Raw genomic sequence first — 57,671 nt, forward strand, 5'->3', positions numbered from 1 at the left:
TACAAGCAGGGGGTCGCAGGTTCGAGCCCTGCTGGTCCCACCATTTGCGGCCTGGTAGTTCAGTTGGTTAGAATGCCAGCCTGTCACGCTGGAGGTCGAGGGTTCGAACCCCTTCCAGGTCGCCAAAATAAAATATAAAAAATGCTGGTGTGGCTCAACGGTAGAGCAGCTGACTTGTAATCAGCAGGTTGTAGGTTCGATTCCTATCACCAGCTCCATGTAAAATTAATACGGAGGATTTCCCGAGCGGCCAAAGGGGGCAGACTGTAAATCTGTTGTCATCGACTTCGGTGGTTCGAATCCACCATCCTCCACCAAAAAAATGCGCGGATGTGGCGGAATTGGCAGACGCACTAGACTTAGGATCTAGCGCCATTGGCGTGGGGGTTCGACTCCCTTCATCCGCACCATTTTTATTTAATTTAATAAACGAGCGGGAATAGTTCAGTGGTAGAGCGCAACCTTGCCAAGGTTGAAGTCGCGAGTTCGAATCTCGTTTCCCGCTCCAAATTTATGTTTATATTGCAATGTGGGTGCATAGCTCAGCTGGATAGAGCAACGCCCTTCTAAGGCGTGTGTCCGGGGTTCGAATCCCTGTGCGCTCACCACATATATATTGGGGATTAGCCAAGTCGGTAAGGCACATGACTTTGACTCATGTATGCGTAGGTTCGAGTCCTGCATCCCCAGCCAAATAAAAATATGGTCTATTAGCTCAGTCGGTAGAGCACCTGACTTTTAATCAGGGTGTCCCGCGTTCGAGTCGCGGATAGATCACCAATGGAGAGGTGTCCGAGTGGTTTAAGGAGCTGGTCTTGAAAACCAGTGACTTCGAAAGGGGCCGTGGGTTCGAATCCCACCCTCTCCGCCAAATGCCCAGATAGCTCAGTCGGTAGAGCAGGGGACTGAAAATCCCCGTGTCGGTGGTTCGATTCCGCCTCTGGGCACCAAGAATATGGCGGTATAGCTTAGTTGGCTAGAGCGTTCGGTTCATACCCGAAAGGTCATAGGTTCGACTCCTATTACCGCTACTAAAAATTTAATGTGGGCCATTAGCTCAGTTGGTTAGAGCGCCCGGCTCATAACCGGTAGGTCTGGGGTTCGAGTCCCTGATGGCCCACCACATTAAATTTGAAGATATATGGTGGGTATAGCTCAGTTGGTTAGAGCGCCAGATTGTGGCTCTGGAGGTCGTGAGTTCGACTCTCATTATCCACCCCAACTAATATGGTCTATTAGCTCAGTCGGTAGAGCACCTGACTTTTAATCAGGGTGTCCCGCGTTCGAGTCGCGGATAGATCACCAAAAAGGTGGCGACATAGCCAAGTGGTAAGGCAGTGGACTGCAACTCCTTGATCCCCAGTTCGAATCTGGGTGTCGCCTCCAATAAAATGCGCTCATAGCTCAACTGGATAGAGTGTCTGACTACGAATCAGAAGGTTAGGGGTTCGAGTCCCTTTGGGCGCACCATATAAACATCGAGGGATTATAGCTCAGCTGGGAGAGCACCTGCCTTACAAGCAGGGGGTCACAGGTTCGAGCCCTGTTAATCCCACCAGTGCAAACCTCTAGTAATTTTACTAGAGGTTTTATTTTTGATTAAAAAAGATTTATATTTAGGAGGTAAAAAGTTTGTATATAATTATAGGAAATGAAATAGTTGATAGTGAAGAACTTAAAATAATAATAGATAAGAATAGTAAGTTCAAAGTTGAAAAGGATTTGAGTAAAAGCACAAAAAGAGAGGACATAATAGCTTATCAATTAAGTATAAATATGGATTATTTAGATACTATTATAAGTGAGCAAGATGAATATATCACCTTATCTGATGAGGAAAAATTTGATGAATATATGACTTTATCTGATGAACTTGCACTAGGTTTAGAAGAACTTATGCCAAAGTACACAATAATAAATGCTAGAGCATATAAATTAGATGAGGTAGAAGGAGTAGTAAAAATAATACTAGTTATAGCATATGCAGATTTAGGTCATCTAAAACTTTCTGATGTAATAAAACGTTTGTTAAGACAGATAGATTAAGATATGAACTATATTGAGAAAAGTATGTGAAATATTACGTAAAGATGAAAATAATTATGTAAACAGAGAAAAAAATAGTATAAAATAAGGTCAATTGTAGAAATTTTCACACAAGTTTGTCTGAAATCCCATAAAAAACCCCTTAATTTTAGTGAGGTAAATTGAGTTTATACAGTCTAAAAATTATATATATTTATAAATTTATCTTATTAATTAAGGAACTTGCTTAAACATCTTCAAAAATAAAGTATTTTAGTCTATAATCTTTAATATTACACAAACAATAAAGGAGAAGAATAGAGTATGCTTAAAAAGTTTAATAAAATACTAGTAGCTAATAGAGGCGAAATAGCTATAAGAATATTTAGAGCCTGTTCAGAATTGGGGATAAAAAGTGTTGGTATATATAGTAAAGAAGATAAATACGGATTATTTAGAACAAAAGCAGATGAATCATATTTAATAGGGGAAGGCAAAGGTCCAATAGATGCATACTTAGATATGGATGGAATAATAGACTTAGCAAAGAGAAAAAAAGTTGACGCTATACATCCAGGATATGGTTTTCTAGCAGAAAATGCAGAATTTGCTCGTAAATGTGAAGAAAATGGAATTACTTTTATAGGCCCATCATCTAAAGTAATGAATATGATGGGGGATAAGATAAACTCTAAAAAAATTGCAAAAGAAGTTAATGTTCAAACTATACCAGGGGTGGAAAAAGCAATAAGAAGTACTGAAGAAGCAAAAGAAGTTGCAAATAAAATAGGTTATCCTGTTATGATAAAAGCATCTAATGGTGGTGGCGGTAGAGGTATGAGAATCGTACATCATGAAAAAGATTTAGAGCTTGAATATGAAACTGCTTGTAGTGAATCAAGAAAAGCTTTTGGTGAAGATATTATATTCATAGAAAAATATATAGCTGACCCAAAACATATAGAAGTTCAAATATTAGGGGATAACTATGGAAATATAGTTCATTTATACGAAAGAGATTGTTCTGTTCAAAGAAGACATCAAAAGATAATAGAATATGCACCAGCATTTTCATTAGATGAAAAAGTAAGAAAAGAAATATGTGATGATGCAGTCAAGTTATCAAAATATGTAGGCTATTCTAATGCAGGGACACTAGAATTCTTAGTAGATGCAAATGGTGGTCATTATTTTATAGAAATGAATACAAGAGTACAAGTTGAGCATACTGTAACAGAAATGGTTACAGGAATAGATATAGTTCAAAGTCAAATATTAATAGCTCAAGGATACAGCCTAGATAGTGAAGAAATAAATATAAAATCACAAGATGATGTTGAAATAAGAGGGTATTCTATCCAATGTAGAATAACTACAGAAGACCCTAAAAATAGATTTATGCCAGACACAGGTAAAATTCAAGTTTATAGAACTGGTTCAGGATTTGGTATAAGACTAGATGGTGGAAATGGATTTACAGGAGCAAACATAAGTCCTCACTATGATAGTTTACTGGTTAAGACAATATCTTGGGATAGAACATTCCAAGGAGCAATAAACAAAACTATAAGATCTATAAAAGAACTTAGAGTTAGAGGTGTTAAGACTAATGTAGGATTCTTAGTTAATGTCTTAAATAATCCTATATTCTCAAATGGTAAATGTAGTACTAAATTTATAGATGAAAATCCAGATTTATTTGAAATAACAGAAAGTAAAGATAGAGGAACAAAATTACTTCAATTTATAGGTGATGTAATTGTAAATGATAACGCTTGTCAAGAAAAACCATTATTTGATGCGTTACATGAACCAAGAATGAATAAAGATGGTTCAAAGGCAGAAGGAAGTAAGATACTTTTTGATAAGTTAGGTAAATCTGCATATATAGAAAAAATAAAAAATGATAAAAGACTATTATTAACAGATACAACAATGAGAGATGCACATCAATCATTATTGGCAACAAGATTAAGAACATATGATTTATTAAAAGCTGCTAAACCAACAGAAAAATATCAAAAAGATTTATTCTCACTTGAAATGTGGGGTGGAGCTACTTATGATGTTGCATATAGATTCTTAAAAGAGTCACCTTGGCGTAGATTACAAAAACTAAGAGAAGAAATACCAAGTATAATGTTCCAAATGTTGCTTAGAGCATCAAATGGAGTTGGATATAAAAACTATCCAGATAATGTAATAGAAGAATTTACAAAAGAGTCTGCTAAACAAGGAATAGATGTATTTAGAATATTTGACTCATTAAACTGGGTTGAAAATATGAAACCATCTATTAATACAGCTCTAGAAACTGGAAAAATAGTTGAAGCAACTATGTGTTATACAGGTGATATATTAGATAAGACTAAAACTAAATATGACTTAGAATATTATATTAAGATGGCAAAAGAGTTAGAAAGTTTAGGAGCAGACATAATAGCAATAAAAGATATGTCAGGACTTCTTAAACCATATTCTGCTTATACATTAGTTAAAGAACTAAAGAAAAATGTAAAAGCACCAATACATTTACACACTCATGATACAAGTGGAAATGGTGTGGCAACTTGTTTGATGGCATCAGAAGCTGGTGTAGATATAATTGATGCTGCATTAGAATCTATGGCAGGACTTACAAGTCAACCATCACTTAATGCAATAGTAGAAGCTCTTAAAAATACAGAAAGAGATACAGGTATAGATTTATTTGGATATGATGAGTTAGGAAAATACTATAAAGATTTAAGAAAAGTCTATAATAAATTTGAAAGTGACTTAACTAACTCTTGTGCAGAAATATACAATTTTGAAATACCAGGAGGTCAATATACAAACTTAAAACCTCAAGCTGATAGTTTAGGATTAGTTAATAGATTTGATGAAGTTAAAGAAAAATATAAAGAAGCTAATGAAGTTGTAGGAGATATAATAAAAGTAACACCATCTTCAAAAGTTGTAGGAGATTTAGCTATCTTTATGACTAAAAATAAATTAGATAAAAATAATATAATAGAAGAAGGTAAGAACTTATCCTTCCCAGATTCTGTTGTAGACTACTGTAAAGGTATGATTGGTCAACCAGAAGGTGGAGTCCCAAAAGATTTACAAGAAGTAGTTTTAAAAGGCGAAGAAGCTATTACAGTAAGACCTGGTTCACTATTACCAGCAGAAGATTTTGATGACATAGCAAAATATCTAAATGAAAAATATGATATAAATGCAAATATAAGAAATGTTATAAGTTATGCTTTATATCCAAAAGTTTATGAAGACTATATTAAACATTTACAACATTATAATGATATATCTAAACTTGAAAGTGATGTATTCTTCTATGGATTAAATAAAAATGAAGAATGTGAAGTAGAAATAGAAGAAGGTAAAGTATTAACAATAAGATTAGTTGAAATTGGTGAAGTTAAAGAAGATGGATTTAGAACTATAGGCTTTGAATTAAATGGAATGGTTAGAGAAGTGGAAATAAAAGATAGAAACTTCTCTGGAAAAGTTACTAATGTTGAGAAAGCTGATATGAATGATCCACTTCAAATCGGAGCAAGTATACCAGGAAAAGTTATAAAAATAATGGTTAAAGAAGAAGATGAAGTAAAAGCAAATCAACCATTAATAGTTATAGAAGCAATGAAAATGGAAACTATAATAGTTGCTAAAACTGATGGAGTAATTAAATCAATTAAAGTAAAAGAAGATGATATGGTTGAAGATAAACAACTATTAATGATAATGAAATAATTGAATTGAAACAACTTATAAAACACTCTAAAATATTTTTATTAAATATTTAGAGTGTTTTTATTTGTTTAAATTAAATATTTGTTAAAAAAAAGAGGAAAATTATATCCCTATGTAGAAATAAAGCTAGTAAGGAAAATGTTATCTAAAAATTCTAAAAATAATAAACATTTTCTAGACTATTTCTTAGGAAATAACAGCTAAGAGAAAATACATAAATTTAAAAGGTGGGTGCTTATATGAAGGTTTATGATAGTAATATGTTGAGAAATGTAGCAGTATTAGGACATAGCGGATGTGGTAAAACAAATCTAATCGAAACTATAGCTTACACAGCAAACACTAATAAGATACCTAAATTAACTGACAAGGTAAATATGACTTATAGTATGGGATTAATACCTATAGAATATAATGACTATAAGTTTAACTTATTGGATACACCAGGATATTTTGACTTTAGCGGAGACGTTGTATCATCTCTTAGAGCAAGTGATGCAGCAATAATAGTAATAGATGCAACAGCACCTATTCAAGTTGGTACAGAGAAATCATTAGAACTAACTGAGAGTATTCCTAAGATAATGTTTATAAATAAAATAGATAATGAAAAAGCAAGATATAAAGATGCAATAGCAATGTTAAGAGAAAAATACAATAATAAGATAGTTCCAATGATAAGTCCTATATACAAAGATAAAAACTTTGTCAAGTTACATAATGTATTTGAAAATATAGATGATTTAGAAGGTGAATTTAAAGAACAAGCTATGAGTGTAAAAGAAGCTTTAATGGAACTTATAGCAGAAACAGATGATCAAATATTAGATAAGTATTTTAATGGAGAAGAGTTAACTACAGAAGAAATCCAAAAAGGTATTGTTATAGGTATACAAAGAGGAGATATTATACCTGTAATATGTGGTTCAACTATAAATAATATAGGAACAAAAGAAATTTTAGATACAATATCAAATTATCTAGAACCTATATTTACAGAAGAGAGTAAGCCATTTAAAGGATTAGTATTTAAAACTATGGTTGACCCATTTGTAGGAAAAATGTCATATATAAAAATTACTCAAGGTGCAATTTCTAAAGATAAAGAAGTTTTTAATATAAACAAAAACATAAAAGAAAAAATAGCTAACATATATACATTGAGAAATAGTGAGTTAGTTGAAATAGACAAAGCTAAGGCTGGTGATGTAGTAGTTGTAACTAAAGTTAATTCTCTAAAGACAGGAGATACTATATCTGTAGATAAAGATGCAGAAGCTTTAGATAAGATAGACTTCCCTAAACCACAAATATATTATGCTGTTAATCCTAAGAATAAGGGTGATGAAGAAAAGGTAGCTGCTGTATTAAACAAACTTGTAGAGGAAGACCCTACATTACATTGGTATAGAAATACAGAGACAAAACAAGCTCTTTTAGGAGGACAAGGGGAGCTTCATATAAAAACAATTAAAAATAAAATGAAAGATAAGTTCGGGGTAGATGTTGAATTAAATGACCTTAAAGTTCCTTATAGAGAAACTATAAAGGAAACAGCTGATGTACAAGGTAAGCATAAGAAACAATCAGGTGGCCATGGTCAATATGGAGATGTAAAGATAAGATTTGAAAGATGTGAATCTGATTTTGAATTTACAGAAGAAATATTTGGTGGGTCTGTACCAAAACAATATATACCAGCAGTAGAAAAAGGGTTAAAAGATTCTATGCAAAAAGGAGTATTGGCTGGTTTCCCTGTTACAAATATAAAGGCTACACTTTATGATGGTTCATACCATGATGTAGACTCTTCTGAAATGGCTTTTAAGATGGCAGCAAGTGCAGCATTTAAAAAAGGTATGGAGGAAGCTCATCCAATATTATTAGAGCCTATTATGAAACTTAAGATAACTGTTCCAGAAGAATATATGGGAGATGTTATGGGAGATATAAACAAGAGAAGAGGAAAAATATTTGGTATGGAGCCAGATAATAAAGGAAAACAAATAATATTTGCAGAGGCTCCACAAGCAGAAACATTTAAATATGCAATAGATTTAAGAGCAATGACACAAGGTAGAGGGTATTTTGAAATGGAATTAGAAAGATATGGAGAGGTTCCATCACAATTTGCAGAAAAAATAATTGGACTAGCTACTGCAAAGTAATAAAGAAGATAGAACATTAAATAATTAATATCCATCTATTATGTAAAATAATTTTGTAATTAAAACTAGGTATATACTTATTTTAAAGAAGTGTATATCTAGTTTTTATGTGTTTTTATAAAAAACAAGAAAAAACCAAATTAAAGTAATAAAAAATGTGAAGAATAAAAGATACTTTCTTAAACTGTTTTAATAAAAGAAAGTATCTTTTTATATTATTATTTTTAGAAATGTTTAATAATAATGATATGAAGGTATATTTACAAATACAAGGTATAGATACATTAAAAATCAATTAATAACCAATAATTTTAAGACTTAATTGTTATAAATGTAAGAAGTAGAAGATTATATTTAACAAAAGATGGACACCTTATTTAAATTATTATGAAAAAAATAAATTTACACAATTTAGGGCTTTAAAAATTTAAATAATAGGTGTAAAATAGTAGTCAAAGAAAGTCAAAATAAAAAGGTGTGTGGTGATATAAATGGCAACTATGACAGATATAATTGAAAAATTTATTAAAGATTTGATGGAAGAGGATAATAGTATACAGATTCAAAGAAATGAACTAGCAAACTTGTTTAGTTGTGCACCATCACAAATAAATTATGTTTTAACAACAAGGTTTACCATAGATAAAGGTTATTATATAGAAAGCAAAAAAGGTGGCGGAGGATATGTTCAGATAGAAAAAATACGAAGAAGCAAAGATGGACATATTAGAGAAATACTAAACGAAAGAATAGGAAGCCAAATATCCTATAAGAAAGCAAAAGAGTTGGTGGAAAGTTTGAGAGAATCAGACTTAATTAGTGAAAGAGAATTAAAACTAATATTATATGCAATAGATGATAAATCATTATGTATGCCAGTATATGAATTAAAAGAGAAGGTAAGGTCTAATGTTTTAAAGAATATAATAATAGGAGTATTTAGTATAGAGGAGTGATAATTTATGCTATGTCAAAAATGCAATAAAAATAAAGCATCTGTATATTATAATAAAATAGTCAATGGAGAAAAGACAGAAATGTATCTGTGTAGTGAATGTGCTAAAGAAAATACAGAGATGAATTTTAATTTAGATATGCCTTTTTCAATGATGGATATATTTTCCAACTTAGGATTTCAACCTAAAAAAGAGCTTGAAGAAAAGTTAGTTTGCCAAAAATGTAATATGACATATAGTGAATTTAAGAATAATGGAAGATTTGGATGCAGTGAATGTTATAATGCATTTAGTAGTCAAGTAAATCCAATGCTTCAAAATATACATGGTCATATAGAACATATAGGTAAGGCACCTAAAAAATCTTTTTATAAAATAAGTGTAGAAAATGAGATTAGAGAATTAAAAGAAGATTTGGATAGAGCTATAAAAAATGAAGAGTATGAATTAGCTGCTCAATTTAGAGATAAGATTAAGTATTTGAAAGGCTCTATTGACTAAGATTGGAGTGATATTATGAAAGAGAATATAGTCATGAAATCAAGAGTTAGGCTGGCTAGGAACTTGAGCAATTATCCTTTTCCAAATAGGTTAGATAAAGAGTGTGCTATGGAAATAATAGAAAAGGTAAAAAATGCATTTATGAATTCTAGTTTAGAACATAAAGAAGAGTTTGATTTCTATAAGATTGAAGATTTAGACCAATCTAAAAAGATGCTTATGGTTGAAGAGCATATGATAAGTCCAGACTTAGCAGAAAATGATAAAAGTGCTGTTATAGTAAAAAAAGATAAAACTGTAAGTATAATGATAAATGAAGAAGACCATATAAGAATACAAACTATGTGTGATGATTTAAATTTAGAAAATGCTTATAACATAGCAAATGAGATAGATGATTTATTAGAATCAAATTTAGAGTATGCATTTAGCACAAAGTTGGGTTATCTAACATCTTGCCCAACTAACACGGGAACTGGAATGAGAGCTTCTGTAATGATGCACTTGCCTGCATTGAGTCAATTAGGCTATATGGATGAACTTTATAAGATTTCATCACAAATAGGTATAGCAATAAGAGGTATATATGGAGAGCGAACAGAAGCATTGGGAAATATATACCAAATATCTAATCAGCTTACGCTTGGAAGAACAGAGTCTAATATTATAGAGAATGTAAGTGGTCTTACAAAGGATGCAATTTCAAAAGAAGTGAAAGCCAGAGAAATATTACAAAAAAAATTGGGTATAAAATTAGAAGATAAAATATTTAGGTCAATAGGAACACTTGAAAATTCAAGGGTAATGAGTAGTTCAGAGGCAATGAGTCATCTATCAAATATAAAAATGGGAATAGAAATGAACTATATAAAAAAACTAGATTTAAAAGCTATAGAACAACTTATGATAGGTATACAACCAGCACATCAGTCAATAATGTATAAGAGTGATGATGTTGAAAATAGAGATATAAATAGAGCAACATACATTAGAGAAACTTTGGAAAAATTAAGAGGAGGGATAAATTATGAACTTCAATAGATTTACACAAAGAGCTAAAAAAGCAATTGATTTAGCGTTTGAGTCTGCTAAAAACTTAGGGCATAATATTGTTGGAAGCGAGCATATACTTTTAGGGCTTTTAAAAGAAGAAGAAGGAATAGCTGCCAAAGTTCTAAGTAAAGTTGGATTTACAGAGGCTTATTTAGAAGGCAAAATAATTGATATGGAAGGTAAGGGCGAAGGAATTCCAGAAGACATAGTATTAAGCCCAAGAAGTAAACAAATATTGGAACTATCAGGAATGTTTGCAAATAAATTAAAAACAAATTATATAGGAACTGAGCATATATTATTAGCTATTATTCAAGAAGGAGAAGGAATAGCTAATAAAGTTTTGAACTATGCAGGTGTAAATGACAGAACTCTAGCCCAATTAACAATTGATATGATGGGTATGAGTGATAATAATCAATATAAATCAGAAAATAGTTACACGAGCAACCAAAATCAAACAGAGTCCAAGATTCTCGATAAATATGGAAGAAATCTTACACTATATGCAAAACAAAATAAAATAGACCCTGTTATAGGAAGAGAAAAAGAAATACAAAGAGTTATACAAATATTAAGTAGAAGAACTAAAAACAACCCTGTGCTAATAGGAGACCCAGGAGTAGGTAAAACAGCTATAGCTGAAGGTTTAGCAACAAATATAGCATTAGGAAATGTTCCAGAAACACTAAAAAGTAAAACTTTGTATTCTTTAGAGATGGGTTCATTATTAGCTGGTGCTAAATATAGAGGAGAATTTGAAGAAAGAATTAAAGAAGTTGTAGATGAAGTTGTTAAAAATGGAAATATAATTTTATTTATAGATGAGATGCATACAATAATAGGAGCTGGGTCTACAGGAGAAGGATCTATAGATGCGTCAAATATATTAAAACCTGCATTAGCTAGAGGAGAAATACAAGTTATAGGTGCAACAACAATAGATGAGTATAGAAAGCATGTTGAAAAAGACTCTGCACTAGAAAGAAGATTCCAACCAGTTATGGTGGATGAACCAAGTAAAGAAGATTCAATAAAAATATTAGAAGGATTGAGAGATAAATATGAAGCTCATCACAAAGTTAAAATAACTGATGATGCTATAAAAACAGCTGTAGAATTATCAACTAGATATATATCAGATAGATATCTACCAGATAAAGCTATAGATTTGATTGATGAAGCTGCATCAAAAGTGAGGCTAAAGGAAAATACTCCTCCAGCCGAAATAAAAAAATTAGAATTAGAAATAGAAAATATAGATAAAGAAAAAGAAGAGGCAGTAAGATGCCAAGATTTTGAGAAAGCAGCAAAAATAAGAGATGAACAAGGCATACTTAAAAAACAATTAGAAGATGTTAGAGAAAGATGGAATAAGTCATCTAAACATTCTGATTTAGTTGATGGAGAAGTCATTGCTGAAGTAGTAGGTTTATGGACAGGAATACCTGTTAATAAAATTCTTGAGGAAGAAGCTGATAGACTCTTAAAACTTGAAGAAATCTTACACAATAGAGTTATAGGTCAAGAGCAAGCAGTAAAATCTATTTCCAAGGCAATAAGAAGGTCAAGAGCAGGTCTTAAGGACCCTAATAGACCAATCGGCTCATTCTTATTTTTAGGACCTACAGGAGTAGGGAAAACAGAGTTATCTAAGGCATTAGCAGAAGTGCAATTTGGAGATGAAAATCAAATAATAAGAATTGATATGTCTGAATATATGGAAAAACATGCTGTATCAAGAATGATAGGTTCACCTCCTGGTTATATAGGTCATGATGAAGGAGGTCAATTAACTGAAAAAGTAAGAAGAAACCCATATTCAGTTATTTTATTTGATGAGATAGAGAAAGCTCATCCAGATGTGTTTAATATTCTATTACAAATTCTAGATGATGGTAGATTAACAGATTCAAAAGGAAGAACTGTTGATTTTAAGAATACGATTGTGATAATGACATCAAATGTTGGTGCATCTACAATTGGTAGACAAAAAACTTTAGGGTTTAGTATAGCTAAAGGAGATGAAGAAGAAAAGTCTCAATATGAAAAAATGAAAGAAAACATAATGGGTGAATTAAAGCAAAGATTCAGACCAGAGTTTTTAAATAGAATAGATGATATAATAGTTTTCCATTCATTAAATACAGAGCATATATCTAAAATAGTAATTTTAATGGTAGATAAATTACAAGAAAGACTAAAAGATATGGATATAAAACTAGAAATGAGTGATGAAGCTATAAAATTAATTTCTAAATCTGGATTTGATTTGGAATATGGAGCAAGACCTCTTAAAAGAGCCTTACAAAAAGAACTAGAAGATGAGTTATCTGAAGCGATTTTAAGAGGCGATGTAAAAAAAGGAAGTAATATAATAGCAAAAGTTAAAGATGAAAAAATAGTTTTTGAAACTAAATAATTCAATAGAGTTGCATTTTAAAATCTTATAGATATAAGCTTTAGGGTTTAAAGAAAATTTTAAGGGCAATGAATCTAAAATAATTCATTGCCCTTAATTATTTTTTTTAATCTTTACCTATTATCTTTCACATATGCTAAAATTATAGTATATAATAATAAATTAAGGATGATTAAAATATGGCAAAAATAAAAACTAAATATGTATGTCAATCTTGTGGATATGAAACAGCTAAGTGGCTTGGAAAATGTCCAGAGTGTACAAAATGGAATACATTTGTAGAAGAAGTAGATCAAAAAAGCACAAAAAAAGAGGTCTTTATAATAGATAAATCTTCATCTAAACCAGTTAGTATAACTTCAATAGAGAGTAAAGAAGAAGAAAGGTTTACAACAGATATAAAAGAATTAGATAGAGTGCTTGGTGGAGGGATAGTTAAAGGTTCTCTAGTACTTGTTGGTGGAGACCCTGGTATAGGTAAATCCACACTTTTAATTCAAGTCTCTAGTAATGTAGCTAATTTAGGAAAGACTGTTTTATATATAACTGGAGAAGAATCAGAATCACAGATAAAAATGAGAGCAAAAAGATTAGGTATTAATTCAGAAAATTTATATATATTTGCTGAAAATAATTTGAGTATAATTGAATCTTATTTAGAAAGTGTAAATCCACAATTAATAATTCTAGACTCAATTCAAACTGTCTTTAGTCCAGAAATATCTTCAGCACCAGGAACTGTCAGCCAAATTAAAGAAGGTACTTCAAAATTCATGAAGATTTCTAAAAAAATGGGAATTTCAACATTCATAGTTGGTCATGTAACCAAAGAAGGTTCACTAGCAGGTCCAAAATTATTAGAGCATATGGTTGATACTGTTTTATATTTTGAAGGTGAAAGATATAATACATATAGATTAGTAAGGGCTGTTAAAAATAGATTTGGTTCAACAAATGAGCTTGGAGTATTTGAAATGAGGGATTTGGGATTAGTAGAGCTTGATAACCCGTCTAAGATTTTGATATCTGAAAAACCAAAAGATGTAGCAGGTTCAGTCATAATATCCACTGTAGAAGGTACAAGACCAATGCTACTTGAATTACAAGCATTAGTTTCACCAACAAGTTTTGGTATAGCAAGAAGAACATCTACAGGAGTAGATTATAATAGAGTTGGTATGTTATTAGCAGTCTTAGAAAAACGTGTTGGTCTGCAAATACAAAACCAAGATGTATATATAAATATAGTTGGAGGTATAAAGATAAATGAACCTTCGATTGACTTAGGAATAGCTATTTCTGTAGCATCTAGCTTTAGAAATATACCTATAGATGAAGATATAGCTGTTACAGGAGAGGTAGGACTTACAGGAGAAGTTAGATCAGTAAGTTTTATAGAAAAAAGAATTGCTGAGTGCAAAAAACTTGGCTTTAAAAAGATAGTAGTTCCTAGAAGTAATTATGATGTTGTAAAAGATACTAAAGGTATAGAAATATGGCCAGTAGACAACTTAAGACAAGCTATAAATATAGTACTTGGGAGGAATCAATAAATATGGAGAATTTTTTGGATAACAAAAATATGCTATATGCATTAAAAATGATATCTCCTGGAACCCCTCTTAGATTAGGCCTAAACAATGTGCTAAGAGCTAAGACTGGCGGTTTAATTGTAATTGCAACAAATGAAGATGTAATGAAAATAGTAGATGGAGGATTTGCTATAAATGCAGAGTATTCACCATCATATCTATATGAATTAGCCAAAATGGATGGAGCGATAGTTTTAAGTGGTGATGTAAAGAAAATATTATTTGCTAATGCACAACTTATACCAGATTACTTTATAGAAACATCAGAAACTGGAACTAGACATAGAACGGCGGAAAGAGTAGCAAAACAAACTGGTGCTATAGTCATAGGAATTTCACAAAGAAGAAATGTTATAACAGTTTATAGAGGAAATGAGAAGTATGTGGTCGAAGATATATCTAAGATATTTACTAAGGCAAATCAAGCAATACAAACTTTAGAAAAATATAAAACAGTATTAGAACAAGCTATAACTAATTTAAATGCTTTAGAGTTTAATGATTTGGTAACTATTTATGATGTAGCGTTAGTCATGCAGAAAATGGAAATGGTAATGAGAGTTACAAGTATAATTGAAAAATATGTGATAGAATTGGGGGATGAAGGAACTTTAGTAAGCATGCAATTAGAGGAATTAATGGGTACAACTAGAATAGATCAGAAATTAATATTCAAAGATTATAACAAAGAAAATACTGAAATAAAAGAACTTATGAAAAAAGTTAAAAATTTAAATTCAGAAGAACTAATAGAATTATTTAATATGGCAAAACTATTAGGGTATAGTGGATTTTCAGAAAGTATGGATATGCCTATAAAAACAAGAGGCTATAGAATTCTTAGCAAAATACATAGACTACCAACAGCAATAATAGAAAACTTAGTAAATTATTTTGAAAACTTTCAAGAAATATTGGATGCGTCTATTGAAGAGTTAGATGAAGTTGAAGGAATAGGTGAAATAAGAGCAACATATATAAAAAATGGACTTATAAAAATGAAACAATTAGTATTATTAGATAGACACATATAATGAATTTTAAGTGAATTTTACTACTTTTTTCTTGAATATAATATACACTTTGGTCTATAATAGATAAGTATAACTAGGGGGTGAAGCATTGATAAGGAAAGTAACAAGGATATTGTTTATTTTACTTGGATTTACGATAGGTATAACGACCTATTTAACATTGATGAGAGATTTTGAAATATTAACATTTGGAAAAGAAACTTATGGTTATATAGCAGCTGTAGTAGCAGGTATAGTAATAGCTATTTTAGGATATCTTATAGAGCCATGGGTTGTGAATAGAACAAAAGAAATTGCTAAAGTTGTGGATAAAGAACTATCAAAATATCCTCAAACAGATATATTATTAGGGTCTATGGGTCTTATAGTAGGATTTGTAATTGCATATTTATTAAGTGGGCTAGTAAATAGAATACCAATAGTAGGTGGAATATTATCATTACTATTATATTTATTCCTAGGATATCTTGGAATGAAAGTTGCGCTTAAAAGTAAAAATGATTTATTTAATATTGGAAAATTAGGAAGATTGGCAAATCCTATTAAAGATAAGGATAAGGATAAAGATAATAAAAAAGAAGTAAAGGCGATACCTCCAAAAGTATTAGATACAAGTGTAATAATTGATGGAAGGATAGCTGATATTTGTAAAACAGGATTTATAGAAGGAAAACTTATTATTCCTGCTTTTGTTTTGGAAGAATTAAGACATATTGCAGATTCTTCAGATGATTTGAAAAGAGTAAGAGGTAGAAGAGGTCTGGATATATTAAATATAATTCAGAAAGAATTAAATATAGAGGTTGAAATAAGTGAAAGGGACTTTGATGATATAGCAGAAGTTGATAGTAAATTATTAAAGCTTGCCCAAGTATTAAATGGAAAAGTTGTTACTAATGATTATAACTTAAATAAGGTTGCTCAATTTCAAGGTGTTGAAGTATTAAATATAAATGAGTTGGCTAATGCTATAAAACCAGTTGCAATACCAGGTGAAGATATGGTTGTCCAAGTGGTTAAAGAAGGAAAAGAAGCTCAACAGGGTGTTGCATATCTAGATGATGGAACTATGATAGTTGTTGATGGAGGAAGAAAACATATGAATGAGACTATAAAAGTTTTAGTAACTTCTGTTCTTCAAACTCCTGCTGGTAGAATGATATTTGCAAAACCTAAAAATTGATATATTCAAATAAACCTAAAATTTGGGCTGTTTATTATAAATAGATGGTCCAAATTTATTTGTTTATAACGACAATGTTTAATGTATTCTTAAGTGTGAGGATTTAAATCAGAAAGCAGGGAGAATTTATGAGAAAAAAGATTATATCTTTCTTAGCAACATTTATCATAATATTAACATCGATGAGCCAGTATAGCTTTGCAGATGATATACCAACGCATGGAAAAGTAATATTTATAGATATGAATAGAACTAGTATGAACAATATGTTAAGAATAAAATCATTGAGAGAAGAGCTAGAAGATAGAGGATATATTGGCTTGATGAACATAAGAGGCGATAAAGGTAGTGATGATAGAAGGTCATATGCCAGTATGGGTGCTGGAGGAAGAGCCAATGTAGCTAATGAAGAAGATATTAATTTTGAAAGCTCAAGCAAAGATAGAAATATAGTTTTTGAATCAGCTACAGGTAAGAAAGCAAAAGGTATAAATGATTTGACTATAAATATGTCAATAAATGAGAATCTAAACTTTGGAGAATATGGTTCTACATTAGGTTCATTAGGTCAAAGTTTATCTGAAAATAAATTAAAAACATCTGTATTAGGAAATGCAGATATAGTTGAAAATGGTAAACTTGTAAAAAATAGAAACTTATGCTTAACAGCTATGGATGAGTATGGTAGAATTTCTTACGGAAATGTAGATAATATCAATAAAAAAGATTTATCTATGCCTTATGGAATATCAACTGATTACACTAAGCTTGTTGCTGAAACTAAAGAAGCTTATAAAAATAGTGATGTAGTTTTTGTAGAACTTGGAGATACATATAGGTTAGATTTATATAAATCTAACTTGAATGAAAAAACATATAAAAACATGAAAGACAAGATAGAAAAAAACATAGATGAATATTTAAAAAATATATTTTCTATGGTTGGAGAAAATGATACTGTTTACATAGCTAGTGCATTTCCAAGTGATTTAGATTATAAAAATAAAAGAAGGCTTTCTCCAATAATAAAATTAAATGGCAATGGAAAAGGGATGTTATCATCTTCAACTACTAGAAGAGAAGGTATTGTTACTAATCTAGATGTTGGAGCTGAGATATTAAATAACTTTGATATAAAAAATCAAAATATGGTTGGAAAGAAGTATGAACTTATTAACAGAGATGATAATAAAGAGTATCTGATGGATGAATACCAAAAGATAGTATCTGTTTCAAGCATAAGGTCTACAATACTTAATGGATTTGTAAGTATAGTGTTTTTGTCATGGATAGTTGCTATGATTCTAATTCTATTTAGAAAGCATATATCGAAAAATCACAAAGAAACAATATTTTTTATATTAAAAGAATTTCTAAAAATAGGAATAGTAATGCCATTATCATTTATGATAACTCCAATAATGAATTTTAAAACACCAGTAGCAATATCTTTAGGAATAATTATAATAACACTTACTATATACTTAATAAGCAAAGTTCTGATAAAGAATGATTTAAAAAATATGTTATTCTTTACAGGTTTAACTATATTGATTATGGTTATTGATTCTGCATTTGGTTCATATTTAATGAAAAGTAATGTAATGAGTTATGATTGTATAATTGGGGCTAGATACTACGGAGTAGGAAATGAATATCAAGGAGTGGCAATAGGTAGTGCAATATTTACATTTGCGATTTTGCTTACATATAAAAAGATACCAAAGTGGTCTGTAATAGTATTTTCTTTAGTTATCTTAATTACGAGTGCATCTCCAGCTATGGGTGCAAATGTTGGAACTGCTATTTCTGAATGTGTTGCATTTTTACTATTTATACTATTGATATATAATGTAAAAATAGACTTTAAAAAAGTTGTATTATTAGGTGTAGCAGTATTGCTTGTTTTAGGCGCCTTTGTAGCTATAGATATGATTTCAGGAAGCAACTCACATTTAGGTATGTTTGTAAAAGAAGTTTACTTTAATGGACCAGGAGAAATAATACAAACATTTAGCAGAAAGATAGAAATGAACTTGAAACTAGCTCAAACCAGTGCATGGGTAAATATACTATTAACTGGGATAGGGGTTATCTTAGTTCTTATGATTAATCAGATTAGATACTTTAAACAATTAATTGATGAATATCCAATTATATTTAAAGGATTTATAGCGTCAATAGCAGGATGCTTTGTAACTCTTTTAGTAAATGATTCTGGAATTGTGTCATCAGCTACAGCTTTTATTTATGTAATTGTAGCTATGATTATATTAAGTATAAATCTGATAGTATTAAAAGAATAAGTTATAGATATTACTATATAAAGGTTAATTTAAATTTATTTTTACAAAATAAATTTAAAAAGAAATTTTATGATAGTCAACTATTATACAAAAGCAGAAAAGGGGTTCCTAAGAACCCCTAATCTATGTGATAATTGTTCTGTGAAAAATAACATTTTGGTTATAGCAGATATGGGTGTTATGAACAAGATGATTCAGTAAGACTAATTATCCTAATTTTAGAGTAGTTGGACTATAGCAAGTTATATGATGCATACTCCTCCAAATGGAGAAATCCAGTGGTTAATCTGAAGATTCTGTTTAAAATTTTAGTTTATGCTTATGTAAAATTCATTTATTCTTCTACAAAATTTATCTAAATAATTAGTTTAAATTTTAATTGGCTCTGATGAAATTCTGTTTGAAAATGTATTTATAGATGGAACAAAAATTGAATCAAATGCTAATAAATATATGTTTGTATGGAAGAAATCCACATATAAGAATGAATCAAAATACAGATAAATATAAAAGGATTTATATTTATATTTTAAAAAAATGGATAACTAATTAACATAAATTTCATATATATATGAAATAATAAATGATAATCTATAAATAAAAAGTACTCTTATTATTTGTATAGGCATACTATTAAAATATGATTTGAATTTTGAAAAATATGATGTATAATAAATAGTTATGAAATAGATATTTTTATACTTATAATAGTGAAAAATTACCTAAATATACCATAGATGCGAATGAATATAAAATACTTACAATGATTTGAGAGGTGATAAAATGACAATAAGGGTATTCGAAGCATTTGCAGGTATTGGAGCTCCAAGAAAAGCCTTGATGAATATAGGAATTGACTTTGAAGTAATATATACATCAGAAATAAATAACGATGCTATAGTAGCATACAAAAAATTGTATGGTGAAGATAAAAACTTAGGAGATATATCAAAAATTGATGAAAAGAATTTAGATGATTTTGATTTATTTGTAGCAGGTTTTCCATGCCAGGACATTAGTCATAATGGGAAGCAAGAGGGTATGAAAGAAGGTACTAGAAGTGGACTAGTATGGGATGCTATGAGAATAATAAGTCATAAAAAACCTAAATATGTAGTTTTTGAGAATGTAAAAAACTTACTTAATATTAGGTTTAAGGATGACTTAAATAGAATTATATATAGTTTAGAAGAATTAGGATACATTGTTAAATATGAATTATTAAATTCAAAGAATTTTGGTATATGTCAAAATAGAGAAAGAGTATTTATTGTAGGTAGCTTAGAGGGTGATTTTGTAATGCCTAAAAAGTCTAATAGACCTATGAAAACACTGTATGAACTATTAATTGATGATGATTGTGATAACATAAAAGCTGAAATAAAAGAAAAAATAATGAAAGAGTCAATTAATTTAAATGTAAAAGATGCTATTGCAGAGGAATTTGGTAAAATACAAAATAAAGTTATCTGTTTGAATAGTAAAGACATATATAATAAACAACCTAGTCAACAATATAGAGTATATTCAAAGAATGGATTAATGACTACTTTATCAGCTCAGTTAAATGGAAGATACAATGTTATTTCAAGTAAAGGATTTATTAGAAAAATAACACCTAAAGAATCCTTACTATTACAATGCTTTGATTTAGATGATTATGAAAAAATAAAAGATATGGATACTAAAATTTATAAATTGAGTGGAAATAGTATACCTATAAATGTACTAGAAGAAATATTTAGTAAATTACTTAAAGAATATAATACGAATGAGTTAAATGAAAAGAAAGATTTTATAAAGGAGAGGCAAAATAAAATGATAAGTGTAGTAAGTATTTTTTCTGGAGGGGGAGGTATAGACTTAGGATTTGAAAAAGCAGGGTTTGATGTTATATATGCTACAGATTTTTGGGATAAAGCATGTAATACTTTAAAATATAATGCTAAAATAAATGGACATACTCATAAAAAAGTAGAATGTAAGGATATAAGAGAAGTAGATTTTAAGGCTATACTAAGAGAAAATAATCTTGATAGAGTAGATTGTTTTGTAGGAGGTCCGCCATGTCCTGCATACTCTAAGAGTAGATTTTATCTTAAAGATAAAAAAAGAGCTTTAGAAGATGAAAATTCATTTACATTATATAATTACTTTAGAGGACTAGAGGAACTGAATCCAAGAGTATTTTTCTTTGAGAATGTAAATGGGTTTGTTTTTAAGCCTCATCAATCAGCATTTGATTTATTAAAAGTTGAAGCTAATAGATTAGGATATGATATAACATACAAAGTTATAAATTCAGCAAACTATGGAGTGCCTCAAACTAGGCAAAGGTTTATTTGTGTAGGGGTAAAAAGAGGAGAAGGAAAGCCATTTGTATTTCCTAATGAAACACACTATGACCCTGAAAAATACAGTCCATTAATACATGAGGGCATGAGACCATGGGTTACTTGTGAAGAAGCTATAGGTGATTTAGATTATGATTTACCAGAAGATAAAGATATGGAAGCTGGATCTAAACATAAAGATTTACTTAAGCTAGTTCCTCCAGGAGAAAATTATCTTTATTTTACAGAAGAAAGAGGTTATCCAGAACCTGTATTTAAATGGAGATCTAGATATTGGTCATTTTTACTTAAGTTATCTCCAGAAAGACCATCTTGGACAATACAAGCTAGTTTTTCCAACAATCAGGGGCCATTCCATTGGAAAAATAGGTTTTTAAGAATATCTGAAATTAAAAGAATACAAACTTTTGATGATCATTATGAATTAACTGGAAATATGAAAGATCAGTGGAGACAAGTTGGAAATGCTGTACCTGTAAAGTTAGTACAAGTTATAGCAGAAAAAATAAAGCAAATGTATTTCTAATAATAAAGGACCTAAGGCAAAAGGTCCTTATTTTATTGCATATTTAAAATATAGAAAATAATGTATATAATTATATTAATAACATAGTACAAAAAGGAGTATAGTATGGAAGAAAAATATTATCAAGCAAAATTAGATGGAACATATGAAAGAAGTATAGAACCTTCAGGTCCTAACACATCAAGAATAAAAAATATTCTAGAAACGTCACTAAAATCATATGGATGGGACGTCGAATTTGATAATTTAAAATCAAATCCGTATCATGGAATATTAAGGAACACAGGCTTAGATATAGATATGTACATATATTGTTGGAGAGCAAGTAATGGTGGTAGAGAAAATAGACCAATGGAAAAGAGAATTCAGATAAGTTCAAGTGCAGATAGAATTCCATTAGCCAGAAATAATGATGAAAGTAATAGGACTCTATTACTAGGAATATATGAACCAGATATTATATCTGATAGTGAATATAATACACCTATAATTATTGCATGGGAATCTAAAAAAAATAAAAATGCAGGGTCATCAAAGTCGTGCTTTACAGATGTAAATCATATATCGAGAGCTATGAGAGATGGTTTTGCACAATATTATAACTCTACAGGAGATTTGGTATGTGCTTTTAAACCTGAATTTATACATTTTTATATAATGAACTTAAACAACTTACACAAACAAGAATGTGCTTGTATAAATAGTATAACGTCTACAAGTGATATTATAAGCGAAAATATAGAAGATTCCTTATATAATACAGTTACACAATATTCAAATAATAAAGATCATGGAGTAGATAAAAATACAATATTATATGGACCTCCAGGAACAGGAAAGACTTACAATATAGCAAAGTATGTAGTTAGGATTATAGAAGGAAAAACGGAAAGTGAAATAAATACTGAAGAATATAAGGATATAATAGATAGGTTTAATAGATATAAAGTTGATGGGCATGCTATTTTTACAACTTTCCATCAGTCTTACAGCTATGAAGAATTTATAGAGGGAATAAAACCAGTTATAAAAAATAAAGAAGAGAATAATAATGAACCTAATTCTGATATATCTTACACTGTCGAGGATGGTATATTTAAAGAATTTTGCAGTAAGGCAAGCAAAGATGAACAACAAAATAATTATGTATTTATAATAGATGAAATAAATAGAGGTAATATGTCTAAGATATTTGGTGAACTTATAACTCTAATAGAAAATAAAAAGAGAATAGGGTCAGAAGAAGCAATGACTCTAAAGCTACCTTATTCAAAATCAGAATTTGGAGTTCCTAAAAACATATATATACTAGGAACTATGAATACTGCAGATCGTTCTATAGCATTATTAGATACAGCATTAAGAAGAAGATTTGAGTTTATTGAAATGATGCCAGATGTAAATATATTAAACCAACTTAATAATGGGACTGATATAGAAATAAATAGTAGTGGAAAAGTAATAAATGTATGTGAAATTATAAGAACAATAAATAAAAGAATAGAAGTACTTTACGATAGAGAGCATACAATAGGACATGCTTATTTTATAGAATTAGTTAAAAAAGAGGCTACACTAGAAGACCTGGAAAGGACATTAAAGAAAAAAATAATACCATTATTACAAGAATATTTCTATGACGATTATGATAAAATAAGGCTTATTTTAGGTGATAATCAAGTAGACGATAGTAGATTACATTTTATAAAGGAAGAAAATATAGACTCTAGATTATTTGGAAATGATTTTGATTTAGATGACAGGAAATTATTTAAAATAAATGAAGAAGCTTTTAAAGAACCTAATTCATATATAAAAATATACTCAAAAATAAATGAAGAAGGAATATATAATGAGTAAAAACATATATGCAATAAAAGAATATGGTTTCTTTGTAAAAGAATCAAAAAATATAGATATAGGAAAGCTAGAACAAGAAGGAAATGTAGTGGTACCAAATGACATATTTGAATATATAGAGTCATTTATATTAGAAAATCAAAATGAATTTGATGTAGAGAATCATGATTTGATGCAAATTTCTTATAAAAAGGGAATTGGAAAAATAATTAAGGCTAAGAACTATGTAGGGACCATACAAACACCTAAAGGTGTTACTATAGAGATACTACCTAAGATATATATATCAAGTCATGAAGATTCATACAAAAAGACAAAAAAGATATTTCTTAAAATGTTAAAGAGCGTAAAAGATATGCCTTTTAAAACTTTTAACATGGCTAATTTAGACACTATAAATATGGAAATTTTAGATATATTTATAATTATGTTTCTAGATGAAGTATCTGTATTAATAAAAAAGGGAATTAAATCATCTTATATCAAAGAAGAAGGAAATTTAAATTATTTAAGAGGTAAATTATTGATAAATAAGCATATATCAAAGAATATAATAAGTAAGGACAAATTCTACTTAGAATATGACGAGTATAGTAAAAACATACCTGAAAATAGAATTATAAAATCAACTTTATTGAAGTTGAAAGATGTTACATCTAAATCTAATATACAAAATAGAATACAAAAATATTATTTTGCTTTTGACGAAGTAGATAAATCATTAAATTATGAAAAGGATTTTTCAAGATGCACCAATAATCGTTTAATGAATGATTATAAGCTTGCACTAGAGTGGAGTAAAATATTTTTACAAAATAAAGGATTTACAAGTTATAAAGGTGGGAGTAAATCGTACTCATTACTATTTCCTATGGAAAAAGTGTTTGAGAATTACGTAGCCAATAGTATTAAAAAATGTAATTTATTTAATAAATTTGATGTCATAATTCAAGCAAGAAAAGATGAAACAATGTATTTGTTTGATACACCTAAAAAATTTAAATTAAAGCCTGATATTATAATGAAAAATTCAGAAGAGACTATAATATTAGATACTAAATGGAAAAACTTATATGATAATTATAATAAAAATTATGGTATATCTCAAAGTGATATGTACCAAATGTATGCTTATTCAAAAAAGTACAATGCAAATAAAATTATTATAATCTATCCTTATAATTATGAGGCTAAAAAGATATTAAGCTGTGGTGATTATAGTATTTTATTTTTTAAATCATATGATGGAGTAAATGTACAAATATATTTCTTTGATATTGAAAAAACAGAAGATAGTTTATATGAGTTACATAAAATAATAAGTGACTAAAAATTGCACTAATTAAAAAATATAATGTACAGATTAAAATATGATTGATGTATATTATAGGTTTACAAACAATAAATAAGTATTTTAAATTAAATTATTTTTAACATTATTATATGTGTTGATGTTCATTATAGCACCATTTTTCTATACAAAATATACTTTTTAAGATATATTAAATAATTTAGATGCGGTTTTACTAGATAAACTATTTTTTTATCTTCAATCAAACATATTGTCTTTAAAAGAAGGTGACTTAAGTAAGAATTTTAAATAATTTTAACTACATAAAATATTAATATCTAAATGTATTACTTGATTTATTAATAGATTCTAAAATAGTATAAAGTTCACCATATTTATAATAATAAACCATATAATATTTTGTATCTACAATATTATATGGTTTATATTGAGGTGATTTTTTTAATAATCCAAGCTTCTTCAATCTTTGTGTAAAGGTATTTTATGGTAAATTACTATAATCATATGACTTATTAATAAACTGTGTATTTATAAAGTACATTTCGATTTACTTACTACAAGGAAGGCACTTTTGATCTTTCATCATATGAGCTAGGTAATTTGAAACTATTAAATAGTATTGAATGTTTTTTACAGGCTGAGTGTTGGATTATAATGAAGATGTTGGATTTATTAGAGATGGCTTGGTAAACCATCATTATTTGAAGGATCATAAATGGAAAATTAATTTTGATTTTATGAAGATGATGTTCAGTAAGTAGAAATAGTATGTAAGTTAAAGTTTGTTAATACTGCTTTATATTATAAGAACTACTATTAAAATACATGTATTTTAACACTCTTTCTTTTGAGAAAGTAGGGGAGTAAGAGATATAATCAAGTCTCATTTTTAAGGGCACGGCGATACATGATAAGTATCTCCGTGTTGTTTTATACATAGCATAAATTTATAAATATTGATTTGTAAAATAATCATTATCAGTAATATGATATCTATATTTATATGTAGTTGAAACTTTATAAACATAGATATTTTTCCATTTTATGAAGAACTTAAGTGAGCTTCTGTTTTGTTAAATTTAATATTTTTATTGATGCTTATACCATATTTATTTTCTAATATGCAAAATTTAGTAATAAACACTTTTTTATTTTTACTCTTACTTTACCTTTATTTAATTTTCATGTTGTATCTTGTTAGTAAGAACAGAATAAAAACAGAAGAAGAAATAATGAAATAACTAAAATCAAGGGGATTAAGCATTCTATTATATGAAGTTTTGCTTGTTGGTGTAACACATCATCATGTACAGATCAGAACACCTAGTTGAAAGGTCTCAAAGCCTAAATCAATACCTAAACCAGCAAAAGAACCTACACATGTAAATTATGAAAAACAGTCAAATGAACTTAAAGAAAAATATTATAAAAAATAAATAATGAAACTCTATAATTAGAATATAATCAAACACTATTTACGCTGGAAAACTTTACAGAAGCACAAGAGATACTAAAACCTTTGGTAAGTTTAAAGAATGCTTCAACAGATGCTATTTACTTTTATGCACAAGTAGAATATCTGAATAGAAAGTATACATAAGCTTAAAAACTATATAATGTTCTTGTAAAACAATATTTTGACAAATTTAAAACAGAGGGATAATAGAGTTTGGTACTTAAATATTATTTAAGTAATTTGCAACTAAAAAATAGATTTGGGAAATTTCCAACAGATTATGAAAGATATCATAATGAGGAAGTTGGGTTTTTGGGAGAAGTTTTAATAATCCATAAGTATTTTAAAAGCTATAAATGCACGATTGATTTTGATTCTATGAAGGTGATATTTAGTAATAAGAAATACTATATAATCTAAATTGTGTGATTAAGTTTCGCTTTTTTAAGGACACGGTGATACAAGAAAGCTATCTCGGTGTTTTTTATATGCAAAAATATCTTAAGAATCAAATGTAATAGATAACATGCGTACCAGTATGTCAGAAGTAATAGTTAATCTCGTTTATATAATTATAGATATACTATTAGCTAGTTAAGTTTTAGTAGAGTTGTAACAAAATAAGGTACACTAGCAAAAGCTGAAAGCATATTTTTTAATAATCTTTAATGTAACAACTTATTTTTAATTATACAAAAAAAACAGTTGACTTTTTATACGAACCCCTTCTATAATGTTATTGAAATTAAGTAAAATCATTGAACAAATGTAAAAATAATTGAAAAATCTTGATTTTGGAGGAAGGAAAATGAAAAAAATTGGAGACTTAAGGTTAATGATGAAGTGTTGTTCACTTTATTATGAAGATAATTTGAATCAACAAGAAATAGCGAATCAATTGGGAATATCAAGACCAACAATATCAAGAATATTAAAAGAAGCTTTTGAGCAAGGAATAGTAAAAATACAAATAGTTGATGTTTTAAAAAATGACTATCAAAAAATAGAAAGAAGTTTAGAAAGAAAATATAAATTGAAAGAAGTAATAGTGGTAGATGATAAACAAGACTCATTAACACAAAAACAAGAATTAGCAAGAGCTGTGTCTGAATATCTTACCAGAGTAGTAAAAGAAAATGATATAATTGGGGTTTCCATAGGAACAACTCTAAAAGAAATTCCTAGATATGTAGAAAAAAGCAACTGTAAAAATGTTACGTTCATACCTTTACTAGGAGGAATTGGAGATAATGAAATAGATATACACGCAAATCAAATAGCTGTAAGTTTAGCAAGAGCTTTTGGAGGAGATTTTAAGTTATTACATGCTCCTGCTGTGATGTCTGATTTATCTACAAAAGAAAAGCTTTGTAAGGATGAAAAAATTAAAGAAGTACTAGACTTAATAGATAAAACAACTATTGCAATTGTAGGTATAGGAAATCCTATGAGTTTAAACTCAACGATAATGGCTTCTGGATATATGCATGAAGAAGATATAGATGATTTAAAAAAGTATAACTCAATAGGCGCAATTTGTTTGCAAGCTTTTGATAAGGAAGGAAAAACTTCTATACTTGAATTTAATCAAAGGGTACTAGGGGTAAAACTAAATGATTTAAAAAAGATAAAAAGAACAATAGGTGTTGCTTCAGGAGATGAAAAGATAGAAGCAATAAAAGCATCATTAAAAGCCAAATTTATAAATAGCTTAGCAATTAATCACAGTTTAGCACTTGAATTATTAGAAGATTGTGACTAATAGAAATATAGATAAAAATTAATAGGAGGGAATTGATATGACATTATCAAAAGAAACATTACTTGAAATGTATAAGAGAATGAATCAAGCTAGAAAGTTTGAAGAGAAAGTTAGTTGGTTTTTTGCAAGAGGTATGGTACATGGAACAACTCATTTATCAGTAGGTCAAGAAGCTTCAAGTGTAGCCGCAGTAATGGCATTAGAAAAAGGAGATTTGGTTTCATTAACTCATAGAGGTCATAGCCAATTTATAGGAATGGGAATAGATTTAAATAAAATGATGGCTGAGCTTATGGGAAAAGAAACTGGATTTTGTAAAGGAAAAGGAGGCTCAATGCATATAGCAGATATTGAGTCAGGTAACTTAGGAGCAAATGGAGTCGTAGGTGGAGGTCTTACTATAGCTCCTGGCGCTGCACTTACACAACAATATAAAAAGACAGGAAAAATAGTTTTATGTAGTTTTGGTGATGGTGCATCAAATGAAGGTACATTTCATGAAGGAATAAACTTGTCATCAATATGGAAATTACCAATAATATTTTATTGTGAAAACAACCTATATGGCATGTCAACAAGTATAAAACGTCACATGAATATAGATAGTGTTGCAACAAGAGCAGCATCTTATGGTATAGAAGGAATATCAATAGATGGATATAATCCAATAGAAGTATATGAAACAGTACAAAAAGCTGCTGAAAAATGTAGAAGAGGGGAAGGGCCTGTATTAATTGAAAGTAGGACTTATAGATGGCTAGGTCATTCAAAATCAGATGCAAATGTATATAGAACGAAAGAAGAGATAGAATCGTGGAAGGCAAAAGACCCTATAAAATTTTTAAGAAATTATCTTATAGAAAATAATATGGCAAATGAAAATGAATTAGATATAATTGAAGATTTTGCTAAAAAATCAATAGAAGATGCAGTAGAATTTGCTCAAAATAGCCCAAATCCAAAAATAGAATCTTTATTAGATGATGTATATGCAGACTAAAAATAGTAAAGGAGGAAAATAAAAATGAGTACAAGAGAATTAACATATGCACAAGCAATAAAAGAAGCAATGTCAGAAGAAATGAGAAGAGATGAAAATGTAATATTTATGGGAGAAGATATAGGGATATATGGAGGAGCATTTGGCGTATCAGTGGGAATGATAGATGAATTTGGCCCAGAAAGAGTAAGAGATACTCCTATATCAGAAGCAGCTATAGCAGGAGCAGCAGCAGGTGCAGCGGCAACTGGGTTAAGACCAATTATGGAAGTAATGTTTATGGATTTTGTTACAATATCTATGGACGCGATTGTAAATCAAGCAGCAAAAATGAGATATATGTTTGGTGGGAAGGCTCAGGTTCCAATGGTTGTTAGATGTCCTGGAGGTTCTGGAACTGGTTCAGCAGAACAACATTCACAAAGTTTGGAAGCATGGTTTTGTCATGTACCAGGAGTAAAAGTGGTTGCACCTTCAACACCAGCAGATGCTAAGGGATTATTAAAAGCAGCTATAAGAGACAATAATCCAGTAATATTTGTTGAAAACAAATTGTTATATAGAAAAAAAGGAATTGTCCCAGAGGGAGATTATGTAATTGATATTGGAAAGGCAGATATTAAAAAAGAAGGTTCTGATGTTACAGTAATCACTTATGGAAGGATGTTACAAAGTGTTGAAGAAGCTGCAGAAAACCTATCAAAAGAAAATATAGATGTAGAAATTATAGATTTAAGAACTTTATATCCATTAGATAAAGAGACAATCATAAAGAGTGTATGTAAAACTGGTAGAGTTTTAATTTGCCATGAAGCAGCTAAGACTGGTGGTCTAGGTGGAGAAATATCAGCATTAATAACAGAAAGTGAATCATTTGATTATTTAGATGCACCAGTAAAAAGAATATGTGGAAAAGATGTGCCAATACCATATAATCCAGAGCTAGAAAAAGCAGTAGTCCCAAGAATTGATGAAATAGAAGATGCAATAAAATCTTTAATTGTTAGATAAGGGGGGATAGAAATGGTGGCAAATAAAGTAAAAGCCACACCAGCAGCCAAAAACCAAGCAAGAAAAGACAATATAGAGTTAGATAGGCTGATTGGAAGTGGAGAAAATGGAAGAATACATCTAGTGGATGTGTTAAATTATCTAGAAAATAATAAAGTAAAAGCAACTCCTTTAGCAAAAAGAATAGCAGAGGATTTAAATATAGATTTAGAAAATGTTGTAGGTACTGGATACAATAGAAAAATAAAAAAAGCAGATATAGAAAAGGCACATACACAAGAGACTATCGTATCAACTGATGTATCTAAATCTAATGAAACAAAAGAAATAGAATCAAAACATGAGAATTTAAGTACGTTTAATACTGTAGAAGGAGAGTTCGAAAAGCCAAATCCAATGAGAGCAACTGTAGCAAAACGAATGTCAGAAAGCTACTTCAGTGCTCCTGTATTTACATTCAATATAGAGGTAGATGCTACAGAACTTAAAGAACTTAGAGCAAAATTAATAGATACAGTAAAAGAATCAACTGGAGTAAAATTAACAATGACAGATTTAATAGTAATGGCTGTATCTAGAGTACTTCCAAAGCATCAAGCATTAAATTCAGCATGGACAGATAATGGAATATTTAGATATAAAGATATAAATATAGCTATTGCTGTTGGACTAGATGAAGGTTTATATGTCCCAGTAGTAAAAAATGTAAATGAAAAATCGCTAAAAGAAATAGCTAAAGAAAGCAAAGAACTTGCTGAAAAAGTAAAAACAGGAAAGCTTCTACCAGCAGACCAAGAAGGTAATACATTTACTATAAGCAATGTTGGAATGTATGGTATAACGACATTTACACCTATAATAAATATGCCTTCAAGTGCGATACTTGGGGTAGGAGCAACTCAAGATAAGTTTGTGCCAGTAAATGGAGAGGCTAAAATAAAACCTATAATGAATTTATCATTAACATCAGACCATAGAATAATAGATGGTACAGTAGCAGCAAAATTCTTAAAAGATTTAAAAGAATTATTAGAAAATCCATTAGCAATGCTCGTATAGGTTTTGATATTTTACTCTTTATGTAAATAGATTGAATAGACCACATAAAAAGATGTATTTAATTTTACTAGATTTAAAATTATTGTATGTAAAAGATATCTGTATGAATATAAGATGATTAACTAAAATATATAAAAAATAAATAGGAGGATAGCCTATGTCAGTAGAAGTCATAATGCCAAAAGCTGGAGTAGCTATGGAAGAAGGTACTATAGTATCTTGGCTAAAACAAGAAGGCGAAGAAGTAAAAATTGGAGAACCTATACTAGAGATAACAACAGATAAAGTCAACATGGAAATAGAATCAGAAGGAGAAGGTATACTTGCTGCAATTATACATAAAGAAGAAGGAGAAGTATTACCAGTATTTACAGTAATAGGTGTAATAGCAGAAAAGGGAGAAAAGCAAGAAGAAATAAAGGCTAAATACTTATCTGGAAACGTATCAAAAGAAGATTTAATTGTTGAAACAGAAAAAATAGAAATAAAAGAAGAAAAGACAATTAAAAAAGAGAGTAATCATGATTATGATGTGGTAGTAGTAGGTGGAGGACCTGGAGGGTATTTATCAGCACTAAAATCAGCTATATTAGGAGGCAAAGTTGCATTAGTAGAAGAGGACACATTAGGAGGAACTTGCCTAAATAGAGGTTGCATTCCTACAAAAACTTATGTAAAAACAGTAGAAATATTAGAAGAAATTGAACAATTATCAAAAAGAGGTGTAAAAGTATCTGTTGATAAGGAACAAGATATAAAAAAGGCTATAAAGTATAAAAATAGAGTAGTAAAAAAACTTACAGCTGGTGTTGGTGGATTGTTAAAAAGCAGAGGTGTAGATGTCTTTAATCTTAAAGCTACTGTTAAAGAAGCCCATAAAGTAATATTATCAGATGGAAAAGTTTTAGATACAGAAAATACAATAATTGCCACTGGTTCTAAGGTGAGAATCTTACCAATAAAAGGAATAGAATCAAAATTAATAATAACTAGTACAGAAGCTTTAGATTTAGACATAGTACCAGAAGAGTTAGTAATAATTGGTGGTGGAGTAATAGGTTGTGAATTTGCAGAGATATTCAACTCAAGAGGTTCTAAAGTAACTATAATAGAAATGGAAGACAGAATAATTCCAAGAATGGACAAAGAATTGAGCCAGTCTTTAAGAGATTCACTTAAGAAAAAGGGAATAACTATATTAACTGAAAAGAAAGTTTCTGAATTTAAAGAAGAAGGAAATAAAATAATAGTATGTATTGAAGGAGAAGAACCAATAAAGGCAGATTTAGGTCTATATGCTATAGGAAGACAAGCTAATCTATCTGGTGTAGAAGACTTAGATATTAAAATAGATAGAGGTTCAATAGTTGTAAATAGTAAAATGGAAACAAGTGTACCAAGTGTATATGCAGTAGGTGATGTTACTGGAGGTATAATGCTAGCTCATGCAGCTTTTAAAATGGGAGAAGTAGCAGCTTCAAATGCTTTAGGTATGGATGAAGAAGCAGATTTAAGTGCATTACCTAGTTGTGTTTATACAGTTCCAGAGGTTGCATCAGTTGGACTTACAGAAGAAGATGCTAAACAAAAATATAATATAAAAATTGGTAAATTTAACTTTGCTGGAAATGGAAGAGCTTTAGCTTCTGGACAAGAGCAAGGATATGTAAAAGTAATATCAGATGCTAAGTATGGGGAAATTTTAGGTGTGCATATGTTTGGATATGGTGTAGCAGAACTTATAAATCATGCAGCATCATTTAAAGCATTAGAAATACCTGCTGATGAAGCTAGTGACTTGATTTTTGGTCACCCATGTACTTCAGAAGCTCTGATGGAAGCTTTAGCAGATGTAAGTGGTGAATGCTTACATTTACCAAAAAAATAAGCTATTAACCTAAGTTTATATAATATATAAAATCTTTAAAAACTCACTTAGCCAAACCCCTTTTGTATAAATGTATTTATTTATACAAAAGGGGTTTCTTTTTGGAAAAATATATCATAAGGTTATTTGTAGTTTTTGTTGTACAAAAAAGATAGTAATATAGAATAAGGGTGTCATTTTAGATTTATTACAGAAAAATTTAAGAGAAAAGATTTTTTTGTTTTTTACGAAAGTATTATTTGTGAAAAATAAAAAAAATTTTCTTAATATTTAAATAAAAGAATAGCTTAATTTAAACGTTATAAGTTTATGAAGTGAAAAATGGCACAAAAAAAACACTATGTGGCATGTAAGTTGCTTATATAAATAGTAAGGAGGGACAATTAGAAATGAGGCAAAGAATAAAAAGCTTAATTGAAAATGAAGATAAGAAAAATCCTTTAACAGATGAAGCAATTTCAAGTATGTTAAATATTCGAAGAGAAGACGTTACCTTTTTAAGAAATGAATTAAAAATAGAAGATTCTAGACAAAGAAGAAAAGTTGTTTTGATTAAAGCTATAAAAGATATTGTAAAAGAAGAAAAAAATATAAATAAAAATGATATAACAAGAAGATTAAATAGTATTGGATTTACTGTATCAAGATTTACAGTTATACAGTATTTAAAAGAAATCCAAGATTCTGGTGATTTAAAACATGATAAAGAAAATGATGATAAAAAAGAGGAACTAAATGCTAAAGAAGAAAAAATAGATGTGGCCTTTGATAAATTAATAGGAAGTACTGGAAGTTTAAGTACAATCGTCAAATTAGCTAAGGCAGCTATACTTTATCCTCCCCATGGGTTGCATACTATTATTATGGGTCCAACTGGTGTTGGAAAAAGCGAGTTAGCAGAGTGCATGTATAACTTTGCAGTAGAATCATCTAGATTTCCTAAAAATGCACCATTTATAGTTTTCAATGCAGCAGACTACTCAGAAAATCCACAACTTTTGTTATCTCAATTATTTGGTCATGTTAAGGGTGCTTTTACAGGAGCTGATGAAACTAAAGAAGGATTAGTATCAAAAGCAGATGGGGGTATATTGTTTATAGATGAAATACATAGATTGCCTTATGAAGGTCAAGAAATACTCTTTCAATTGATTGATAAGGGAATGGTTAGAAAATTAGGAGAAACAAAGCTTACAAATAAAATAAATGTAATGATTATTTCTGCAACTTCTGAGCCAATAGATTCTCATTTACTTAATACCTTTAAAAGACGTATACCTGTGACAATTGAAATCCCAGAATTGGTTGCAAGACCATTAAACGAAAGATTTGACATTATAAACAATTTTTTCTTGATAGAAGCCCAACGAATGGGAGCCAACATACACATAAAATCAGATGTCCTAAAAGCTCTTATGCTTTATGATTGTATAGGAAATGTAGGTCAGCTTAGAAGTGACATTCAAGTAGCTTGTGCTAGAGGACTATTAAATCAACTTACAAATAAACAAAAAGAAGTAACTATAAATATATCAGATGTACCTGGGTATGTGAAACAAGGTCTAATAAGGATAAGAAATTGTAGAGGAAAGATAGAAAATTATGTAGATGGAGATTTAATTATAGATTCAGACCTTCAAGTTGAGATAGAAAAGAAAAATGAAGATATATATACTTTCCCAGATGAAATATACAAGCTTACTGAAAGGAGACACATTGATTTATTAGAACAAGGTTTAGACTTTGATGTTATTAACAGGATTGTTGGAGGAGAATTAGAAAGCTGTATTCAGAAGTACATAAAACAAGTTAAGAAAGTTTCTATCACTGAGAATTTACCTGATATAAGTCCGATTGTTGGAAAATACATTGTAGAGTTAACTTGTGAAGTAATCAAAATAGCATCACAGTATCTTAATTCATTAGAACCAAATCTACACTTATGTCTAGCAATTCATTTAAAAGCAGCTTTTGAAAGATTAAAAGAAGGAAAAGTAATATCAAATGCTCATTTAAAAGAGATAATAGGAAACTATCCATTAGAGTATTCTGTAGCAGAAAAGGTAGCACAACATTTAAAGGAAAGATACAATATAAATTTGCCAAAAGAAGAAATAGGTATAATAGCAATATATTTTAAAATGAGTAGTAGAGGAGAAATTTCTGAACAAAAAAAGATAGGTGTACTTCTAATGGCTCATGGAAGAGTTGCGTCATCTGTATGTGAGGTTACCAATAAGTTATTAGGTATTAATCATGCAAGGTATTTGGATATGCCATTTGAGAAAAAGCCAGAAGAAATGATTGAAGAAGCTACTACTGTAATAAAAGATATTGATGAAGGAAGAGGAGTAATTATATTAGTTGATATGGGTTCCCTTTCGTACTTTGGAGATATTATCTCTGGAAAAACAGGGATTGATATAAGAACAATATCTAGATTTGATACATTACTCTGTATAGAAGTCATACGAAGAGCAGTTCTACCAGATTTAACAATAGATGAGATAGTTGATGAAGTTAAAAATATAGAGCCATTAGTAAAAGATAAAGTTAGCAAAGAGAACAACTCAAAAGTAGACAATAGAAAGCCTATAATTGTAACATTATGTATTACTGGATTAGGAGGAGCTTGCAAGATAAAGCAAAGTTTAGAGGAAAGCATTAAAGGGATAAATGAAAAGGTTGATATAGAGACTATTGGTATGATTGAATATCCAAGTCTTGATTTAGAGATAAAACAAATAAGTAATGAAAAAAATGTAATCGCAATAGTTGGAACAATTGACCCTCAGATACCAAACATCCCATTTTTTAGCCTAGTAGACATTAATGATAAAACAAAATTAAATCAAATAAATAACTTAATTGATACAAATCAAATTGCTAAAACAAATAAAAAATATGAATTATCTGATTTAATCCAAAAAGAAGACATATTTGTAGATTTAGAAATTAAATCAAAAGAAGAAGTACTTAAATACATGAGCAAAAAACTTAGAGAAAAAGGCTATGTAACAAAAAATTTCTATAAAAAAGTAGTGGAAAGAGATAATTTATTTCCAACTGAGTTGTCAGACGGAATAGCAATACCTCATACAGATGGAATTGATGTAATCAGACCAGCAATAAGCATAGCTATCTTAAAAAATCCTATTGTATGGAGTAAAAACAAAGTAAAAATAATACTTCTACTAGCTGTAGACCAGAAATGTTTTAATCCATTGAATACTCTACTTACATTTATAGAAACAGATGAATTTAAAAAAATTAAAAACATTAAAGATAGAGATTTTATTAGGGAGATGATATTAGATGGAGTCAATGCAAATAATCAGTAGTAATTTAATTTTTAAAGATATTGAGGTATCAAGTAATGAAGATGCTTTGAAGTTTTTAGGACAACGTTTGTTTGACGAACAATATGTAAAAGAAAGTTATATAGAAGCAGTTATAGCAAGAGAGAAAAAATATGCTACAGGACTGCCAACAGGAATCTATGGAGTAGCAATACCGCATACAGATATAGTCCATGTAAATGAACCAGGGATAGCTATTGGCATATTAAATAAACCTGTAAAATTCATAATGATGGGTACAGATGACACTGAAATTGATGTAAAGGTTATATTTATGCTGGCAGTTAAAGAGCCACAAGAGCAATTACAACTATTAGAAAGACTCATGACCATATTCCAAGATGAAAATATGTTAAATAATATTATTGATTTAAGAGAAGAAAGTTTAAGTGATTTATTAAATTCTAAGTTGAATAATTAAACACATACAAAAATAGTATTAAAAATATAAAAAGTTATCAAAGATTTCTAATTACAGATATCTTTAAAAATAAAATAATTTTAATGGGGGTGAATAATGTGGCTAAAAAAATATTAGTTGCATGTGGAACAGGAGTATGTACTTCAACAATTGCTATAAACAAGTTAAAGAAGGCATTAGAAGAAGCTGGTAAATTAGATAGGGTTAGTATTACACAATGTAAAGTAGTAGAGGTAGCTTCAAAAGCACCAGATTATGATTTAATAATCTGTACTACACAAATATCTAGTAGTATAAAAACACCTGTAATAAATGGGCTGCCTTTTTTAACTGGAGTAGGAATGGATAAATTAATCAAAGAAGTGCTTGAAAAATTAGAGTTATAATTTGAATTTTTAAATGAAATAGTCTCTAAAATTTTGCGGTTTTAGAGACTGAAAATTAAATGAAGGAGGAAGTTTAGATGGCGATATTAAATTTCATTGTTGGTTTGGGTGCACAAGTAATGATGCCAATAATAATATGTATTTTTGGCTTGATATTAGGTACAAAACTTGGAAAATCTTTAAGAGCTGGTTTAACAGTAGGAGTTGGATTTATAGGTCTTAATACTATTATAGCTTTGTTAACAGATAACTTAGGTCCAGCTACACAACAAATGGTTAAGAACTTAGGATTAAGCCTATCCATAATAGATGTTGGATGGCCAGCAGCATCAGCTATAGCTTTTGCATCAACAGTGGGTGCTTTAATTATTCCAATAGGACTTGTAGTAAATATAGTTATGTTAATTACTAATACAACTCAAACTGTCGATGTAGATATATGGGATTACTGGCATTTTGCATTTACAGGAGCTTTGGTGGCAGGGGCTACGCAAAATGTTATGTGGGGAGTATTTGCAGCAGTAGCAAATATGGTAATTGTTTTAGTAATGGCAGACTTAACGGCCCCAGGGATAGAAGAATACTTAGGGATGCCAGGTATATCTCTTCCTCATGGATTTACACAAGCATTTGTTCCAATTGCTATAGTTGTAAATAAAGTATTAGATTTGATTCCAGGGATAAATAAAATTGAAATAAATGCTGATACATTACAAAAAAAATTTGGCCTATTTGGAGAACCTTTAATAATGGGGTCTTTAATAGGGATAATAATTGGTATTGCAGCCAAGTATGACATAAAAGGTATATTGCAGTTAGGGATAACTATGGGAGCTGTTTTAATACTAATTCCCAAAATGGCGGCTTTATTAATGGAAGGTTTGTTGCCAGTATCAGAAGCAGCACAAGAATTTATTGAAAAGAGATTTAAAAATAGAGGTAAAATATACATCGGTTTAGATTCTGCAGTAGGAATAGGACACCCTGTTACATTGTCAGTTGCATTAGTACTAGTGCCTCTAACTATAGTTATAGCAGCTATATTACCAGGTAATAAAGTTTTACCATTTGCAGATTTAGCTGTAATACCATTTGCACTTGTTTTAATCGTTCCAATTACAAAAGGAAATGTATTTAGAACTTTAATAATAGGAATAGTTATTATTACTTCTGGGCTATTAATAGCAACTAATTTAGCACCACTATTTACTCAAATGGCTTTAAATGCAAGCTTTAAAATGCCTGAAGGAGCAACTATGATTTCAAGTATTTGTGATGGAGCAAATCCATTAAGCTGGGTATTTGTAAAAATTATGAATTACAAAGTAATTGGAGGAATAATTTTGGCAGTTATAGCTTTAGGGATGGCTATCTATAATAGAAGTAGAATAATAAAGGAAAATAAAGTATTATCTACACAAGATGAAGCTTAAATGTAATTTTATTAAGGAGTGTATAAATTATGAAAAAATATATATATGATTCTAAAAGATATATAGTTAGTGTAACAATACCAGGGATTTTTATGATTTTAATATTGATTTATGCACTATTTAATAATTATATAAATCCTAGTATTAATATATATAGCTTGATGATAGTTATTTGTACTTATGGAATATTTAATACTTTTGTATCCTCAAGTAATCCTAACATGATTACTATGAACAATAAATATATATATTTTAGTTCATTTAATTCTACACATGAGTATGAAATTAAAGATATAAAAAAAATAAGAATAAGAGAATTTCATGACAAAAAAATGTATCTAAAAATTAATGATGGTAGTTTTATTAAGGGGAGATATTGGATAAAAACAAACATGTTTAATGACAATACAGAACTATATAATTATTTTATTGAATTAGAAGAATGTTTGCATCCAGAATCATTAAAATTTAGAAATAAAAGATTAAAGAGTAATGAACTATAAAAATGAAAATTTCAAATTAAAATTGGCTTATATTTAGTATAAATAGATAAGTTTAAATTTTATAAAGATTTTTTAGAATTTTCAATTAAAATAGCGGAAATAAAATCTTATTGTGTAAGATATATAACAGGAACATATAGAACTATGTTTCTAATAAATGGGAGGATTTAGCTAATGTTATTAGAAAATTTGAGAAAAGAGGTATTACAAGCGTCTTTAGACCTTCTAAACTATAATTTGGTTACATTGACAGGAGGAAATGTAAGTGGAAGAGATGAAGAAACTGGATATATAGCAATCACACCAAGTGGAATGGATTATAGAAATCTTACACCAAGTGATATTGTTTTAATAGACATAGATGGAAATACTGTAGATGGTAAATGGAAGGCATCAGTAGATTCACCAGACCACTTATATATATATAAGCATAGAGATGATATAAATAGTATAATACATACACACTCTACATATTCAAGTTGCTTTGCAATTTTAAATGAGTCTATAGAATGTGCAAGTACAACTCTTGCAAATGAGGTAGGAGGTTCAGTTCCAGTTGCAAAATTTTCACCACCAACATCTAATCAGATGGGAAAATGTGTTATTGATGTAATAGGTGATAGGAGAGCATGTCTTTTGGCAAATCATGGAGTAATTGCAGTTGGTCCATCTGTAAAGCATGCACTTACCGCAGCTGTAATGTTAGAAGATGCAGCAAAAGTATATTATTTAGCAAAATCAATTGGGACACCAGTATTATTACCAGATGAAGAAGTTCAAAGAGCTAGAAATGTATTTCTTAATGTGTATGGTCAGGATAAGTAAATTTAATAAAACTCTCAGAATAATAAAAAACACAGATGTTCAGTAATAGTAAGGAGTTGTATTATGTTATAATAGGTTTAATGATTTAGAAAGAATAATTTAAAGTTAAATACTATATAAACTTATTTTAATTTAAAATAAATAGTAAGATAAAATATAAAAGGAGTCTGAATTTTTATGTATTACTTATTAAACAAAAACACCAATCCTTACTTTAATTTAGCTCTAGAAGAGTATCTATTTTTAAATGAGAAATATAATGATGATATCATAATCATATGGAGAAATGAAGAATCTATTTTTATAGGAAAAAATCAAAATCCATATCAGGAGATACATTATGATGTTATTGAAAATGGCGAAATTCCCATTTTAAGAAGAATATCTGGTGGAGGTACTGTGTATCATGACTTAGGAAATATCAATATGTCATTTATACAAAAAAATAGGAATCTTCATGAAATCGATTTTTTAGAACATACTAAATTTATGCAAAGTATGCTTTTATCATTGGGATTAAATGTATCTACAACAGAAAGAAAAGATTTATTTTTAAATGGTAAAAAAATTTCTGGTTCTGCACAATCTATAAAAAGGCAAAATTCTCTTTATCATGGAACTCTTCTTTATGATTCAGATTTAAATAAATTAACTAAGTATTTAAATTCAGATAAATCAACAGAATCAAAGGCAACTAAGTCTGTTTCAAGTAAAGTTACAAATATTAATTTTCTACTCAAAAAAGATATAAACTATTTTTTAGATTATTGTGTTGATTATATAAAAAATAATATAAAAAATATAAAAGAAATTGAATTAGACGATGATGATATCAAAAGTGTATGCAATCTGGTAGAAGATAAATATAAAAAAACAGAATGGATATATAATAAAACGCCTAAGTTTCAAATAGTTTTACCAATTGACAATAGAAGGAAAATCAATTTACATGTTAATAAATGGAAAATATCAAAATGTTTTATTTCTTGTATAGATGGTATAGTAAATATGGATAAATTGATAGAAGTAGATTTTGATAAACAAGAAATAAAAAACAATATTTTAGAAAATTATCCGAATTACATAGATTTAATTAATTTAATATTCTAATACAAAACCTCTAGATTGATAAACTTGTTTTATATCAATCTAGAGGTTTAAACATTTTTTATAGATATACAAACTGTTACAAAGTTGTAAAATAAAAAGATGAAGTTATTGAAAAATCAATATAATTTGCAACAGATGCACATATTTTAGGTTAGAAAATGGATATTACCTATTTATACAACTGAAAATTTAATATATAATTAATCAGATGGTTAAAATATAAAAACATTAAAAGTTTTAATAAATGATAGGTAAAAATAAAATACGAGGTGATACCATGTATAGTGTTATAATTGTTGCGGCAGGAAGTGGAAGGAGAATGAACTTAGACGTAAATAAGCAGTTCATAAAATTAAGAGAAAAAGAAATCATAGCGCATACAATTCAAGTTTTTTACGAAAATATAAATATAGATGAAATTGTGGTATGTATAAAAAAAGAAGAGGAAGATTTTTTTAAGGAAAATATAATAAATAAATATAACTTTAAAAATATAAAAATAGCATATGGCGGAAAAGAAAGACAAGACTCAATATATAATGGATTAAAAAAACTAGATAAAAATTGTGATATAGTACTTATTCATGATGGAGCGAGACCTTTTGTAGACCACAGAATAATAAATGAATCTATAAAAATGGCTAAAGAAAAAAAGGCCGTAGTTGTAGGTGTACCAGTAAGTGATACTATAAAAATAGTATCTGATGGTACAGTACAAGAAACTCCAGAAAGAAGACTATTGTGGGCGGCACAAACCCCTCAAACTTTTGAATATAATCTTATAATAAATGCTTACGAACAAGCGTATAAGACTAACTATTATGGAACAGATGACTCAATGCTAGTAGAAAATATAGGGCAAAGTGTTACGATGGTAATGGGTTCTTATGAAAATATAAAAATAACGAGTCCAGAAGATTTAAATATAGCAGAACAAATATTAAACATGGAAAAAAGAGATGAAGTGAATAGTAGAAGGAGAATTATATGAGAATAGGATTGGGATATGATGTACACAAATTGGCAGAAGAAAGAAAACTTATAATTGGTGGAGTAGAGATACCACATGATAAGGGCTTACTAGGTCATTCTGATGCTGATGTATTGATACATGCAATAATGGATTCTATTTTGGGGGCACTAGCTTTAGGCGATATAGGTAAGCATTTCCCAGATACAGATAAAAAATATAAGGGAATAGATAGTATGAAATTACTAGAACATGTATATAATCTAATAACAAGTAAAGGGTATAAAATTGGAAATATAGATAGTACTATAATTGCTCAAAGTCCTAAGATGGCTCCCCACATTGAGAATATGAGAAAAAATATAGCAAAAGTTTTAAATACAGATATTGAAAACATAAATATAAAAGCAACTACAGAAGAAGGTCTTGGTTTTACAGGTGCAAAACAAGGAATAGCTTCACAAAGTATTTGTTTATTATTATTGACAAGTCAGAATAATTAATATATTATTAGTAATAAGTTTAATGGATATCAAATAATAGGCCTATATAGAATATCTATAATATGTGAATTTAAGTAAAATTAATATAAATATAAAATTAGCTATGATAAAGAAATAGTAAAATGATGAAATCTTCACAGAGAGAAAACAGAGGTGAGAGTTTTCAAGAGGAAGTCTTTGAACCTGTCTTTTAGCTTAAAGGTATAAAAATCTTTACGGTAGGAACCGTTACATTCCCTAAAGAGAGCTATTTATATAGCTAACTAGAGTGGTACCGCGGAAATCAAACCTTTCGTCTCTATACTTGTATAGAGATGAGAGGTTTTTTGTATTTTCAGGAAAACAATATTCAGGAGGAATTTATTAATGAAAATGTCTAAAATGTTTATGCCAACATTGAAGGAGATTCCAGCAGATGCTGAAATTACAAGCCATCAATTAATGGTAAGGTCAGGAATGATAAAAAAAATGACTTCAGGGGTTTATAATCAATTGCCAATGGGGTTAAGGGTATTTAAAAAAATTGAGCAAATAATTAGAGAAGAATTAAATAAAAAAGATTGTCAAGAAATACTATGTGCGGCTTTACTTCCATCAGAATTGTGGAAAGAATCTGGAAGATGGACTGCTATGGGTGCAGAAATGTTTAGGTTAAAAGATAGAACAGAAAGAGAGTACTGCCTTGGGCCAACACATGAAGAAGCTTTTACTGACATAATAAGACAAGAGATTACTTCATATAAACAATTACCACTTAATTTGTATCAAATACAAGTTAAGTATAGAGATGAGAGAAGACCAAGATTTGGTGTTATGAGAACTAAGACTTTTACAATGAAGGATGCATACAGTTTTGATGTAGATGAAGCAGGATTAGATAAATCATATCAAGATATGTTTGATGCATATGTAAGTATATTTGATAGATGTGGATTAGATAACAGTCCAGTTCAAGCAGATTCAGGAGCTATAGGAGGTTCTACATCAGCTGAATTTATGGTTAAATCAGAAGTTGGAGAAGATGAAGTTGTATTCTGTAGTGGATGTGATTATGCAGCTAATGTAGAAAGAGCAGAGTCTTGTAATGCAGTATCAGAAAAAGAAGAAATGAAGGAATTAGAAGAAGTTCATACACCAGGAGCAGCTACAATAAAAGAATTAGAAGAATTCCTAAATGCTTCTCCAGATAAATTTGCTAAGACTTTAGTGTATGAAGCAGATGGGAAAACAGTTGTAGTTGTTGTAAGAGGAGATAGAGAGGTTAATGAAGTTAAAGTATCTAATGCAATAGGTTCTGTTATAGAATTTGCACTTGCTACAGACGACGTTGTAAGAAAAGTAACTAATGCAGAGGTTGGGTTTGCTGGACCAATAGGAGTAAATGCTGATTATGTCTTTATAGATAAAGAAATTGTTGAGCAAAGAAATATAGTTGTTGGAGCTAATAAGACTGAGTATCATATAAGAAATGCTAACTATGGAAGAGATTTTGAGGGTATAGTTGGAGACTTTAGAAATGTTCAAGAAGGTGACAAATGTATAGTATGTGGTAAACCTCTTGAAATAGCTAGAGGTGTTGAAGTAGGACATATATTTAAGTTAGGAACTAAATACTCAGAAGCTATGAATGCAAACTTTATTGATAGAGATGGTAAATCAAAACCTATAATAATGGGATGCTATGGTATAGGTGTAGAAAGAACAGCAGCAGCTATAATTGAGCAACATAATGATGAAAAAGGTATAATTTGGCCTTTATCAGTAGCTCCATATCATGTTGTGATAGTTCCAGCAAATATGAAAAATGAGGAACAAATGTCATTAGCTGAAAAGATATATAATGATTTACAAGATATGGGTGTAGAAGTCTTGTTAGACGATAGAGATGAAAGAATTGGTGTTAAATTCAATGATTCAGAATTAATAGGAATACCTATGAGAATTACAGTAGGTAAAAATATTGATGAAGGTAAAGTAGAATTTAAACTTAGATACGAAGAAGATAAAGAATTAATTAAAATAGAAGAAATAAGTGAAAAAGTAAAAGCAGAATTTATCAAAAACAATGTTAAGTTAGGATAATAATTTAAAGAAAGCTACTGTATAGATAATCAGAGTTGTACTTTATAAATGCCCTTTTATCTATATAAAAAGATAAAAGGGTGTTTTTGTATAAAAACATAATAAATGAGGAGGTAATTAAGATGGCAAAAAATGAAAAACAATTTGTTGAAGAAATAACAAAGATGGAAGATGATTTTCCACAATGGTATACAGATGTTATAACTAAGACTGATTTAGTTGATTATGCACCAGTAAAAGGATTTATGGTTGTAAAACCATATGGATATGCTTTATGGGAAAAAATGCAAGAATTTATGGATAAAAAATTCAAAGAAACTGGACATAAAAACTGTTATTTTCCATTATTGATACCAGAAAGTTTATTAAACAAAGAAGCAGAGCATGTTGAGGGGTTTGCTCCAGAAGTTGCATGGGTAACACATGGAGGAAATAAAAAACTAGAAGAAAGACTATGTGTAAGACCTACTTCAGAAACTATAATATGTACAATGTATGCTAAATGGCTAAAATCATATAGAGAGTTGCCATATCTTTATAATCAATGGTGTTCAGTTGTTAGATGGGAAAAATCAACTAGACCTTTCTTAAGAACATCTGAATTCTTATGGCAAGAAGGTCATACATTACATGAAACAGCAGAAGAAGCACAACAAGAAACAATACAACAATTAGAAATATATAAAGCTTTATGTGAAGAATTACTTGCAATGCCAGTTGTATCTGGTCAAAAAAGTGAAAGTGAAAAATTTGCAGGTGGTGAGAGAACATATACTATAGAAGCTATGATGCATGATGGGAAAGCATTACAATCAGGTACAAGTCACTTCTTAGGACAACACTTTACAAAAGCGTTTGATATTACTTTTGCAGATAGAGAAGGCAACTTAGCTAATCCATATCATACATCTTGGGGAGCATCTACAAGACTTATAGGTGGGCTTATAATGACTCATAGTGATAATAGAGGATTAGTATTACCACCAAGAGTAGCTCCAATACAAGTTGTTATAGTTCCTATAGCTGCTAAAAAAGGCAATGTAATGGAAACTGTTGATAAAATATATGCAGATTTAAAAGCTAAAGGAGTAACAGTAGAGGTTGATGATAGAGATAACTATACAACTGGATGGAAATTTAATGAGTGGGAAATGAAAGGTGTACCAATAAGAATTGAAATTGGACCAAAAGATATAGAAAATAATCAAGCTATGATATTTAGAAGAGATACTCTAGAAAAGAGTGCTATGCCTTTAGAAGGATTAGCTGATGCTGTATATGATTTATTTGATATTATACACAATGATATGTTTGAAAGAGCAAGAAAACATAGAGAAGATAACACATCTGTAGTTGAAAATATGGATGAATTTAGAACAGCTTTGGAAGAAAAACCAGGATTCATAAAAACTATGTGGTGTGGAGATGCTGAATGTGAGGCAAAGATTAAGGAAGAAACAGGGGCAACTATAAGATGCTTACCTTTTGAACAAGAAAACTTAGGTCACAAGTGTGTATATTGTGGAAAAGAAGCAGAGCATATGGTAGTAATGGCAAAAGCATACTAGAATCATATATTTAAATAAATGTAAAAATAATTTAGTTGGGATGTAAAGTATTTAATACTTTACATCCCAGTTTTTTGTTTTTTACTATTCTGTTAAGATTAATAATAATTTTAATAGGTGATAATAATATAAATGAGAAGATTAAAAATTTTAAAAGTAAAACTTTATCTTTAAATGATGTTAAAGACGATTCTAATCGCAAGAAACATATACAAGAAGCATTTATGAATAGTTATAAATAATACCTTTAATTTTTGGAAAAATAAATGGATTAAAAGAAAGATTTATGAAATTAAATCTAGTATTTTCTGATATAATAAACATGTGTATTTTTGAATAAAAAGGATATTATTATTAAGTTTGATTAAAAATAAACTTGCAAAACAATGTACTAGTTTAATATTATAGTTATATTGAATAAAATATCAGGAGGAAGTAAAAATGAATATAAGAGTAAGGTTTGCACCAAGTCCAACAGGATTTGTACATATAGGTAGTTTAAGGACTGCTTTATATAACTATTTATTTGCAAAGAAAATGGGCGGAGAATATATATTAAGAGTAGAAGATACAGACCAAAGTAGATTGGTAGAAGGTGCTATAGAAAATATGCTTAATGCTATGAAATGGGCTGGCGTCAATCATGATGAGGGAGTTATATTAGATGATAATGAAAAAGTAATACAAAAAGGAGAATATGGACCATATATTCAATCTCAAAGATTAGATATATATCAAGAATATATAAAACAACTTTTAGATAGTGGAAAAGCTTATTATTGTTTCTGTACAAAGGAAAGATTGGATGAAGTAAGAGATGCTCAAAAGGCAGCAGGAGAAACTGCTAAATATGATGGTCACTGCAAAAACTTATCTAAAGAAGAGGTAGAAGCTAATATAAAAGCAGGAGTACCATATGTTATAAGATTAAAATTACCAGAAAATCATATAATTAAATTTACTGATTTAGTTAGAGGAGACATGGAATTCAATACTAATGATTTAGATGACCAAGTTTTGATGAAAACAGATGGATTCCCAACTTATCATTTTGCAGTAGTGGTAGATGATTATCTAATGAAAATTACACATGTTATAAGAGGAGAAGAGTGGGTATCATCTACTCCAAAACATGTTTATTTATATGAAGCATTTGGATGGGAAGCGCCAGTATTTGTACATTTACCAAATATACTTAATAAAGAAAAGAAAAAATTAAGTAAGAGACAAGGTGATGTAGCAGTTGAAGATTTTAAGAAAAAAGGATATTTACCAGAAGGATTAGTAAACTATGTAGCATTAGTTGGTTGGTCTCCAGAAGATAATCAAGAGTTATTTACAATGGAAGAGTTAGAAAAAGCTTTCTCTGTTGAAAGAGTATCTAAAAGTGGAGGGGTATTCGATACTGAAAAGTTAAACTGGGTTAATCAACATTATATAAAAGACGGTGATGATGCTTACCTAACAGATTTAGCTATACCATTTTTAATAGAAGATGGGTTTATAACAGAAGCAGAAGCTACTAGTAAGTATGAATTTTTAAAGAGTATGATATCAGTGCTTAAAGAAAAATTACAATATGTAAAAGAAGTTACTGAGCATGCGAGTATATTCTTTGGAGATAATGTAGAGATAGAAACTGAAGAAGGAAGTGACTTCCTAAAATTAGAACATATACCTACTTTAATAGATGCCTTACAAGAAAAAATAGAAAAAGCAGAAATATTAAATGCTGAGTTTGGTCAAACAATGCTTAAAGAGATACAAAAAGAGTATAAAATAAAAGGGAAAAATTTATTTATGGGGTCAAGAATAATTTTGACAGGACAAATGCATGGCCCAGATTTACCAAAAGTAATGGAAGTTTTAGGAAAAGAAACTTGCTTAAATAGAATAGCTTATGTAAAAAATCATATATTATAGTCATAAAAGTCCGCTAATTTAGATGCGGACTTTTTTTGTGTTAGTATTTGGTGAAAAGATATGGCTAACAAAATGAAGGTATTTAGGTCAATAAATTTAATATATAAAAAGCAAAGCAAAAATATAAATAAAATATGAATAATAAACTAATAAAAATATTAAGCATAGAAGAAGGTAATCTATTATTTTAGTTTGATTTAATTATTAAGGGGGTAATTACTATGTATAGTAATATTGATGATGTTAAAAAGGAATTAAAGGAGCTATGCTTAGAATATGTTACAATTTTAGAAAAGTTAAAAGACGAAAAAATGATTACAGAAGAGACTTTTGAAAAATGTTCTTCTCAAAAAAAGATATTTTTAGAGGAACAATAGAAAATAGTGATAGTATTATTATGTAATTTGAAGGATAGTATGAAAAATGATAGTAGTACTATTATTTATTGCAATTTTCAACTATAATATAATATATGATGTTAAGAAAATAATTTATAAAAATACAGTGAGGTGATGAGTGTGAAAGTTTATAATACATTAACTAGAGCAAAAGAAGAATTTGTTCCATTAGAAGAAGGAAAGGTAAAAATGTATGTGTGTGGTCCAACAGTTTATAACTATATCCACATAGGTAATGCAAGACCATTTATAATATTTGATACTCTAAGAAGGTATTTAGAGTATAGAGGATATGACGTAACTTATGTACAAAACTTTACAGATGTTGATGACAAGATTATAAATAGAAGCCACGAAGAAGGAATATCTCCAGAAGAAGTTGCTACTAAATACATAAAAGAGTATTTTGTAGATTGTGATGGATTAGGAATTAAGAGAGCTACTGTTCATCCTCAAGTTACAGATAATATACAACAAATTATAGATTTTATAAAAGAATTAGAAGATAAAGGATATGCATATGCAGTAAATGGCGATGTATATTTTGATACAAATAAATTTGAAGGATATGGAAAACTTTCAGGCCAAAAACAAGAAGACTTAGAGGCTGGAGCTAGAATTGAAGTTAATGACCAAAAAAGACATCCTATGGATTTTGTTCTTTGGAAAGCAAAAAAAGAAGGAGAACCAGGATGGGAGAGTCCTTGGGGAGAAGGTAGACCAGGGTGGCATATAGAATGTTCTGTTATGTCTAAGAGATACTTAGGTGAGACAATTGATATACATGCAGGTGGTCAAGATTTAACATTCCCACACCATGAAAACGAAATAGCACAAAGTGAAGCTAGAAGTGGAAAAACATTCTCAAAATATTGGATGCATAATGGATATATAAATATAAATGATGAAAAAATGAGTAAATCAAAAGGGAATTTCTTTACAGTAAGAGATATATCAAAGCTATATGATTTAGAAATAGTGAGATTTTTCATGTTATCAGCACATTATAGAAATCCAGTAAACTTTAGTGATGAAATGTTAAATCAAGCTAAAGCTGGTCTTGAAAGATTGTATAATACCAAAGAAAAATTAGAGTTTACATTAAGTAATTTAAAAGAATCATCTCTAACAGAAAAAGAAGTAGAGCTTGTTAAAGAATTAGATAACTTTAGACAAAGATTTATAGATGCTATGGATGATGATGTTAATACAGCAGATGCAGTAAGTATTATATTTGAATTGGCTAAGTTGATAAATTCTAATGTAGACGAAAATTCTTCTTTAGAGTTAGCTAAGAAGTGTTTAGATGAATTTAATGAGCTTACAGGAGTATTGAATATTGTAAATAAGAAAAAGGATACTGTGCTAGATAAAGACATTGAAGAATTAATACAAAAGAGAACTGACGCAAAGAAAAATAAAGAATTCCAATTAGCGGATGATATAAGACAACAATTATTAGATATGGGAATTGTACTAGAAGACACAAGACAAGGTGTTAAGTGGAAAAGGGTATAAAAATGGAAAAAACTGAATTAGTTACTATGTCACCACTAGTTTTAGCATATTTAGGTGATACAGTGTATGAGACATATATAAGAGAACACTTGATTAGACAAAATACACAGCGAAAAGTTAATGATTTGCATAAGTTAGCCATAAAGTATGTAAAGGCTAAAGCTCAAGCATCAATAATTCATGAAATCGAAAGTGAATTAACAGAGGAAGAGAGTAAAATTTATAAAAGGGGAAGAAATCAAAAATCAAACACTTCTCCTAAAAATGCAGATATTATAGACTATAAACATGCAACTGGATTTGAAGCATTAATTGGATATTTGTATTTGAATAATGAAATAGAGAGACTTCAATATATTATCAATAAAGGAATTAAAATTATTGAAAGAGATATGTAAATATTAAAGAGTGTTGTCTTAATAATAATTAATAAGGCAACACTTTTTTTATAACTAATGTATAATAAATATATAGAAATTAGTAATAAGAAAGGACAAAAATTTATGAAAGTAAAATTAATATCACATACACCTGAACCCGAAAAAGTAATAGCTATGGCAGCTAAGTTATGTTATTCACCAGTTGGGACAGACGAAATAGAAAAAGACTTAACAGAAGAAAGTATAGAAAAATTTTTAAATATGTTATTAAATATAGGGCATGGTTCAATATTAGAACATGCATCTTTTACGTTTTCAATAGAAGGTATTTCAAGAGCTTGTTCGCATCAAATTGTTAGACATCGTATAGCTAGTTTTTCACAACAAAGTCAAAGATATGTTAAATTAGACCAATTTGAGTACATAATTCCTCCTGAAATAGATAAAATAGAAAAAGCAAAAGAGTTATTTGTTAACTCAATGAAAAAGGACCAAGAAGATTATGACAAATTAGTGGAGATATTATTTGATAAGCATTATGATGAACTAATAAAAGAAGGAAAAAATGAGAAAACAGCAAAGAGACAAGCTGAGAAAAAAGCAATAGAGGATGCTAGATATGTATTTCCAAATGCATGTGAAACAAAAATGGTATTTACTATAAACGCTAGAAGTTTATTTAATTTCTTTGAACATAGATGCTGTGAAAGAGCACAATGGGAAATAAGAAACTTAGCTGTAGAAATGTTAAGAGAAGTTAAAAAAGTTGCTCCTATATTATTTAAAAAGACTGGTCCAAGCTGTGTAAATGGAAGTTGTCCAGAAGGAACTATGACTTGTGGTGATATAGTTCAAGTTAGAGAAAAATTTAAATCCTTGTAGGTGGTGAATAGTTTGGCAAGTATTGAAGGAAGAAATCCTGTAATAGAAGCTATAAAGAGTGATAGAGAAATAGACAAAATATTAATTGCAAACTCAGCTAAAGAAGGTTCAATTAAGAAAATAATAGGAATGGCCAAAGAGAAGAATATAATTATACAATATGTTGATAAACATAAGTTAGATGAAGTAAGCACAAGTCATTCGCATCAAGGTGTAATAGCTTATGCAAGTGAATATAAGTATTATGAATTAGATGAGTTAATAGACTCAGTAAAAGGTAAAAATGAAGACCCATTTTTTATTATACTAGATGAAATAACAGACCCACATAACTTAGGTTCAATAATAAGGACAGCAGATGCAGTAGGAGCACATGGAGTTATTATCCCAAAAAGAAGGTCTGTGCACATAACTCCTGTAGTTACAAAAGCTTCTGCTGGAGCTGTAGAGTATATGCCAGTTTGTAAGGTAACCAATATAGTCAATACAATAAAAAGACTGAAAGATGAAGGGCTGTGGATTGCAGCTGCTGATATGGATGGAGAAACTTTTTATAAACAAAATCTTACAGGACCTCTAGGTGTAGTAATTGGAAGTGAAGGTTTTGGAATATCTAGATTGGTTAAACAAAACTGTGACTTTATAGTAAAAATGCCCATGATAGGTAATGTTACATCTTTAAATGCATCTGTAGCAGGTGGTATACTTTTATATGAAATATTCAGACAAAGACTGGATAAAAAGTAAATAAGCATGAGAAGAAACATAAATCACTACTTAATAATAGATGGCTATAATATTATAAATGCGTGGGATAATTTAAAAGAACTGGCGAAAGAGGATTTAGAGGATTCTCGAGAAAAACTTATTGATGATATTATAGAATTTTCTGAGTTCATGGGATATAAGACTATAATAGTTTTTGATGCTTATAATGTTAAGAATTCCCGAGAAAAAGTTGAAAAAAGAAAACACATAACAATAGTTTATACAAGAGAGCACCAAACAGCGGATAGTTATATAGAAAAATTTATAACTTCTCTATCAAAATATGATGATGTAAAAGTAGCTACTAATGACTATGCAGAGCAACAAATGATTTTAGGAAAAGGTGCTATGAGAATGTCTGCTAGAGAATTAAAGTTAGAATTAGATCGTTCCAAGAATAAAATGAAGGAAAAAAATAGCGGTTTAAGGAAAAAAATTCAGCGAAATTGGTTGGAGGAAAGGTTAGATGAAGAAACATTGTCGAAACTTGAGAACATTCGTAGAAAGCGTTGAAATTACTAGGTTCTTTAGACTATAATATACCTATAAATTTGTTTTATATATGGGGGAGATTTACATGTTGGTAGCAAAAGAAAAAAGTTATGAGTTAATAGACAATTGTCAGCAAGATGAGTATAACATTGTATTAAAAGCAAGTGAAGGGGATAAGATAGCACTAGAGTATATTATTACCAAATACAGAAATTTTGTAAAGGCAAAAGCAAAGTCATATTTTTTAATTGGAGCAGATAAAGAAGATATAATACAAGAAGGAATGATAGGCCTTTATAAGGCAGTTAGAGATTTTGATGGAAGTAAGACAAATTCATTTAAATGTTTTGCAGAGATATGTATAACAAGACAAATAATAACTGCTATAAAAACTGCAACAAGACAAAAACATATACCTTTAAATTCATATGTTTCTTTGAATAAACCAATATATGATGAAGAGTCAGACAGAACACTTTTAGATATAATAGCTACAAGTATAGTAACAGATCCAGAAGAACTTATAATTAGTAAAGAAGAATTAAAAAATATAGAATCAAAGATGAACGAATTATTAAGCGACTTGGAATTAGAAGTCCTAGAATTGTATTTGAATGGAAAGTCATACCAGTTCATAGCGGACAAACTTAAAAGAGATGTAAAGTCAATAGATAACGCTTTACAAAGGGTTAAGAGAAAATTAGAAAAACATCTTGAAAACAGAAATGATTAATAGTAAAATACTTACCATAAGCTTATTGTGAGCAAAATTAATTTATATCGAAAGATAAGGGAGGAAATTCAAAATGGCTAAAGCTAAATACGAAAGAACAAAACCTCATGTTAATATAGGGACAATAGGACACGTTGACCACGGTAAAACTACATTAACAGCAGCAATAACAAAAACATTATATGACAGATACCAATTAGGAGAAGCAGTAGATTTCGCAAACATAGATAAAGCTCCAGAAGAAAGAGAAAGAGGAATCACAATATCAACAGCACACGTTGAGTATGAAACTCCAAACAGACACTACGCACATGTTGACTGCCCAGGACATGCTGACTACGTTAAGAACATGATAACAGGAGCAGCACAAATGGACGGAGCAATATTAGTTTGTTCAGCAACAGATGGACCAATGCCACAAACAAGAGAGCATATACTATTATCAAGACAAGTTGGAGTACCATATATAGTAGTATTCTTAAACAAATGTGACATGGTAGATGATGAAGAGTTATTAGAACTAGTAGAAATGGAAGTAAGAGATTTATTAACAGAATATGATTTCCCAGGAGATGATACTCCAATAGTAAGAGGATCAGCATTAATGGCATTAGAAGATCCAAAGAGTGAGTGGGGAAATAAAATAGTAGAATTATTCGAGCAAATAGATGAATATATACCAGCACCAGAAAGAGATACTGACAAACCATTCTTAATGCCAGTAGAAGACGTATTCTCAATCACAGGAAGAGGAACAGTTGCAACAGGAAGAGTGGAAAGAGGAGTATTAAAAGTACAAGACGAAGTAGAATTAGTAGGATTAACAGAAGCACCAAGAAAAGTAGTAGTAACAGGAGTAGAAATGTTCAGAAAATTATTAGACCAAGCACAAGCAGGGGATAATATAGGAGCATTATTAAGAGGAGTACAAAGAAACGAAATAGAAAGAGGACAAGTACTAGCAAAGACTGGATCAGTAAAAGCACACACAAAATTTACTGCAGAAGTATATGTACTTAAAAAAGAAGAAGGTGGAAGACATACACCATTCTTTGATGGATATAGACCACAATTCTATTTCAGAACAACAGACGTAACAGGAGCTTGTAAGTTACCAGATGGAATAGAAATGGTAATGCCTGGAGATAACGTAACAATGGAAGTAGACTTAATAAATTCAATAGTTGTAGAAGAAGGATTAAGATTCTCAATAAGAGAAGGTGGAAGAACAGTAGCTTCAGGAGTTGTTGCTACAATAATAGAGTAATTCTTATTACTAAACTGATGGATTAAAGAATAATAAAAAGAGGGGTTATGCTCCTCTTTTTTTAACATAGAAATACAAAAACATTGACACAGCATAGGATTTTGTGATAACTTATACAAGGTAATGATTATAGGAAGTTAATAATATCTTAAATACTGTAGATTTTTAATAAATACATATTTTAAAGATATTATATTCACATATATTAACAATATATATTATTGTATTACAAAGTTGGAGGTGTATCAGATGAGAGTTAAAGTAACTTTAGCATGTACAGAGTGTAAGCAAAGAAACTACAACACTACTAAGAATAAGAAAAATAATCCAGACAGAATAGAATTACAAAAATATTGTAGATTCTGTAAAAAGCATACAACTCATAAAGAAACAAAATAGTTTTATAAGGATGTGAGTATGGAATGGCTGCCCAAACAAATGACGGTGCAAAAACTAAAAAGAGATTCAGTTTATTTGGTTATTTAAAAGAAACTAAACAAGAATTGAAAAGAGTTACATGGCCGACAAAAAAAGAATTGTTTAAAAACACAGGTATAGTTTTAACTGTAGTTATTTCATGCACTATATTAGTATGGGGTATAGACACTATATTATCTGGTGCACTAGCGTTATTACTAAAATAGACGAAAAGAGGTAAGTTAAATGTCAGAATTACAAGAAGCAAGTTGGTATGTAGTTCATACTTATTCGGGACATGAAAATAAAGTTAAAGCTACAATAGAAAAAGCAGTTAAAACAAGAAGTATGGAAGACTGCATAAGACAAGTAGTTGTTCCAACAGAAGAGGTAGTGGAAACTACTAAAACTGGAAAAGAAAAAACTAGACAACGTAAAGTTTATCCAAGTTATGTTTTGGTTAAAATGATAATAACTGATGAATCTTGGTATGTAGTAAGAAATACTAAGGGAGTTACAGGTTTCGTTGGACCTGGTTCAAAACCAGTACCATTAAGTGAAGAAGAAGTTAAAGCTATGGGTATAGATACAACTGAACCTAAAGTAGTAAATAGTGATATTGACTTTGAAATAGGAGATACAGTAAAGGTATCTCAAGGACCATTTAGTGGACAAGTAGGAAACATAGAAGAAATTGACTTAGAAAACAGAGAAGTTAAAGTATGCATAAATGCATTTGGTAAAAGGACTCTATTTGTAATAGAGCTTGAAGGTATAGAAAAAATCTAATACTATTATTATAGAAAAATCTGAGGAGGTGCGCTCAAAATGGCTAAAAAAGTTATAGGTCAAATAAAATTACAAATACCTGCAGGAAAGGCTACTCCAGCGCCACCAGTTGGACCAGCATTAGGACAACATGGTGTTAATATAATGGGATTCACAAAAGAATTTAATGCTAAAACTGCAGATCAAGCTGGAATGATAATACCAGTTGTTATAACTGTATATCAAGATAGATCATTCAGTTTTATAACAAAAACTCCACCAGCTGCAGTTTTAATTAAAAAAGCATTAAACTTAAAATCAGGTTCTGGAGAACCAAACAAAAAGAAAGTTGCTAAAATAACTTCAGCTCAAGTAAGAGAAATAGCTGAATTAAAAATGCCTGACTTAAATGCTGCATCAGTAGAAGCTGCTATGAGTATGATAGCTGGTACTGCTAGAAGCATGGGTGTTGTAGTAGAAGACTAATTAAAAGATACACTTTTTTTTATAAAGTGGGAGGCGAAAAGCCGAGATTAACCACAAGGAGGAAAATAAAATGGCTAAAAAAGGTAAAAGATATGCAGGTGCATTACAAAAAGTAGATAGAACTAAGTTCTATGATGCATCAGAAGCATTAACATTAGTTTCAGATATAGCTGGAGCTAAATTTGACGAAACAGTAGAAGCACACATTAAATTAGGTGTTGACTCAAGACATGCTGATCAACAAGTAAGAGGTGCAGTTGTATTACCTCACGGAACTGGTAAAACTAAAAGAGTTTTAGTTTTTGCTAAAGGTGAAAAAGCTAAGGAAGCTGAACAAGCTGGTGCTGATTTTGTAGGAGCTGAAGAATTAGTTCAAAAAATACAAGGTGAAAACTGGTTTGATTTTGATATAGTAGTTGCTACTCCAGACATGATGGGTGTAGTAGGTAGATTAGGTAGAGTATTAGGACCAAAAGGTTTAATGCCAAACCCTAAATCAGGAACAGTTACATTTGATGTAGCTAAAGCTATAGATGAAATAAAAGCTGGTAAAGTTGAATACAGATTAGACAAAACTAACATAATACACGTTCCAGTAGGAAAAGTATCATTTGGTGGAGAAAAATTATCTGAAAACTTTGCTGCATTAATGGATGCTATAATAAAAGCTAAACCAGCTGCTGCTAAAGGACAATATTTAAGAAGTATAACTGTAGCTTCTTCAATGGGACCTGGAGTTAAAATAAACCCAGCAAGAACAGCTGAATAATAAAACTGTTGACACAGGTTGACAAAAATGTTATCATATCATTTGTCAATGTAAAAAAGAATAGATTTGCCGTAGATAGTGGGTGCGAAAGCTTAATATCCCACCGAGGTTTTAGATAAATTGAGATTACTAAAGCTTTTGATGTCTACTTTTGGCAACAAAAGCTTTTTATAATGTTGCGGTAAATACTAAGCCTATTTGGTGAAGGAGGTGCACATCTAGATGAGAAAAGCTATAGAAATTAAATCAGAAGTTGTTTCTGAAATAGTTGAAAAGTTACAAAAATCTTCTGCTGCCGTTGTTGTTGATTACAAAGGGTTAACAGTTGAAGAAGTAACTGAGTTAAGAAAACAAATGAGAGAAGCTGGTGTAGATTACAAAGTATATAAAAATACTTTAGTTAGAAGAGCAGCTAAAGAAGTTGGTATAGAGCAATTCAATGAAGAATTATTAATTGGTACTAATGCTATAGCATTTGGATATGAT

At 29.5% G+C, this 57,671-nt stretch carries 45 protein-coding genes, 17 tRNA genes and 2 other annotated features (1 of these 64 running past the window's edge); all 62 genes read left to right on the forward strand.

The window, feature by feature from the left end; genetic code table 11:
* The first annotated feature begins 48 nt into the window (after positions 1-48).
* Positions 49-125 (forward strand) — tRNA-Asp (locus IC218_RS20425).
* Positions 126-143: 18 nt separating this feature from the next.
* Positions 144-218 (forward strand) — tRNA-Thr (locus IC218_RS20430).
* A 14-nt stretch (positions 219-232) separates the two neighbouring features.
* Positions 233-317 (forward strand) — tRNA-Tyr (locus IC218_RS20435).
* 9 nt (positions 318-326) lie between these two features.
* A tRNA-Leu gene (locus tag IC218_RS20440) sits at positions 327-410 on the forward strand.
* Positions 411-433: 23 nt separating this feature from the next.
* Positions 434-508 (forward strand) — tRNA-Gly (locus tag IC218_RS20445).
* 23 nt (positions 509-531) lie between these two features.
* Positions 532-608, forward strand: a tRNA-Arg gene (locus tag IC218_RS20450).
* Positions 609-617: 9 nt separating this feature from the next.
* A tRNA-Gln gene (locus tag IC218_RS20455) sits at positions 618-693 on the forward strand.
* 11 nt (positions 694-704) lie between these two features.
* Positions 705-780, forward strand: a tRNA-Lys gene (locus tag IC218_RS20460).
* A 2-nt stretch (positions 781-782) separates the two neighbouring features.
* Positions 783-871, forward strand: a tRNA-Ser gene (locus tag IC218_RS20465).
* Between the two features lie 3 nt (positions 872-874).
* Positions 875-950 (forward strand) — tRNA-Phe (locus IC218_RS20470).
* A 7-nt stretch (positions 951-957) separates the two neighbouring features.
* Positions 958-1,031: transfer RNA gene (locus IC218_RS20475), tRNA-Met, on the forward strand.
* Between the two features lie 15 nt (positions 1,032-1,046).
* Positions 1,047-1,123: transfer RNA gene (locus IC218_RS20480), tRNA-Ile, on the forward strand.
* A 21-nt stretch (positions 1,124-1,144) separates the two neighbouring features.
* Positions 1,145-1,221: transfer RNA gene (locus tag IC218_RS20485), tRNA-His, on the forward strand.
* 8 nt (positions 1,222-1,229) lie between these two features.
* Positions 1,230-1,305: transfer RNA gene (locus IC218_RS20490), tRNA-Lys, on the forward strand.
* A 7-nt stretch (positions 1,306-1,312) separates the two neighbouring features.
* Positions 1,313-1,386 (forward strand) — tRNA-Cys (locus IC218_RS20495).
* A 7-nt stretch (positions 1,387-1,393) separates the two neighbouring features.
* Positions 1,394-1,470, forward strand: a tRNA-Arg gene (locus tag IC218_RS20500).
* 12 nt (positions 1,471-1,482) lie between these two features.
* A tRNA-Val gene (locus tag IC218_RS20505) sits at positions 1,483-1,558 on the forward strand.
* Positions 1,559-1,632: 74 nt separating this feature from the next.
* Positions 1,633-2,046 (forward strand): hypothetical protein, encoded by a 414-nt coding sequence (locus IC218_RS20510; protein WP_227437120.1) that lies wholly within the window; start codon positions 1,633-1,635, stop codon positions 2,044-2,046.
* A gap of 303 nt (positions 2,047-2,349) precedes the next feature.
* Positions 2,350-5,781 (forward strand): pyruvate carboxylase, encoded by a 3,432-nt coding sequence (locus IC218_RS20515; RefSeq protein WP_227483617.1) that lies wholly within the window; start codon positions 2,350-2,352, stop codon positions 5,779-5,781.
* A gap of 239 nt (positions 5,782-6,020) precedes the next feature.
* Positions 6,021-7,949, forward strand: a complete 1,929-nt coding sequence (locus IC218_RS20520; RefSeq protein WP_227437116.1) for an elongation factor G — start codon at positions 6,021-6,023, stop codon at positions 7,947-7,949.
* Positions 7,950-8,440: 491 nt separating this feature from the next.
* Complete coding sequence (locus IC218_RS20525; RefSeq protein ID WP_227437114.1) at positions 8,441-8,905, forward strand: CtsR family transcriptional regulator; 465 nt, start codon at positions 8,441-8,443, stop codon at positions 8,903-8,905.
* 6 nt (positions 8,906-8,911) lie between these two features.
* On the forward strand, positions 8,912-9,406 hold the full coding sequence (locus IC218_RS20530) for a UvrB/UvrC motif-containing protein (protein ID WP_227437113.1): 495 nt from the start codon (positions 8,912-8,914) through the stop codon (positions 9,404-9,406).
* 15 nt (positions 9,407-9,421) lie between these two features.
* The gene (locus IC218_RS20535) at positions 9,422-10,447 is read left to right on the forward strand and encodes a protein arginine kinase (protein WP_227825399.1); all 1,026 of its coding nucleotides are present in this window, start codon (positions 9,422-9,424) and stop codon (positions 10,445-10,447) included.
* Positions 10,434-12,881 (forward strand): ATP-dependent Clp protease ATP-binding subunit, encoded by a 2,448-nt coding sequence (locus IC218_RS20540; protein WP_227825400.1) that lies wholly within the window; start codon positions 10,434-10,436, stop codon positions 12,879-12,881. Before IC218_RS20535 ends, IC218_RS20540 begins: the two co-directional genes overlap by 14 nt.
* 179 nt (positions 12,882-13,060) lie before the next feature.
* Positions 13,061-14,434: a DNA repair protein RadA gene (gene radA, locus IC218_RS20545; RefSeq protein ID WP_227437108.1), complete on the forward strand. Its 1,374-nt coding sequence runs from the start codon at positions 13,061-13,063 to the stop codon at positions 14,432-14,434.
* A gap of 2 nt (positions 14,435-14,436) precedes the next feature.
* The gene (disA, locus tag IC218_RS20550) at positions 14,437-15,507 is read left to right on the forward strand and encodes a DNA integrity scanning diadenylate cyclase DisA (protein ID WP_227825401.1); all 1,071 of its coding nucleotides are present in this window, start codon (positions 14,437-14,439) and stop codon (positions 15,505-15,507) included.
* Positions 15,508-15,595: 88 nt separating this feature from the next.
* Entirely contained in the window at positions 15,596-16,690 is a 1,095-nt protein-coding gene (locus IC218_RS20555) for a PIN/TRAM domain-containing protein (RefSeq protein WP_227437104.1), read from the forward strand.
* A gap of 128 nt (positions 16,691-16,818) precedes the next feature.
* Positions 16,819-18,996 (forward strand): hypothetical protein, encoded by a 2,178-nt coding sequence (locus tag IC218_RS20560; RefSeq protein ID WP_227825402.1) that lies wholly within the window; start codon positions 16,819-16,821, stop codon positions 18,994-18,996.
* A 783-nt stretch (positions 18,997-19,779) separates the two neighbouring features.
* A complete protein-coding gene (dcm, locus tag IC218_RS20565; RefSeq protein WP_227825403.1) occupies positions 19,780-21,876 on the forward strand; it encodes a DNA (cytosine-5-)-methyltransferase in 2,097 nt (698 codons plus the stop codon).
* Positions 21,877-21,981: 105 nt separating this feature from the next.
* The gene (locus IC218_RS20570; protein ID WP_227825404.1) at positions 21,982-23,736 is read left to right on the forward strand and encodes an AAA family ATPase; all 1,755 of its coding nucleotides are present in this window, start codon (positions 21,982-21,984) and stop codon (positions 23,734-23,736) included.
* Positions 23,729-25,066 (forward strand): McrC family protein, encoded by a 1,338-nt coding sequence (locus tag IC218_RS20575; protein WP_227825405.1) that lies wholly within the window; start codon positions 23,729-23,731, stop codon positions 25,064-25,066. The genes IC218_RS20570 and IC218_RS20575 overlap by 8 nt, the downstream gene beginning before the upstream one ends.
* A gap of 2,246 nt (positions 25,067-27,312) precedes the next feature.
* Entirely contained in the window at positions 27,313-28,266 is a 954-nt protein-coding gene (locus IC218_RS20580) for a sugar-binding transcriptional regulator (protein WP_227437100.1), read from the forward strand.
* A gap of 37 nt (positions 28,267-28,303) precedes the next feature.
* Positions 28,304-29,266, forward strand: a complete 963-nt coding sequence (locus IC218_RS20585) for a thiamine pyrophosphate-dependent dehydrogenase E1 component subunit alpha (protein WP_227437098.1) — start codon at positions 28,304-28,306, stop codon at positions 29,264-29,266.
* A 24-nt stretch (positions 29,267-29,290) separates the two neighbouring features.
* Positions 29,291-30,277: an alpha-ketoacid dehydrogenase subunit beta gene (locus IC218_RS20590; RefSeq protein ID WP_227483621.1), complete on the forward strand. Its 987-nt coding sequence runs from the start codon at positions 29,291-29,293 to the stop codon at positions 30,275-30,277.
* Positions 30,278-30,289: 12 nt separating this feature from the next.
* The gene (locus IC218_RS20595; RefSeq protein WP_227483622.1) at positions 30,290-31,336 is read left to right on the forward strand and encodes a 2-oxo acid dehydrogenase subunit E2; all 1,047 of its coding nucleotides are present in this window, start codon (positions 30,290-30,292) and stop codon (positions 31,334-31,336) included.
* A gap of 157 nt (positions 31,337-31,493) precedes the next feature.
* The gene (gene lpdA / locus IC218_RS20600) at positions 31,494-33,224 is read left to right on the forward strand and encodes a dihydrolipoyl dehydrogenase (RefSeq protein WP_227825406.1); all 1,731 of its coding nucleotides are present in this window, start codon (positions 31,494-31,496) and stop codon (positions 33,222-33,224) included.
* A gap of 389 nt (positions 33,225-33,613) precedes the next feature.
* Complete coding sequence (locus tag IC218_RS20605; protein WP_227437091.1) at positions 33,614-36,565, forward strand: sigma 54-interacting transcriptional regulator; 2,952 nt, start codon at positions 33,614-33,616, stop codon at positions 36,563-36,565.
* A complete protein-coding gene (locus tag IC218_RS20610) occupies positions 36,540-37,004 on the forward strand; it encodes a PTS sugar transporter subunit IIA (protein WP_227825407.1) in 465 nt (154 codons plus the stop codon). Before IC218_RS20605 ends, IC218_RS20610 begins: the two co-directional genes overlap by 26 nt.
* Positions 37,005-37,087: 83 nt before the next feature.
* Positions 37,088-37,390, forward strand: coding sequence for a PTS sugar transporter subunit IIB (locus IC218_RS20615; RefSeq protein WP_227437087.1), 303 nt, complete (start codon positions 37,088-37,090; stop codon positions 37,388-37,390).
* A 77-nt stretch (positions 37,391-37,467) separates the two neighbouring features.
* Positions 37,468-38,823, forward strand: a complete 1,356-nt coding sequence (locus IC218_RS20620) for a PTS galactitol transporter subunit IIC (protein WP_227825408.1) — start codon at positions 37,468-37,470, stop codon at positions 38,821-38,823.
* A gap of 29 nt (positions 38,824-38,852) precedes the next feature.
* Positions 38,853-39,326 (forward strand): hypothetical protein, encoded by a 474-nt coding sequence (locus tag IC218_RS20625; protein ID WP_227825409.1) that lies wholly within the window; start codon positions 38,853-38,855, stop codon positions 39,324-39,326.
* A gap of 174 nt (positions 39,327-39,500) precedes the next feature.
* Complete coding sequence (locus IC218_RS20630) at positions 39,501-40,151, forward strand: class II aldolase/adducin family protein (protein ID WP_227825410.1); 651 nt, start codon at positions 39,501-39,503, stop codon at positions 40,149-40,151.
* Between the two features lie 177 nt (positions 40,152-40,328).
* Complete coding sequence (locus tag IC218_RS20635) at positions 40,329-41,261, forward strand: biotin/lipoate A/B protein ligase family protein (RefSeq protein WP_227825411.1); 933 nt, start codon at positions 40,329-40,331, stop codon at positions 41,259-41,261.
* Between the two features lie 277 nt (positions 41,262-41,538).
* Positions 41,539-42,252 (forward strand): 2-C-methyl-D-erythritol 4-phosphate cytidylyltransferase, encoded by a 714-nt coding sequence (gene ispD, locus IC218_RS20640; RefSeq protein ID WP_227437077.1) that lies wholly within the window; start codon positions 41,539-41,541, stop codon positions 42,250-42,252.
* Positions 42,249-42,734: a 2-C-methyl-D-erythritol 2,4-cyclodiphosphate synthase gene (ispF, locus tag IC218_RS20645; protein WP_227437075.1), complete on the forward strand. Its 486-nt coding sequence runs from the start codon at positions 42,249-42,251 to the stop codon at positions 42,732-42,734. The genes ispD and ispF overlap by 4 nt, the downstream gene beginning before the upstream one ends.
* A 94-nt stretch (positions 42,735-42,828) precedes the next feature.
* Positions 42,829-43,037: a binding site (T-box leader), on the forward strand.
* 63 nt (positions 43,038-43,100) lie between these two features.
* Complete coding sequence (locus IC218_RS20650) at positions 43,101-44,816, forward strand: proline--tRNA ligase (RefSeq protein ID WP_227437074.1); 1,716 nt, start codon at positions 43,101-43,103, stop codon at positions 44,814-44,816.
* 122 nt (positions 44,817-44,938) lie between these two features.
* A complete protein-coding gene (gene proS, locus IC218_RS20655) occupies positions 44,939-46,384 on the forward strand; it encodes a proline--tRNA ligase (protein ID WP_227437072.1) in 1,446 nt (481 codons plus the stop codon).
* Positions 46,385-46,825: 441 nt separating this feature from the next.
* Entirely contained in the window at positions 46,826-48,307 is a 1,482-nt protein-coding gene (gltX, locus tag IC218_RS20660; RefSeq protein ID WP_227437069.1) for a glutamate--tRNA ligase, read from the forward strand.
* 221 nt (positions 48,308-48,528) lie between these two features.
* A complete protein-coding gene (locus IC218_RS20665) occupies positions 48,529-48,684 on the forward strand; it encodes a hypothetical protein (protein WP_003421202.1) in 156 nt (51 codons plus the stop codon).
* Positions 48,685-48,825: 141 nt separating this feature from the next.
* Entirely contained in the window at positions 48,826-50,223 is a 1,398-nt protein-coding gene (gene cysS / locus IC218_RS20670) for a cysteine--tRNA ligase (RefSeq protein WP_227483629.1), read from the forward strand.
* A 2-nt stretch (positions 50,224-50,225) separates the two neighbouring features.
* Entirely contained in the window at positions 50,226-50,621 is a 396-nt protein-coding gene (locus IC218_RS20675) for a Mini-ribonuclease 3 (RefSeq protein ID WP_227437065.1), read from the forward strand.
* A gap of 105 nt (positions 50,622-50,726) precedes the next feature.
* The gene (gene thyX, locus IC218_RS20680) at positions 50,727-51,485 is read left to right on the forward strand and encodes an FAD-dependent thymidylate synthase (protein WP_227437063.1); all 759 of its coding nucleotides are present in this window, start codon (positions 50,727-50,729) and stop codon (positions 51,483-51,485) included.
* 12 nt (positions 51,486-51,497) lie between these two features.
* Positions 51,498-52,232: a 23S rRNA (guanosine(2251)-2'-O)-methyltransferase RlmB gene (gene rlmB, locus IC218_RS20685; RefSeq protein ID WP_227437061.1), complete on the forward strand. Its 735-nt coding sequence runs from the start codon at positions 51,498-51,500 to the stop codon at positions 52,230-52,232.
* A 6-nt stretch (positions 52,233-52,238) separates the two neighbouring features.
* On the forward strand, positions 52,239-52,766 hold the full coding sequence (locus IC218_RS20690; protein WP_227437059.1) for an NYN domain-containing protein: 528 nt from the start codon (positions 52,239-52,241) through the stop codon (positions 52,764-52,766).
* Positions 52,767-52,830: 64 nt separating this feature from the next.
* Entirely contained in the window at positions 52,831-53,478 is a 648-nt protein-coding gene (sigH, locus tag IC218_RS20695; protein ID WP_227437057.1) for an RNA polymerase sporulation sigma factor SigH, read from the forward strand.
* A gap of 73 nt (positions 53,479-53,551) precedes the next feature.
* Positions 53,552-54,745, forward strand: coding sequence for an elongation factor Tu (gene tuf, locus IC218_RS20700; protein ID WP_227437055.1), 1,194 nt, complete (start codon positions 53,552-53,554; stop codon positions 54,743-54,745).
* Between the two features lie 249 nt (positions 54,746-54,994).
* Positions 54,995-55,144 (forward strand): 50S ribosomal protein L33, encoded by a 150-nt coding sequence (gene rpmG, locus IC218_RS20705; RefSeq protein WP_003421192.1) that lies wholly within the window; start codon positions 54,995-54,997, stop codon positions 55,142-55,144.
* Positions 55,145-55,167: 23 nt separating this feature from the next.
* Positions 55,168-55,389, forward strand: coding sequence for a preprotein translocase subunit SecE (gene secE, locus IC218_RS20710; RefSeq protein ID WP_227437053.1), 222 nt, complete (start codon positions 55,168-55,170; stop codon positions 55,387-55,389).
* A 19-nt stretch (positions 55,390-55,408) separates the two neighbouring features.
* Complete coding sequence (gene nusG / locus IC218_RS20715; RefSeq protein ID WP_227437051.1) at positions 55,409-55,951, forward strand: transcription termination/antitermination protein NusG; 543 nt, start codon at positions 55,409-55,411, stop codon at positions 55,949-55,951.
* 39 nt (positions 55,952-55,990) lie between these two features.
* The gene (rplK, locus tag IC218_RS20720; RefSeq protein WP_054268674.1) at positions 55,991-56,416 is read left to right on the forward strand and encodes a 50S ribosomal protein L11; all 426 of its coding nucleotides are present in this window, start codon (positions 55,991-55,993) and stop codon (positions 56,414-56,416) included.
* Positions 56,417-56,486: 70 nt separating this feature from the next.
* Positions 56,487-57,185, forward strand: a complete 699-nt coding sequence (gene rplA, locus IC218_RS20725) for a 50S ribosomal protein L1 (protein ID WP_227437049.1) — start codon at positions 56,487-56,489, stop codon at positions 57,183-57,185.
* A 51-nt stretch (positions 57,186-57,236) separates the two neighbouring features.
* Positions 57,237-57,365: a sequence feature (ribosomal protein L10 leader region), on the forward strand.
* Positions 57,366-57,407: 42 nt separating this feature from the next.
* Positions 57,408-57,671, forward strand: the 5' portion of a protein-coding gene (rplJ, locus tag IC218_RS20730; protein WP_227437047.1) for a 50S ribosomal protein L10. Its footprint extends 243 nt past the window's final position; only the first 264 of its 507 coding nucleotides appear in the window; the start codon lies at positions 57,408-57,410; the stop codon falls past the right edge of the window.

Source organism: Clostridioides sp. ES-S-0005-03 (assembly GCF_020658455.1).
Taxonomy (GTDB): domain Bacteria; phylum Bacillota; class Clostridia; order Peptostreptococcales; family Peptostreptococcaceae; genus Clostridioides.

What these genes read in the sequence shown, in the direction of transcription:
- IC218_RS20515 (WP_227483617.1), top strand. Translation starts at nt 2,350, where the DNA reads ATGCTTAAAAAGTTTAATAAAATACTAGTAGCTAATAGAGGCGAAATA.
- IC218_RS20520 (WP_227437116.1), top strand. Translation starts at nt 6,021, where the DNA reads ATGAAGGTTTATGATAGTAATATGTTGAGAAATGTAGCAGTATTAGGA.
- IC218_RS20525 (WP_227437114.1), top strand. Translation starts at nt 8,441, where the DNA reads ATGGCAACTATGACAGATATAATTGAAAAATTTATTAAAGATTTGATG.
- IC218_RS20530 (WP_227437113.1), top strand. Translation starts at nt 8,912, where the DNA reads ATGCTATGTCAAAAATGCAATAAAAATAAAGCATCTGTATATTATAAT.
- IC218_RS20535 (WP_227825399.1), top strand. Translation starts at nt 9,422, where the DNA reads ATGAAAGAGAATATAGTCATGAAATCAAGAGTTAGGCTGGCTAGGAAC.
- IC218_RS20540 (WP_227825400.1), top strand. Translation starts at nt 10,434, where the DNA reads ATGAACTTCAATAGATTTACACAAAGAGCTAAAAAAGCAATTGATTTA.
- radA (WP_227437108.1), top strand. Translation starts at nt 13,061, where the DNA reads ATGGCAAAAATAAAAACTAAATATGTATGTCAATCTTGTGGATATGAA.
- disA (WP_227825401.1), top strand. Translation starts at nt 14,437, where the DNA reads ATGGAGAATTTTTTGGATAACAAAAATATGCTATATGCATTAAAAATG.
- IC218_RS20560 (WP_227825402.1), top strand. Translation starts at nt 16,819, where the DNA reads ATGAGAAAAAAGATTATATCTTTCTTAGCAACATTTATCATAATATTA.
- dcm (WP_227825403.1), top strand. Translation starts at nt 19,780, where the DNA reads ATGACAATAAGGGTATTCGAAGCATTTGCAGGTATTGGAGCTCCAAGA.
- IC218_RS20570 (WP_227825404.1), top strand. Translation starts at nt 21,982, where the DNA reads ATGGAAGAAAAATATTATCAAGCAAAATTAGATGGAACATATGAAAGA.
- IC218_RS20575 (WP_227825405.1), top strand. Translation starts at nt 23,729, where the DNA reads ATGAGTAAAAACATATATGCAATAAAAGAATATGGTTTCTTTGTAAAA.
- IC218_RS20580 (WP_227437100.1), top strand. Translation starts at nt 27,313, where the DNA reads ATGAAAAAAATTGGAGACTTAAGGTTAATGATGAAGTGTTGTTCACTT.
- IC218_RS20585 (WP_227437098.1), top strand. Translation starts at nt 28,304, where the DNA reads ATGACATTATCAAAAGAAACATTACTTGAAATGTATAAGAGAATGAAT.
- IC218_RS20590 (WP_227483621.1), top strand. Translation starts at nt 29,291, where the DNA reads ATGAGTACAAGAGAATTAACATATGCACAAGCAATAAAAGAAGCAATG.
- IC218_RS20595 (WP_227483622.1), top strand. Translation starts at nt 30,290, where the DNA reads ATGGTGGCAAATAAAGTAAAAGCCACACCAGCAGCCAAAAACCAAGCA.
- lpdA (WP_227825406.1), top strand. Translation starts at nt 31,494, where the DNA reads ATGTCAGTAGAAGTCATAATGCCAAAAGCTGGAGTAGCTATGGAAGAA.
- IC218_RS20605 (WP_227437091.1), top strand. Translation starts at nt 33,614, where the DNA reads ATGAGGCAAAGAATAAAAAGCTTAATTGAAAATGAAGATAAGAAAAAT.
- IC218_RS20610 (WP_227825407.1), top strand. Translation starts at nt 36,540, where the DNA reads ATGGAGTCAATGCAAATAATCAGTAGTAATTTAATTTTTAAAGATATT.
- IC218_RS20615 (WP_227437087.1), top strand. Translation starts at nt 37,088, where the DNA reads ATGGGGGTGAATAATGTGGCTAAAAAAATATTAGTTGCATGTGGAACA.
- IC218_RS20620 (WP_227825408.1), top strand. Translation starts at nt 37,468, where the DNA reads ATGGCGATATTAAATTTCATTGTTGGTTTGGGTGCACAAGTAATGATG.
- IC218_RS20625 (WP_227825409.1), top strand. Translation starts at nt 38,853, where the DNA reads ATGAAAAAATATATATATGATTCTAAAAGATATATAGTTAGTGTAACA.
- IC218_RS20630 (WP_227825410.1), top strand. Translation starts at nt 39,501, where the DNA reads ATGTTATTAGAAAATTTGAGAAAAGAGGTATTACAAGCGTCTTTAGAC.
- IC218_RS20635 (WP_227825411.1), top strand. Translation starts at nt 40,329, where the DNA reads ATGTATTACTTATTAAACAAAAACACCAATCCTTACTTTAATTTAGCT.
- ispD (WP_227437077.1), top strand. Translation starts at nt 41,539, where the DNA reads ATGTATAGTGTTATAATTGTTGCGGCAGGAAGTGGAAGGAGAATGAAC.
- ispF (WP_227437075.1), top strand. Translation starts at nt 42,249, where the DNA reads ATGAGAATAGGATTGGGATATGATGTACACAAATTGGCAGAAGAAAGA.
- IC218_RS20650 (WP_227437074.1), top strand. Translation starts at nt 43,101, where the DNA reads ATGAAAATGTCTAAAATGTTTATGCCAACATTGAAGGAGATTCCAGCA.
- proS (WP_227437072.1), top strand. Translation starts at nt 44,939, where the DNA reads ATGGCAAAAAATGAAAAACAATTTGTTGAAGAAATAACAAAGATGGAA.
- gltX (WP_227437069.1), top strand. Translation starts at nt 46,826, where the DNA reads ATGAATATAAGAGTAAGGTTTGCACCAAGTCCAACAGGATTTGTACAT.
- IC218_RS20665 (WP_003421202.1), top strand. Translation starts at nt 48,529, where the DNA reads ATGTATAGTAATATTGATGATGTTAAAAAGGAATTAAAGGAGCTATGC.
- IC218_RS20675 (WP_227437065.1), top strand. Translation starts at nt 50,226, where the DNA reads ATGGAAAAAACTGAATTAGTTACTATGTCACCACTAGTTTTAGCATAT.
- thyX (WP_227437063.1), top strand. Translation starts at nt 50,727, where the DNA reads ATGAAAGTAAAATTAATATCACATACACCTGAACCCGAAAAAGTAATA.
- IC218_RS20690 (WP_227437059.1), top strand. Translation starts at nt 52,239, where the DNA reads ATGAGAAGAAACATAAATCACTACTTAATAATAGATGGCTATAATATT.
- sigH (WP_227437057.1), top strand. Translation starts at nt 52,831, where the DNA reads ATGTTGGTAGCAAAAGAAAAAAGTTATGAGTTAATAGACAATTGTCAG.
- tuf (WP_227437055.1), top strand. Translation starts at nt 53,552, where the DNA reads ATGGCTAAAGCTAAATACGAAAGAACAAAACCTCATGTTAATATAGGG.
- rpmG (WP_003421192.1), top strand. Translation starts at nt 54,995, where the DNA reads ATGAGAGTTAAAGTAACTTTAGCATGTACAGAGTGTAAGCAAAGAAAC.
- secE (WP_227437053.1), top strand. Translation starts at nt 55,168, where the DNA reads ATGGCTGCCCAAACAAATGACGGTGCAAAAACTAAAAAGAGATTCAGT.
- nusG (WP_227437051.1), top strand. Translation starts at nt 55,409, where the DNA reads ATGTCAGAATTACAAGAAGCAAGTTGGTATGTAGTTCATACTTATTCG.
- rplK (WP_054268674.1), top strand. Translation starts at nt 55,991, where the DNA reads ATGGCTAAAAAAGTTATAGGTCAAATAAAATTACAAATACCTGCAGGA.
- rplA (WP_227437049.1), top strand. Translation starts at nt 56,487, where the DNA reads ATGGCTAAAAAAGGTAAAAGATATGCAGGTGCATTACAAAAAGTAGAT.